This is a genomic window from Actinoplanes sp. GCM10030250, from assembly GCF_042666575.1.
In the GTDB taxonomy this organism is placed as follows: Bacteria; Actinomycetota; Actinomycetes; order Mycobacteriales; family Micromonosporaceae; genus Actinoplanes.
In genome coordinates this window covers 607,070-664,740 of the sequence record NZ_JBHTDO010000001.1, presented here as the reverse complement: position 1 = coordinate 664,740, position 57,671 = coordinate 607,070, and the positions used below count along the sequence as shown (strand labels likewise).

40 protein-coding genes and 5 pseudogenes (2 of these 45 running past the window's edge) are annotated in these 57,671 nt (G+C 65.4%); 13 read left to right on the top strand and 32 right to left on the bottom strand.

The annotated features are described in order from the left end of the window. Positions 1 to 435 carry the beginning of an ATP-binding protein gene (locus ACFQV6_RS02945; protein WP_378025699.1) on the bottom strand. Its footprint begins 675 nt before the window's first position, so the window shows 435 of its 1,110 coding nt (coding positions 1-435); it begins with the start codon at positions 433 to 435; its stop codon lies off the left edge, out of view. Then, entirely contained in the window at positions 432 to 1,091 is a 660-nt protein-coding gene (locus ACFQV6_RS02940) for a response regulator transcription factor (RefSeq protein WP_378025698.1), read from the bottom strand. The genes ACFQV6_RS02945 and ACFQV6_RS02940 overlap by 4 nt, the downstream gene beginning before the upstream one ends. Positions 1,092 to 1,382: 291 nt before the next feature. On the opposite strand from ACFQV6_RS02940, the gene ACFQV6_RS02935 reads away from it, so the two are divergent. Next, positions 1,383 to 2,264 (top strand): S1 family peptidase, encoded by an 882-nt coding sequence (locus ACFQV6_RS02935; protein ID WP_378025697.1) that lies wholly within the window; start codon positions 1,383 to 1,385, stop codon positions 2,262 to 2,264. A gap of 98 nt (positions 2,265 to 2,362) precedes the next feature. Here the strand turns inward: ACFQV6_RS02935 and ACFQV6_RS02930 are convergent, their stop codons facing one another. The 6 genes from ACFQV6_RS02930 to ACFQV6_RS02905 form a co-directional block, all read right to left on the bottom strand. After that, positions 2,363 to 3,112, bottom strand: a complete 750-nt coding sequence (locus ACFQV6_RS02930) for an ATP-binding cassette domain-containing protein (protein WP_378025696.1) — start codon at positions 3,110 to 3,112, stop codon at positions 2,363 to 2,365. Beyond that, positions 3,112 to 4,110 carry an ABC transporter permease gene (locus ACFQV6_RS02925; protein WP_378025695.1) on the bottom strand — a complete coding sequence of 333 codons (999 nt, stop codon included), beginning with the start codon at positions 4,108 to 4,110 and terminating at the stop codon, positions 3,112 to 3,114. The genes ACFQV6_RS02930 and ACFQV6_RS02925 overlap by 1 nt, the downstream gene beginning before the upstream one ends. Further along, positions 4,103 to 5,233, bottom strand: a complete 1,131-nt coding sequence (locus ACFQV6_RS02920) for a sugar ABC transporter substrate-binding protein (protein ID WP_378025694.1) — start codon at positions 5,231 to 5,233, stop codon at positions 4,103 to 4,105. Before ACFQV6_RS02920 ends, ACFQV6_RS02925 begins: the two co-directional genes overlap by 8 nt. Further along, on the bottom strand, positions 5,234 to 6,397 hold the full coding sequence (locus tag ACFQV6_RS02915; protein WP_378025693.1) for an aldose epimerase family protein: 1,164 nt from the start codon (positions 6,395 to 6,397) through the stop codon (positions 5,234 to 5,236). Positions 6,398 to 6,688: 291 nt separating this feature from the next. Further along, positions 6,689 to 7,099: a hypothetical protein gene (locus ACFQV6_RS02910; protein WP_378025692.1), complete on the bottom strand. Its 411-nt coding sequence runs from the start codon at positions 7,097 to 7,099 to the stop codon at positions 6,689 to 6,691. Between the two features lie 265 nt (positions 7,100 to 7,364). Next, positions 7,365 to 7,685, bottom strand: coding sequence for a hypothetical protein (locus tag ACFQV6_RS02905; protein WP_378025691.1), 321 nt, complete (start codon positions 7,683 to 7,685; stop codon positions 7,365 to 7,367). A 309-nt stretch (positions 7,686 to 7,994) separates the two neighbouring features. On the opposite strand from ACFQV6_RS02905, the gene ACFQV6_RS02900 reads away from it, so the two are divergent. Then, entirely contained in the window at positions 7,995 to 8,594 is a 600-nt protein-coding gene (locus tag ACFQV6_RS02900; RefSeq protein ID WP_378025690.1) for a hypothetical protein, read from the top strand. A gap of 807 nt (positions 8,595 to 9,401) precedes the next feature. Further along, a complete protein-coding gene (locus tag ACFQV6_RS02895) occupies positions 9,402 to 9,596 on the top strand; it encodes a hypothetical protein (protein WP_378025689.1) in 195 nt (64 codons plus the stop codon). Between the two features lie 448 nt (positions 9,597 to 10,044). Here ACFQV6_RS02895 and ACFQV6_RS02890 read toward each other — a convergent pair whose 3' ends face one another. Beyond that, on the bottom strand, positions 10,045 to 11,406 hold the full coding sequence (locus ACFQV6_RS02890; RefSeq protein ID WP_378025688.1) for a hypothetical protein: 1,362 nt from the start codon (positions 11,404 to 11,406) through the stop codon (positions 10,045 to 10,047). Positions 11,407 to 12,007: 601 nt separating this feature from the next. Here ACFQV6_RS02890 and ACFQV6_RS02885 point away from each other — a divergent pair. After that, positions 12,008 to 12,205, top strand: coding sequence for a hypothetical protein (locus ACFQV6_RS02885; RefSeq protein ID WP_146616993.1), 198 nt, complete (start codon positions 12,008 to 12,010; stop codon positions 12,203 to 12,205). 247 nt (positions 12,206 to 12,452) lie between these two features. Here the strand turns inward: ACFQV6_RS02885 and ACFQV6_RS02880 are convergent, their stop codons facing one another. After that, a complete protein-coding gene (locus ACFQV6_RS02880; protein WP_378025687.1) occupies positions 12,453 to 13,616 on the bottom strand; it encodes a tyrosine-type recombinase/integrase in 1,164 nt (387 codons plus the stop codon). 306 nt (positions 13,617 to 13,922) lie between these two features. Here ACFQV6_RS02880 and ACFQV6_RS02875 point away from each other — a divergent pair, with 306 nt between their 5' ends. After that, positions 13,923 to 14,672, top strand: coding sequence for a DUF5131 family protein (locus tag ACFQV6_RS02875; RefSeq protein ID WP_378025686.1), 750 nt, complete (start codon positions 13,923 to 13,925; stop codon positions 14,670 to 14,672). Between the two features lie 103 nt (positions 14,673 to 14,775). Beyond that, positions 14,776 to 15,891: a three-Cys-motif partner protein TcmP gene (locus ACFQV6_RS02870; protein ID WP_378025685.1), complete on the top strand. Its 1,116-nt coding sequence runs from the start codon at positions 14,776 to 14,778 to the stop codon at positions 15,889 to 15,891. Positions 15,892 to 16,023: 132 nt separating this feature from the next. Here ACFQV6_RS02870 and ACFQV6_RS02865 read toward each other — a convergent pair whose 3' ends face one another. Both ACFQV6_RS02865 and ACFQV6_RS02860 read right to left on the bottom strand, forming a co-directional pair. Further along, positions 16,024 to 16,218 (bottom strand): hypothetical protein, encoded by a 195-nt coding sequence (locus ACFQV6_RS02865; RefSeq protein ID WP_378025684.1) that lies wholly within the window; start codon positions 16,216 to 16,218, stop codon positions 16,024 to 16,026. A gap of 61 nt (positions 16,219 to 16,279) precedes the next feature. After that, positions 16,280 to 17,161, bottom strand: a complete 882-nt coding sequence (locus ACFQV6_RS02860; protein ID WP_378025683.1) for a hypothetical protein — start codon at positions 17,159 to 17,161, stop codon at positions 16,280 to 16,282. 578 nt (positions 17,162 to 17,739) lie between these two features. On the opposite strand from ACFQV6_RS02860, the gene ACFQV6_RS02855 reads away from it, so the two are divergent. Next, on the top strand, positions 17,740 to 18,159 hold the full coding sequence (locus ACFQV6_RS02855) for a hypothetical protein (RefSeq protein WP_378025682.1): 420 nt from the start codon (positions 17,740 to 17,742) through the stop codon (positions 18,157 to 18,159). 689 nt (positions 18,160 to 18,848) lie between these two features. Here the strand turns inward: ACFQV6_RS02855 and ACFQV6_RS02850 are convergent. From ACFQV6_RS02850 to ACFQV6_RS02815, 8 genes are all read right to left on the bottom strand, one after another. Beyond that, complete coding sequence (locus tag ACFQV6_RS02850; RefSeq protein ID WP_378025681.1) at positions 18,849 to 19,625, bottom strand: hypothetical protein; 777 nt, start codon at positions 19,623 to 19,625, stop codon at positions 18,849 to 18,851. A 147-nt stretch (positions 19,626 to 19,772) separates the two neighbouring features. Next, positions 19,773 to 20,051: a hypothetical protein gene (locus ACFQV6_RS02845; protein ID WP_378025680.1), complete on the bottom strand. Its 279-nt coding sequence runs from the start codon at positions 20,049 to 20,051 to the stop codon at positions 19,773 to 19,775. Then, positions 20,048 to 20,647: a hypothetical protein gene (locus ACFQV6_RS02840; RefSeq protein ID WP_378025679.1), complete on the bottom strand. Its 600-nt coding sequence runs from the start codon at positions 20,645 to 20,647 to the stop codon at positions 20,048 to 20,050. The genes ACFQV6_RS02845 and ACFQV6_RS02840 overlap by 4 nt, the downstream gene beginning before the upstream one ends. A gap of 555 nt (positions 20,648 to 21,202) precedes the next feature. Continuing rightward, positions 21,203 to 24,274, bottom strand: coding sequence for a helicase-related protein (locus ACFQV6_RS02835; RefSeq protein ID WP_378025678.1), 3,072 nt, complete (start codon positions 24,272 to 24,274; stop codon positions 21,203 to 21,205). After that, complete coding sequence (locus ACFQV6_RS02830) at positions 24,262 to 26,019, bottom strand: phospholipase D family protein (RefSeq protein ID WP_378025677.1); 1,758 nt, start codon at positions 26,017 to 26,019, stop codon at positions 24,262 to 24,264. Before ACFQV6_RS02830 ends, ACFQV6_RS02835 begins: the two co-directional genes overlap by 13 nt. Next, a complete protein-coding gene (locus ACFQV6_RS02825) occupies positions 26,003 to 27,184 on the bottom strand; it encodes a DUF6361 family protein (RefSeq protein ID WP_378025676.1) in 1,182 nt (393 codons plus the stop codon). The genes ACFQV6_RS02830 and ACFQV6_RS02825 overlap by 17 nt, the downstream gene beginning before the upstream one ends. Before the next feature lie 16 nt (positions 27,185 to 27,200). Further along, positions 27,201 to 27,590, bottom strand: a complete 390-nt coding sequence (locus ACFQV6_RS02820) for a hypothetical protein (RefSeq protein WP_378025675.1) — start codon at positions 27,588 to 27,590, stop codon at positions 27,201 to 27,203. After that, complete coding sequence (locus ACFQV6_RS02815) at positions 27,587 to 30,019, bottom strand: AAA family ATPase (protein WP_378025674.1); 2,433 nt, start codon at positions 30,017 to 30,019, stop codon at positions 27,587 to 27,589. Before ACFQV6_RS02815 ends, ACFQV6_RS02820 begins: the two co-directional genes overlap by 4 nt. Before the next feature lie 101 nt (positions 30,020 to 30,120). Between ACFQV6_RS02815 and ACFQV6_RS02810 the strand changes: the two genes are divergently transcribed. The 5 genes from ACFQV6_RS02810 to ACFQV6_RS02790 all read left to right on the top strand — a co-directional run bounded on the left by ACFQV6_RS02810 (position 30,121) and on the right by ACFQV6_RS02790 (position 36,931). After that, positions 30,121 to 30,921 carry a hypothetical protein gene (locus ACFQV6_RS02810; protein ID WP_378025673.1) on the top strand — a complete coding sequence of 267 codons (801 nt, stop codon included), beginning with the start codon at positions 30,121 to 30,123 and terminating at the stop codon, positions 30,919 to 30,921. Positions 30,922 to 30,985: 64 nt separating this feature from the next. Beyond that, entirely contained in the window at positions 30,986 to 32,068 is a 1,083-nt protein-coding gene (locus ACFQV6_RS02805) for a hypothetical protein (RefSeq protein WP_378025672.1), read from the top strand. Further along, complete coding sequence (locus ACFQV6_RS02800) at positions 32,065 to 33,531, top strand: hypothetical protein (RefSeq protein WP_378025671.1); 1,467 nt, start codon at positions 32,065 to 32,067, stop codon at positions 33,529 to 33,531. The genes ACFQV6_RS02805 and ACFQV6_RS02800 overlap by 4 nt, the downstream gene beginning before the upstream one ends. Continuing rightward, positions 33,528 to 34,835 carry an AAA domain-containing protein gene (locus ACFQV6_RS02795; protein ID WP_378025670.1) on the top strand — a complete coding sequence of 436 codons (1,308 nt, stop codon included), beginning with the start codon at positions 33,528 to 33,530 and terminating at the stop codon, positions 34,833 to 34,835. Before ACFQV6_RS02800 ends, ACFQV6_RS02795 begins: the two co-directional genes overlap by 4 nt. A 71-nt stretch (positions 34,836 to 34,906) precedes the next feature. After that, on the top strand, positions 34,907 to 36,931 hold the full coding sequence (locus ACFQV6_RS02790) for a hypothetical protein (RefSeq protein ID WP_378025669.1): 2,025 nt from the start codon (positions 34,907 to 34,909) through the stop codon (positions 36,929 to 36,931). On the opposite strand, the pseudogene ACFQV6_RS02785 reads toward ACFQV6_RS02790, so the two are convergent. The 8 genes and pseudogenes from ACFQV6_RS02785 to ACFQV6_RS02750 form a co-directional block, all read right to left on the bottom strand. Continuing rightward, positions 36,918 to 37,830, bottom strand: a pseudogene (locus tag ACFQV6_RS02785) (IS5 family transposase). The gene ACFQV6_RS02790 and the pseudogene ACFQV6_RS02785 sit on opposite strands and share 14 nt — an antisense overlap. A gap of 437 nt (positions 37,831 to 38,267) precedes the next feature. Beyond that, a pseudogene (locus ACFQV6_RS02780) lies at positions 38,268 to 39,100 on the bottom strand (IS5 family transposase). A gap of 655 nt (positions 39,101 to 39,755) precedes the next feature. After that, on the bottom strand, positions 39,756 to 42,188 hold the full coding sequence (locus tag ACFQV6_RS02775) for a DEAD/DEAH box helicase (RefSeq protein ID WP_378025668.1): 2,433 nt from the start codon (positions 42,186 to 42,188) through the stop codon (positions 39,756 to 39,758). Then, positions 42,185 to 44,107, bottom strand: a complete 1,923-nt coding sequence (locus tag ACFQV6_RS02770; RefSeq protein ID WP_378025774.1) for a site-specific DNA-methyltransferase — start codon at positions 44,105 to 44,107, stop codon at positions 42,185 to 42,187. The genes ACFQV6_RS02775 and ACFQV6_RS02770 overlap by 4 nt, the downstream gene beginning before the upstream one ends. After that, a pseudogene (locus ACFQV6_RS02765) lies at positions 44,083 to 44,427 on the bottom strand (transposase); the annotation flags it as partial. The gene ACFQV6_RS02770 and the pseudogene ACFQV6_RS02765, both read right to left, overlap by 25 nt. A 428-nt stretch (positions 44,428 to 44,855) precedes the next feature. Further along, complete coding sequence (locus ACFQV6_RS02760; RefSeq protein ID WP_378025667.1) at positions 44,856 to 48,245, bottom strand: helicase-related protein; 3,390 nt, start codon at positions 48,243 to 48,245, stop codon at positions 44,856 to 44,858. Continuing rightward, positions 48,242 to 52,231, bottom strand: coding sequence for an Eco57I restriction-modification methylase domain-containing protein (locus ACFQV6_RS02755; RefSeq protein WP_378025666.1), 3,990 nt, complete (start codon positions 52,229 to 52,231; stop codon positions 48,242 to 48,244). Before ACFQV6_RS02755 ends, ACFQV6_RS02760 begins: the two co-directional genes overlap by 4 nt. A 573-nt stretch (positions 52,232 to 52,804) precedes the next feature. Continuing rightward, entirely contained in the window at positions 52,805 to 52,930 is a 126-nt protein-coding gene (locus ACFQV6_RS02750) for a hypothetical protein (protein WP_378025665.1), read from the bottom strand. Between the two features lie 350 nt (positions 52,931 to 53,280). Between ACFQV6_RS02750 and ACFQV6_RS02745 the strand changes: the two are divergent. Continuing rightward, positions 53,281 to 54,519: pseudogene (locus ACFQV6_RS02745) on the top strand (IS701 family transposase). Here the strand turns inward: ACFQV6_RS02745 and ACFQV6_RS02740 are convergent. From ACFQV6_RS02740 to ACFQV6_RS02725, 4 genes and pseudogenes are all read right to left on the bottom strand, one after another. After that, positions 54,506 to 54,805, bottom strand: coding sequence for a hypothetical protein (locus ACFQV6_RS02740; protein WP_378025664.1), 300 nt, complete (start codon positions 54,803 to 54,805; stop codon positions 54,506 to 54,508). The pseudogene ACFQV6_RS02745 and the gene ACFQV6_RS02740 sit on opposite strands and share 14 nt — an antisense overlap. Positions 54,806 to 54,907: 102 nt before the next feature. Beyond that, positions 54,908 to 55,276 carry a hypothetical protein gene (locus ACFQV6_RS02735; protein ID WP_378025663.1) on the bottom strand — a complete coding sequence of 123 codons (369 nt, stop codon included), beginning with the start codon at positions 55,274 to 55,276 and terminating at the stop codon, positions 54,908 to 54,910. Positions 55,277 to 55,386: 110 nt separating this feature from the next. After that, positions 55,387 to 56,049, bottom strand: coding sequence for a DUF6308 family protein (locus tag ACFQV6_RS02730; protein WP_378025662.1), 663 nt, complete (start codon positions 56,047 to 56,049; stop codon positions 55,387 to 55,389). Between the two features lie 888 nt (positions 56,050 to 56,937). Next, a pseudogene (locus tag ACFQV6_RS02725) lies at positions 56,938 to 57,671 on the bottom strand (transposase family protein) (it continues 89 nt past the right edge of the window).

The window sequence follows — 57,671 nt, the reverse complement described above, 5'->3', positions numbered from 1 at the left end:
CTGGGCCTCGTAGCCGACAGCGATCCGGTCCATCATGTCGTCGATGGTGCGGCCGAGCACTGCCATCTCGTCCTGGCTCGTGCCGAGGCGCAGCCGGTGACCGAGGTTCTGCGGTCCGACCGCGGCGATCACGCCGACCACGTCACGCAGCGGCCGCAGGCACCAGCGGACAGCGGGAAGGCAGACGACGAGCATGACCGCGAGCACCGGGAACAGCGCGAGCACCTCGATGATGGTGGGCCGCCGGAAGATCTGGACGCACAGGAGCGAGGCGTCGGCGGCCGGTGCCATCAGCGGCGGCCCCTGGCACCAGTCGGGCCCGATCTCGTACCACAGGGCCAGGACCAGGTCGGCGCCCAGCGGTGCGGTCTGAGCGACGACCAGGACGACGGCGCAGAGGAGCAGGATGCGCCGCGCCGGGGACCGGGTGCTCATGCGCCCAGCCGATAGCCGGCTCCGCGTACGGTATGGATGATCTGGGGATCGCCCAGCTTGCGCCGCAGGGTCATCACCGTCATGCGGACACTGTTGGTGAACGGGTCGGCGTGCTCGTCCCACGCCTGTTCCAGCAGGTCCTCGCTGCTCACCACGCTGCCGCCGGCGCGCATCAGCACGTGCAGCACGGCATACTCCTTCGACGACAGCGACAGCAGCTGCCCGTCGCGCGTCGCGCTGTGCCGGGTGCTGTCCAGCACGATCCCGTCCTGTTCCAGCACCGGCGGCAACGCCTGGCCCGAGCGGCGCGACAGCGCCTGCACCCGGGCGGCGAGCTCGGCGAACGCGAACGGCTTGGTCAGGTAGTCGTCGGCGCCCAGGCCGAGCCCCTCGACCCGGTCGCGGATGCCGGCGGCAGCGGTCAGCAGCAGGATCTTGGTGTCGTCGCCGGACTCGACGATCCACCGGCACACCTCGTCGCCGGTGCGCCCCGGCATGTCCCGGTCCACGACGGCGACGTCGTAACGGTTGACGCCGAGCCGTTCCACGGCGCTGTCCCCGTCGTAAACGACGTCGACGGCCATCGACAGCCGGCGCAGACCCTGGGCCACCGTGTCGGCCAGCAGCCGTTCGTCGTCCGCCACCAGCACCCGCATCCTGTGCCCTCTCCGTTCCCCCGATCGCTGCCGGGCCAGGCTCGCGTCTGCCCGCCGGACTCGCCACCGCGGCCGCCCGCCAGGCTCGCGTCCGCCCGCCGGACTCGCCACCGCAGCCGCCCGCCAGGCTCGCGTCTGCCCGCCGGACTCGCCACCGCGGCCGCCCGCCAGGCTCGCACACCGAAGGTAAGGGATTCATAAAGGCGCCGCTGACGCTCGCCGGACGACGCGATCAGCACCATGGTCGGCACCTGCCGGCCGACGTACGGATGGTCTCTCTTGCTGAGGATTATGAAGGATTGCCTGCTGGCTCTCCTGGTAACCGCGGTTGCCGTTGCCTGGGGAGCAGAGCCCGCCGCGGCGATAGCGTACGGCGAGGACGCCCCCGACGGCGCCCACCGCTTCTCGGTCCTGCTCACCATGACCGGCCTGCCCGCCGAGGACGGCACCACCCGGGACAGTTCCTGCTCCGGCGCGCTCATCGCACCACGCTGGGTCATCACCGCTGGGCACTGCTTCCGCGTCGGCGACCAGCACGTCGACCGCCTGGTGGCCGAGCGGACCACCGCCACCGTCGGCCGCACCGACCTGCGCGGCCGGGACGGGTACGAGGTTGAGGTCGTCGCCGTCCACCAGGCCGACGGCGCCGACGTGGCTCTCGCCGAACTCGCCGAGCCGGTCACCGGCGTGACCCCGATCCGCGTCGCCACCGGCCCGCCCGCCGTCGGCGAGGTGCTGCGACTGACCGGTTTCGGCCTGACCACGCGGGGCGGCGACACCGCACCGGCGTCACGGCTGCAGACCGGCGAGTTCGCTGTCGACGCGATCGGGGACTCGCTGCTGGAGACGTCGGGGCGCTCCCCGCGCCCGGACACCAGCCCGTGCCCGCACGATTCCGGGGGGCCGTACTTCCGCGAGGCGCCCGGCGAGGCGCCGGTGCTGGTGGCGGTGGTCAGCAGCGGGCCGGGCTGCCCGCACACGGGCCCGGATTTCAGCGCCCGCCTCGACAACCTGAACGACTGGATCACCGGCACCATGGCGGAGGAGCCCGCCGTCATGGGCGTCGGCACCACTCCCCTGCTGCTCACCGGACTGATCGCCATCGGTCTCGGCGTCCTGCTGGCGACCCGTCGGCGAGCACGGGCGGCCGGATCAGCGCGCACGAGGTCCTAGGCACCTCCTGCGGCGAGTCAGCGGGGCAGGCGCAACACGTCCGTCAGGGGCGAGCGCTTCCTGCGTACCCCTGAATTTGATCTTGGAAAAGCGCACCTTCATGACTTGCGGCGGTATTCGGCGATCACCAGATCGGTCAGTTCCTCGAGGGACGTGTCCTCGGCACGCTTGTCGAAGGTGATCTCGCCGTGGCGGAGCAGGTTCACCCGGTCGCAGACGTCCAGGACCTGGGCGTAGTTGTGGGCGATGATGATGATCGACACCTGGCCGCGCTGCTTGAGATCGCGGATCAGGTCGAGGATCAGGGCGCCCTCCTTGGCGCCCATCGCGGCGAGCGGCTCGTCCAGCAGCAGGATCCGGGCGTCGGAGTAGACCGATCGGGCCACCGCGATGGCCTGGCGCTGCCCGCCGGAGAGTTTGGCCACCTCCACCGTGACATCGGGCAGGTCGACACCCATGTCCCTCAGCTGTTCCTCGGCCCGGCGGCGCATCGCCCGGTTGTTGAGCAGCGGCCAGCGCACGATCTCCCGGTTGAGGAACATGTTGTGGTAGACGGAGAGTTCGTTGATCAGCGCCAGGTCCTGGTAGACGGTGTCGATGCCGAGGGACCGCGCGTGGTCGACGCTGCGCAGCGCCACCTCGGTGCCGTTGACGACGATCTGGCCGGCGTCCGGCCGGTGAAAGCCGCAGATGATCTTCATGAGGGTGGATTTGCCGGCGCCGTTGTCGCCGATCAGGCCGAGCACCTCGCCCTTGGCTACCCGCAGGTTCACGTCGCGGAGCGCGGTCAGGGCACCGAAGCGTTTCGCCACGTTGACGACCTGAAGAGCATCGATCCCGTCCGGCATCATGTCCTCCCGGTCCGGCGGAGTCGTGACAGATACTGGTTGGCGATCATCGAGACCAGAATGGCCAGGCCCAGGATCAGGTAGATCGTGTTGGCGCTGTAGCCGATCAGGTTGAACCCGTTCTGCAGCTCGGCGAGCACCAGCGCGCCGAGGAAGGCGCCGACGATGGTGCCGGAGCCGCCGGCCAGGGCGGTGCCGCCGATGACCGCGGCCGAGATGGCGTAGAAGGTCAGCGTCGTGCCGCCGCCGATGTTCGGGTCGATCGTGTTGATCCGGAAGGCCTCCAGGATCCCGGCGAAGCCGCCGAGCGTGCTCGTCACCACAAAGTTCCCGATCTTGATGCGGGAGGCCCGGATGCCGGCTTCGGTGGCGCCCACCGGGTTGCCGCCGACCGAGATGGTGTGCAACCCCCACCGGGTCCGGGTGAGGATCACGTGGAAGACCGCGACGATGACGAGCGCCCACGAGATGCTCGCCCATGGGCCGGCGCCCAGCCAGGTCTGGAAAGTGCCCGTGGCCGGTTCGGGGATCGCCACCGGGTACGCGTGCGAGGTGATCAGCAGGATGCCCTGGACCGCGAAGAACGTGCCCAGCGTGGTGACGAACGACGGCACCTTCAACTGGGTGACGATCGCGCCGTTGAACAGGCCGATGCCGGCCGAGACGAGCAGAGCCACGAGCAGTCCGGCCAGGGCCGGCTGGCCGTAGAGGTCGATCGCGAAGTGCAGTACGAACGGGGCCAGGGCGGCCACGATACCGACGGAGAGGTCGATCTCACCGCTGACCAGCAGCAGGACGATACCGACGGCGACGATCGCGACCGGCGCGGTGGCCTGTGCGATGTTCACCAGGTTGTTCCGGGTGAGGAAGACCGGGCTGGCCGCCCGGAAATAGATCATCAGTCCGAGCGCAACGAGCAGCACGCTCGCTTCGCGGCGGCGCAGGAATCCGTCCCGCAGACGGCGGCCAGCCCCTGTTCTGGTGGTGGCTTCAGCCATGCGGAATCGGCCCGCTGCGCGGAACGAGGACCTGGTCGGTGGCCGAACCCTGATAACGGGTCTTGGTGTCCTGGTACGGAACCACGTTGTCCTTCGTGACGAAGAGCAGCCCCGTGTTCGTCTCACTCGGCGCCAGCAGCCCGCCGGAGAGCTTGTAGAGGTAAAGCGCGAGTACGGGCAGGAAGCCCTGAAGATAGGGCTGCTGGTCGATGGTGTAGTCCAGGTTGCCCTCCTTGATGCCGGTCAGAGTCTCCGGAATCAGGTCGAAGCCGCCGGCCACCTTCAGGCCCTTCGCCCGCATGTCGTACTTCTTGACGGTCTGCCCGACCGACGAGGTGGAACCGGCGTCCACGGCGAGCATGCCGGCCAGGTTCTGATGCCCCTGTGCGTAGGCGTCGATGATCGACAGGCCGCGGGTCACGTCGGCGTTCGTCGCGACCGGCGTGAACGTGATCGGCTTGCCGGAGTCCTTGATCGCCTGCTGCGCTCCGTCGATGCGGGGCTGGATGTTGAGCGCGCCCGGCGTGGCGATGAACCCGGCCACCTCACCGGACTCGACCACCTGTAGCGCCCGCTGGCCCAGCTCATAACCGGACTCGTACAGGCCCTGCCCGATGTAGGCGAGCCGGTTCGTGCCCGGATCGGCACGGGCACCGTCGGCGTTGTAGGAGACCACCGGGATGCCGGCGTCGAGCGCCTTGTCGACCGGGCCGCGGAACGCGTTCTGGTCGACGACAGCGATCGCGATCCCGTCCACCTTGGCGCTGACCGCGGTGTTCGTCGCGTTGACCATCTCGGCGACGATCGAGTTCTGCGATCCCGTCCACTGCGGCTTCTCGATGCCGAGCAGGGTGGCGGCGTCCTCCATGCCGTACTGGGTGGGTGTGAAGAACGGGTTGGTCGTCACGTGGTTGACGAACGTGAACTTCCATTTCGGGGTGGCCGGGAAATTGCCGGTGCCCCCGGTCGGCTCGTCCTCCTGCTGACTGCAGCCGCTCAGCAGAGCGCCCGCGGCGAGGGACGCGCTGAACAGGCCGGTTCCGGACAGCAGGCGCCGCCGGGTCACGGGATTCAGGTCCAGCGTGGAGACCGCTTCTTCGATCTTGGGATGGATGGTGGGCATCTAAGCCTCGCTGAATCGGTAGATTGTCGTCGTCGCATAGACCTGGCCCGGCCTCAGCACTGTCGACGGGAAGTTCGCGTGGTTCGGGGAGTCGGGATAGTGCTGGGTTTCCAGCGCGAACCCGTCACCCTGGCGGTAGGCGTGGCCGCTGGTGCCGTACAGGGTCCCGTCGAGGAAGTTGCCCGCGTAGAACTGCAGGCCCGGCTCGGTCGTGTAGATCGTGAGCCGGCGTCCGCTCGCCGGGTCGGTCGCCTGTGCCGCGAAACGGCCCTTCAGCACCCAGTTGTGGTCGTAGCCGCGCCCGTACACCAGCTGTTGGAAATCGCTCCGGATGCGGGCGCCGATCGGCGTGGGCCGGGTGAAGTCCATCGGCGTGCCGGCCACCGCGGCGATCGCCCCGGTCGGGATCAGCGTGGCGTCGACCGGCGTGTACCTGCCGGCGTTGATCTGCAGCCGGTGGTCCTCGATGGTGCCGGTTCCCTCGCCACCCAGATTCCAGTACGCGTGGTTGGTCAGGTTCACGATGGTCGGCCGGTTCGTGGTGGCGTGATAGTCGATCCGGATCTCCTGATCCGAGGTGACGGTGTAGGTGACTGTGGTCCGCAGCGTGCCCGGGTAACCCTCTTCCCCGTCCGGGCTGACGTAGGTGAGCCGCAGCCCGACACTGTCACGGCCGGTCACCGCGGTCGCGTCCCACACCCGCTTGTCGAAGCCGACGTTGCCACCGTGCAGATGGTTGGGCGCGTTGTTGGTGGCCAGCTGGTAGGTCGTGCCGTCGAGCACGAACCGGCCACCGGCGATGCGGTTGCCGTACCGGCCGATCAGGGCGCCGAAGTACGGGGCGTTCTTGCTGTCCAGGTAACCCTGGAGATCCTTGAAGCCGAGCGTCACGTTGGCGCGCCGGCCGTGCCGGTCGGGCGTCTCCACGGTCTGCAGGATCCCGCCGTAGGTGAGGATCCGGACCCGCAGATCACCATTGGTCAACGTGTACCGGTCGACGCCCCGGCCACCGACGCTGCCGAACGCCTCCCTGGTGATGGTGGGCTTACCCTTGGCCTGCGACGTCGGAACTCCCACCAGCCCGACGGTGATGATGGTCAGTAGGACGGTCATCGCCGCGAACAGCGGTCCACGGCTGTGCCGACGGTTGCCAGATACCGCCATGTCGTGCCTCGTTCCCATTGGCATGCGCCACGCCGCCGCCGGCGTGGCGGACGGAACTCTTGGGTGCTGGCCCTTGTCGCGCCGGTGAACTGCGCAGGACCGACCGGCCGGAATGTGGGCCGGTCCAGTAACGAGTGCTGTTCCGGAACGTAGACAGACGCATGGACCAGCGTCAATCGGCTGGGCGACGGCAGTGGGTCGGATGATCCGGCATACGGAGGGGGTCGGGCGGCGGATCCCGGAGCGCCGCGGTGGCGCCCCGGGATCGGCAGCGTTCGCTCGTCGCTCCGCTCAGAAGTCGACGGCCTGCGCGGAGCCTCGAACCTGGTGGACCAGGTAGCTCTGCAGGGCACCGGCCGGCCCCGGCGTGCCGACGAACGCCTGCGAACGGTCGAGGGTCTCGACGACGAGCGTCTCGAACTCCACGGTGTCGCCCCTGCCCAGCCGCACCAGCGGCACGACCAGGGTCAGGTTGCGGACGAACGCGTCCTCGACCCTTTGCAGAGTCACGGTCACCAGCTCACCACCACCGGGCGTGGCCAGCCGTGTGATGTCCTCGTTCTCAAAATTCACGTTCAACACCGCGTCCTTGTACGTCAGCAGCGGCACACCCTTGATGCTGGATGCCGAATAGTTGATCTGCATCGGCCCACGGATGTCGAACAGGTTGGCGTCGCTCAGGCCCCTTGCCTGGGATGTCATGGGTCTTACCCCTTCCCCGATACGGTCACGGACGGGTTCCTCCAGGAACAGCCGCCCATCGATGCCGGGCCGACTGCAAGGTCGTCGCCTCCGCCGAGCACGTTCACGTCCAGGCCCAGGGGCGAGGACCGCGGCCAGTCCGGTCCACCGTCCAGGCTGCGACCGAAAAAACATCAAGTCCATCGACTTCGGGGCGGATGCCGCACCCGGATGATCGGCCCCCTTCAGGCAGCCTCACTCCCGGGGCGCCCGCTCACGCACCCGGCTACCGCCGCTGGGCTGAGTGAGCGAGCCCGTCGAGTTCGCGTACCAGGCGATCGGGATGCCAGCTGATGCCGCGTCCGGCGAACGCGGCGAGCAGGGCCTGCGACGCGGCCGGCGACGGCGGAATGGGCGCGCCCAGCGGCATGACCAGGACGATCTCTGATTTGTCGCGGAGCCCACGGGCGGTCAGATAGTCGTGCACCATCGGCGCTGTCTCGCTCGGCGCGGGCGGGCACTTGAACGGCGTCGAGGTCACCCCGATGATCACCCGGCCGCCGCTGAAGTTCTCCAGGACCTCCCGTATGGCGAAGGCACCCTTCACGATGTAGAACTCGTGACCCGCCGAGACCAGTCAAGGATTCGGACCGGTGCCAATGTCGGCGCGCACGCTCGCTGAGTCAGTGGCGCTGGCAATCGCCGGCAGGTCACCGACCTTGACGCTGTACAACGAGGCGATGGACGACACCGGCAGTTCGTATCGGCCTGGTCGACGGCAACCTGGATCGCACAAATATCATCCTGGGGCGACGACACTCTCATGGCCGCTTTCCGGTGTACGCGGTGCGCGGATCCGTACACGGCAGCATGCGCCCGCACGTTAATCGATGGCCACGGCACATAACCTTGCCTTGTGAGTTTCGGAACCTACGCCCGCAAGGTGAGAGACGGCTCCTTGCCCTATGGGCGGCGGGTCAACGCCCTGGCCGGATGCGTCCAGCGCTACCAGCCTCTGGGGTTTCTGGCGACGTTCGGTTACCTCAACCATGTCGCCGGAGCCGTTCGCCGTGACGAGATCGCGTTACTCCGAGCGCTGGACACGCTGACGGAGAGTCGTCGGTTGTGGCTGGCGGAGGTAAACGCGTATGCCGCCCGCCGGAAACAGGCAAAACGGCTCGGGTGGCGCACCCCCCGATCGTCGGACACCGACCCCACGCTGCAGCTCTACTGGTACGGCGATTCGCAACGGGCCGCGACCTTCGCCCTGGGGTTCCTGTTGAAGAAGCCGGATCGAATCAGGCACGCAGATGCCGATGTCATCCGCCTCGCATCATCCGTCCTGGAGGCCGGCGGCGACGTCAGTCGCGTACCCCTTGAACAGCTGAGCGCCCTCCGGAAACGGCACCTGCAGCTCCAGCGCACATCGGGCTGGCCAAATGTTGACTGGCCGAACTGGCACAAGGCAAACGAGTCTCTATGGATCCTGCACCAAATTTCGAACGCAACGTCATAACGACCAACTCATTCGCCGCGATGACGGACGCACGGGCTCGGCCACGTTGCGAGTGACGACCGGCATGCCGTGCATGAGTGCGGTCGCCCCAGCGAGCGGATCCCGAACCGGCCGCGCATCGGAAACGTGCAGAGCGGGGCTACGTCACGCGACCACGGTCTCGACGGGAAGGATCCGCTCAGCGAACGCTGGCAGTACCTGCGCCTCCAGCCAACGGTGCCGGCTTCGGCTTCATCAAAGGCGCGGCTGGATCACCTGGCCCATCATGCGCCGCTGCGCGGTCACAACGCATCATCGAGTGACTGATCAACATCGTCAGCAAGACGTCAGCCAGCTCGCCGAACGCTCAACAGAGCACTCCGGCCGCCGAGTGGCGGTCAGCCCGCGCGGGCGGCATTCGGTGATACACCGCAGGCGAGTCAAGCCGGGGCGATGCTGTTGACCGCCACTGGACTACGTACGCCACCCTACGGCGCTACCCGGCACGGCACCTGACCACTTCGCAAAGCAGGTAGTGGTCACGGGAGCAACGACAGGAGTGGTCACCACCGCACGAGGACCTTGAAAGCCGTTTAGTGCTGTTGAACGCTGCTCGACATCCCAGTCAGCGAGCGTCCTCGAAGGAGGTCTCTTCGGGAGTCAAGGCGCTGCTCCCAGTCTGCTCCCCCAAGCATGACAAAACGCCCGGCCTTGTAGATCACAAGACCGAGCGCCTTCGCAGCTAGGAATACTCGTGGGCGATACTGGGATCGAACCAGTGACCTCTCCGGTGTGAACGTAGCCCGATCAAGTCGATGACCAGGCAAAATGCAAATCGATGCTGGTGAACCACCGTCGTCCGGCGCTGCTGAACGCCGTTCGGCGTTGTTCGGCGGTGCTGATTTCAACCCCGCCTGCTCCCCTGTCGATCGTCGATTTGGGGAGCAGTCCGGTATGACCCCTGCCGGGGACATCGAATTCATCGTCGTGGTGCTCCCCATGGTCGACGCGAACGGGCGTTGAGCTGCTCGAACATGCTCGCCGACTGGAGCCATACTGCTCCCCTGGCAGACGAGACCTCGGCCCGGTTCCGAAGCCCGGATCAGACGAGAGGACCAATTCCCCGCAGGAGGCCGACAAGGCCTTGGGGTGGGAGCACGTCTGGGAGCATGAGCTCGCCAGCCGGTCATCTCAGAAGGGTACGTTTTACTATGTCGCTGCTCCCCCGCCAGCGAGGGATCCACTCTGGCTCCCGGGGTCATCAGCCGTAGCAAGAAAGATCGTGCCGAGCCCGGCCTGTGGCATGTTGTGCGCCTGGCGGCCAAGCCAAGGTGGTCGGGCACTGGTGACGGCCAGATATCGTTTGCCGCCCGCCTATCGAACGTCCGTTTGGCCTTGCTCGGAGCGTGGGTCATCCGTTTGGTGGGTGGATTCCGGATCGGGATGACGCAGGCAACGGGGATTTGCCGTGTCAGTCCTCTCTGAGGAACAGCGAGCTGAATAGGTCGGCTGCGTCGATGAGTTCGTTGGTCGGCAGTTTGAGAGCGCCGCTGGTCACCTCATCATTGCCGTCCTCGGTGAGGACCCAAGTGATGTCTACCGAGGTGGTCTGGGAATCCCTCGTGACAATTACGTAGTCGTCCTGGTCGCTCGTCCAGGGTACGTTCGGACGAAACGACTCCGGTGTCAGCACGACTTCGGCGTCGTCGCCGCGATTGCGCCATGTCACGGGGTAGTCCTGGGATTGGGCTCGCAGGGCGGCGAAGTCGATGGGCGCTTCGAGCGGACGACTCTCGCGAAGAATGGGTTCGACCGCCGTTGTGTAGTCCGCGTCATCAGGAGCGAGGTAGTCGAGCAGCTCACAGCCGTGGAAGGTCACGATCAGGTGTGGCTTGGCGACGAACCTGTCCCGGCTGACGACACGAACGCCAACACCCGTGAGCGCGACTCCCAAGAAGTGCAAGCGGCCTCTCGCGATATGCTGGGCTCTGCCTTTCCGCCACGTGTCCAATGCATGCTCACGATCCTCTGCGGTCAGGTGCGCTGTTCCGCCGAAGACGCTTGAGGCCAGCCGAATGGATGTTGCCGCGAACGCGTCCGTCGCGAGCTCTGGTTCCTTGCCGACCTGCTCTTTTTCGTAGCCGCGAAGAGTTTCCAGGACCTCCTCTACACGGTCAACTCGGCAGATGGGACCAAGCACCTCAACCTCGAGTGCGATCGGCGGCTTCCCGCCACCGCGCGCTCGTTCGACGAGTGCCTCGACCTCGCCGGAGCGAGCCGGCCGGGTGTTGCTGGTGCCCCGTACGTATATCGCGCCGTCTTCAAGGTTGTCGCGGCGGTCATCTCCCTGAAAACTCTTATGGCACGCAAAGATCGTCTGCCCTTCCTGCGGTGGCTGCGCGATAACGAACAGCACCTCGTTCCCCGCGTCTACACCGATCCTTCCGAACTCGAACGCTGGGAACTGCGGTCCAAGGTAGGGACGGAGACGATCTTCGAGTTCGTGTGCCTCCGTCCCGCGTGGTACGCCTACTGCGCCGTCCTTCTGTGCACCGATCACCAACACGGCGTACCCACGGAAGTGCCTGGCGGCTTCGCGCGGACGCCGATTGGCTGCGCCCAGAAGGAACTTCGCGATCTTTGCTGCGGCGACCTTGCCGTTCATATCAAGGGTGCTCTTGACCTCGAGGTAGGTCGACTCAGCCTCGTCTCCGACAGCGATCACGTGGTCAAGGAGGCCACGAAGAGCGCGTTCACCGAGCGGGATGATATTGGTGTCCAGTCCTGCCCGCACCGAGCCCGAACCGACGGAGATACCGTGATCATGCGGCATGGCACGATTCTCTCATCAGCCTCTAGTCGCTCTGGGCTCGCTGCGCGGATCTGTTGTTGGGCGCCAGTTAGATGTCGCGGGAGAAGTCAGCATCTGTCCGTGTCGACGCCAACTGAGTGTCCGTGGATGGCCCCGCCAACGACACAGCCCCGGGCGGCCCTGTACCGGGACTGACCTGTCGTTCGCCACGGGGAGCCATCGCGGCGGGCGGTGACGGGTCCACCGTTGCAGCGGCGCCCGGCGCAGCGCCGACCGAACTACGACGTGGAGGCAATCCGCCGGGATTCCGAGATCGTTGAGGGGGAACTGCAGCAGCAGACGCCGGAGTCGAAAGGGATAGTCCGGGCGGTGTTGAACCGGAACCTGAACCGGATCCTCGCCGAGGGCGAGAACCAGCTCGCGCTGTACCTGGTCGCGTCCGCGAAGGTCCTCCTGAGAAACATCGGGTGGGACGTCGCATAAGGGTCAGACAACCCGCGCCTCCACCCGTCGAGTAACGCACGGCATCGTTGCCTGCGGATCTCTGGGTGTAGTTGACTGTAAAATGTGTCCGGACGACCCGCCTTTGCTGGGCCGCTGTGACGAGCGCTGGGGAGGGCGTGTGGCCGGTCGACGAGTGCCGTGGTTCGTAATCGGCTGGACGGTGCTGCTGATCGTGTTCGCGTGGCTGGCGCTTGCCTCTTGGTGGACCCCGGGCGGGGCGTGGTGGCCGCCGGTCACGTTCGGCGCCTGCGCTCTGGTCTGCGCGGGCAACCTGTTCTGGGCGTTGAAAAATCGCCGCACGCCACGGAACCGGTAGCGGCGCGCTCGTAGGGCCGCAGATCCCGCACAGCAGCGGAGCGGCTACGGTGGCACGGCTGCTGCAGTTGTGCGCGGCCGGGACGCTGACCGGCGAGCACGTGCGGCTGGCCGCGGCCGCGCACGGCGTCGACGACGAGGTTTAGGAAACTCAGCCGTTATTGGTCCTGCCGCAGTGGTGAACGACGTCGGCGGGCACCGCCCGCATCCCGCATGGTCCACGTTTAGCTATCCGCCCGACGGTCATCTCATTGACGATTCCCGCCGCCGATCAGCAGTTCCAGGGCGTGGCTGACGTCGGGGGCGGTCGCTGGTTTCTGGATGTAGAACTTCTTGGTGATGCTCTCGTCGACGTGCCCGAGCTGGGCGGCGGCTTCGGTGACTAGGCCCTGTCCACTCAACACGGTGGCGACGGTCTTACGGAACACGTGGGGACTCACCCACTTCAGGTCCGCCTGCCGTTGTAGCGCGCTGCGTAGTGAGCGGCGCATGTTGTCCGGTTGTACGAACGTGCCGGTGCGGCTGGCAAACAGGGGGTCGTCGCGGCAATGGGGTTCCTCGGTCTGGCGGCGGCTGAGCATCGCCAGGGCGAAGGTCGGCAGGTAAATAGTGCGTTGCCCGGCAACAGTTTTGGGAAAGTCCTGACGTTCCCAGCCGCTGCCTTTAAGGAAGACCATGGTGCCGGCAACGGTGAGGGTTCCGGCATGCAGATCGATGTCCTGCCAGCGCAGGGCACAGGCTTCTCCGACGCGGCAGCCGGTGGCCAGGAGCAGGTCAAACAGGTCGGTGCAAGCGCGGCTCTTCTTGGGTCCAACGGCTTTGGTGGTGCGCCATAGGTGCAGGGCGTGGCGGACCCTTTCGATCTCGTCGAGGGTCATGGCGAGAACAATCTTGCGTGGTCTTGGCAGCCGGCCAACATCGCGGACCGGGTTGACCGGGATTGCTCCGTGACGGACTGCCAGGCTGAACATCTGCAACAGGGTGCCCTTACAGCGCTGCGCTGCGGAAGGATGGGTTCTGGCAAGCGTCTTGAGGTAACGGTCGAGCGCACCGACGGTGGCCTCCCGGATGGTCATGTCCCCGATCGTGGGCAGGATCCAGTAGTGCAGGTTGTTGGCGTAGTGGTCAACGGTCTGTCGTTTGATCCGGTTCTCGATGAGGATCTCGTCGAGCCAGGCATCGGCGAGTCGTTCAACGGTCATGTCCGCTGTGACATCGCCGCTGGCGTCACGGGGAGCTGCCCGTAGGTGGTCGAAATGTTCATGCTCGCCGCGCAGCGCGTTGCACAGCACCTTGTGAGCGCCTTTGAGGAGGCGTCGCTGCTCATCGGTGAAACCGTGGGCACGCCCGACGAGAGTGATGCTGGCTTTGAGTAGGTGCAGGTGAGCAGGGCTCAGGTTAACGAGTGGCACTCGGGCAGGTTAACTATCCGTGAGCTGTCGAAATGGCCGATGGGACGGATGATTGCGGTTCAGGTGCCACCTGGTGGGGTGCTACCGCTGAAGCGCCGAGCTAGCCGGAGGGATCTGGCGCTGCTGATAGGCAGTCAGACACAGATGCCTTGGCTAGCAGATCCTCGCCTGAGTCCTTCAGGCCACCACCTAAGTGCACCTGGTTCGTTGACCATCCCAGCTGTACCCATCGCGTATTACTGCCGGCAACCCCTTCCCTGCCGTACGGATGTTCGACAGGATGGCGGTTCGGGGGAGGTGGGGTAAGTGGCGGATCGCAGTGCGATCGAGTGGACAGAGGCAACATGGAATCCGACCACGGGCTGTGATCGGGTTTCTGCCGGCTGCGATAATTGCTACGCCCTTGCCCTCTCAAGACGCTTGAAGGCCATGGGTTCCGCGAAGTACCAAGCCGACGGCGACCCACGGACCTCCGGTCCCGGATTCGATGTTTCAATCCACGAGGACACCCTGGACATTCCGCGACGATGGCGGGACCCACGCGTCGTTTTCGTGAACTCGATGTCGGATCTCTTCCATGCCCGAGTCCCGCTCGACTACGTACGGCGCGTGTTCGAGGTCATGGGTTCCACTCCGCGGCACACCTATCAGGTGCTTACTAAGCGGGCAGCCAGGCTCGCGAAAGTTGCCCCACAGCTGGATTGGCCGCCGAACGTGTGGATGGGAGTAAGCATCGAGAGCGGCGGCGAGGTCGCTCGCGTCGAACACCTGCAGCAGGTGCCCGCCGCGGTGCGCTTCATCTCGGCTGAGCCCCTACTCGGTCCGCTGCCCGGTCTGGACCTAGGCGGTATCCATTGGCTGATCGCCGGCGGAGAGTCCGGATACAACCATCGGCCGATGGACCCGGATTGGGTTCGCGGGCTTCGCGATCAGTGCGCCGCCGCGGGAACGGCCTTCTTCTTCAAGCAGTGGGGCGGGCACACCCCGAAGGCCGGCGGTCGGCAACTCGACGGTAGGGAGCACTCTGAGATGCCGGTTCCTATGTCGGACCCTTAGTAGAGCTGTTCCCCTGGCTCGACGCCGCCCACGACGCCGGGCTTCCCCCACGTAGGTGACAGTGAGAGACTGATGCCTGACGATGGGTAGTCGAGGGGGTCGAATGCCGGTCAAAGGTCCTGTGCCGTGGTCACGCGACGAGCACACCGGCGCGAAGCACGACATCTACCGGCGCTATCTCGAGCGATGGTTTCCTATCCTGTTGAACGGCTCCAACGCCTATCCCTCGGTGACATATGCCGAAGGCTTCTCCGGGCCGGGCATCTACAGCGGCGGCGAGTTCGGTTCACCAGTCATCGCGATGCAGGCCCTCACCAGCAAGGTCCCCGCAACCAAGGGCGTGGCGCGCTTCGTGTTCGTCGATGACGACCAGCGCTGCGTCGACATGCTGTGGGACACCCTTCGAAAGGCATTCCCTGAACGTCCAAGGTCAGAAGACGCGATCCCGCTCAAGATCGTCAAGGGCACGTGCACCAGCCACCTGGAGGCCACCCTCGACGCCGTCAGGGCCTGGGGGCAGCCAATCTTCGCCAATCTGGACTCATGGGGCAACGCACCAGTGCCCTTCCGGCTTCTCCAGCGTCTGGCCACGAACGTCTCGAGCGAAGTCATCGTCACGCTGTTCCCGCAGCACTTCGTCAGATTTGTCAGCGACCTCGGCGAAGCCGGCGACGAGATATTCGGCGGAGACTCAACCTGGCGCACGGTGACGAACCTGCCTCCCGCAGCGAAGAGCCGCCACATCCTCACCTGCTACCGCCAGGCACTTCACGCTGCCGGTTTCCCGTACCTGCTGGACTTCGAGCTGATCCCGCGCCACGGACAGCCCCTATACCTCGTTTTCGGGACACGTCACCGACTTGGCGTGAAGAAGATGAAAGACAGCCTGTGGGAAGTCGACCGTACCCAGGGTGTCGGGTTTCGTGACCCTCGCGACGAGCAAGCCGAAACCTTGTTCGACCTGGACCAACCACAGCTCGGGCCTCTCACGCGGCTCCTCGTCCAGAAGCTGCGAGACAACGGGCCAGCACGTGTCGAGGAACTCCGGAATTTCGCGCTCCTGGGAACCGTCTATCGACCGGAGCATGTCATTACGGCGTTGAGGCCGCTGGTAGCAGACGGCACGGTCACCAGCGAAAATGGCCGCGTCCTGCGGAGGTCCTCACTGGTATCCATGGCATCCGTCCCAGCTTCGCCGGTGTCCGCCAAGCCCGCCTGATCGTCCGCTGGACGGAACGAGATCGCTCTGGGCGGGATGCCGGCAGCCTGGACGAGACGCAATAGCTTCCTGCCTGCGTCGCCTTTCTACACGTGCAGGACCGCGCTTGAGCATGCGAGGCGGATCGGACGTTTAGGTGCCTGCGGCTAGAAAGGCTGCCATCGCTATCAGTAAGGCGACGGTGCCCGCGAAGCCGCCGCCAGCGGCAATGATGCCGGCGTACGGGTTGCGGTTGTTGATCCAGGTAATCACGCCGGCGGCGGCGCCAACAAGCAGTCCCAAGATGACGATCACGGCGAGCCACAGGGCCCGAGTTGAGGCGCTCACCAGACCCACCCGCTATCAGCCGTCACCAGGCTGAGTCGGCGTTCGAGATTGACGGTGGGGGTCATGCCTGCTCCCATCCGTCACCGGCGGGGTACACCGCGGTGATGCCGACGCTGGCGAGGTAGGCGACCAGGTCTGGGCGAGGGCGGCTGGGCACCAGAACGGCCAGTTGGTCGGCGTTGGCGAAGCGGCCGTAGTCGAGCAGCTGGCCGACAGCGGTACGTAGGTGTTCGCGGCTGACGGTGGCTTTCGCTTCGATCAGGGTTCGGGCGGTCACGTCCCAGAGGTCGCAGTACAGCGGTGCGGTTTCGCCGGGCGGTAACAGTCGCAGGCGATGCACCTCATGACCGAGTCGGTGCAGGTGTTGCCGATACCGGTACACCAGATCTGCCTCGCGGCGTTCCATCTCGTAAGGTTCGCGGTTCGGGGTAACGAACGCGCGCTCGGTGTTGCGTTCCTCCACCGCAACGACCTCCACCTGCGGAACGCGTTCACGCGTGAACGGCACGTTGGGCATATCCACGGGCACTTTGCTAAGCGGTCGGAGCCGGAAGACGACGACCTGGCGCCTGTCGTCGCTGCCGCTTTCGTGAGCATCAGTGAAGTAGTGGTCGACGAGCGTGAACTCGCCGAGGTAGGTGACGGTCGAGCCGCTGGCGAGGAAGCCTTCCAGCGAGCGGCCGTCCGCCTGATGGTTGAGGATGCTCTTGTTGCCCTGCACCAGGCGCTGGTCGCCGGTCTGGCCCTCACCCACGTAGTTGAAGTAGCCATCGCCGTCCCAGCCGTCGTAATAGCCATGCTTCTGCCCCGTAACCGGGTCCGTAAAGAACAACACCACCGGCGTCTTCGACGATGGCCCGATCCCACCCTGCTGCCGGCCACCAAAACGGGCGTGCACCTCACGCCGCAGGAGCTGGTCTCCTGGCTTCAACCCATCAAGCAACTCGTTTACTCCTAAATTTTTACCCCTCTTATATGACCTAAACTAGCAACGACGGTCCACACAGCACAACTACCGAAACCGCACAGCGCCGAAATGAGCCCGCGGACCCTGAGGCCCCCAATGAGGGCGACAGCTTCCTCCCCGACGCGAGACTCAGAACTCGCTTCGGGGGCCGGCCAGAGGACGATGGAGCCTGCGCACGTTCCGGTAGTGACTCCACACCCACCGGCAGACGTCGGCATCAGCTTCAGCCAACACGACCAGCGCACCTTCGCCGAATAGGGCGGATAGGGCGGGGGCAATCACTACTCCTCGTGAGTGACAGACGAGCGTCGCCGGGCTGTCCAGTGCCGCAACGCCCCGTCTGCGCTACTCGCCCCGGCCTCTTCACGTTTGGTCTGTCTCGCTCTACTCCGGAACGGCTCAGGCACCCTTTCCCGTATCCCTCCGCGGAAGCCAGGGTGAGGTCCACCGGGCACCTCGATCGTGACAGCAGGGACCGATGTCATCGGTCCACCTTCCACCCGAACGGGTGCCCCATCTCGACGGTCGTCCCGGCGTCGGCTTTGCTGGTCGTCATGACTCTCGGTGAGCCGCCGGTGCGACTCTGTTCGAATCCTGACTCAGCCAACGCGGCTGCTCACCCGCGGCCGGCCGGTGTACTGCAGGGCAGCTATCGCGGACGGTGGGCTCTCCAGCTTGACGTCCGCCGGCCGGCACCGAGCGACCCAGCCGATGCCGACGATGTAGCCGTTCTCCACCTCGGCCCCATCCAAGACCTGCTGGGCGCTCTGTACGACAACTGCCCCTGCGCCCAGCTACGCGGTCGCAGGCTGAGCCGCTCTCCCGCGGAGCTGTTCCTCGTCCTTTTCTACGCCCGCATCGTCGCCGGGATAAGGGCCATCGGCGCACCACCGGACGATCAATGGATTCTCAACGACGCCGAACGCGCCAACCTCGGCGACGATGAAATCCTCGACAGCCTAAAACAGCGATGAAACGGCTTCCGGCCCGGCGGAAGCCGCGACCGCTCCTACCGCCGAGTAGTGGTCAGCAAACGCTTGAACGCTCGACAGAACGCTCCGCTCAGGAAAGAAAGTTCATGGGAGCAGCCTCAGGAAAGTAGTCACGCGATACGACGCTATTGACCTGCATACGCGTGCTCTTCGACGCTGTTGGGCGCCGTTCGATGGAGCACTCCTGTGTGCACGTAGCCCCATCAAGCCGCTGACCAGTACAGACACATTCATGGTCTGCTCGGCCGCCGTCGCCCGACGCCGCTGAACGCCGCCCGGCGCTGTTCGGCGCTGCTGATTTCGACCCCGCGTGCTCCCAGTCCGATCGTCGATCTTAGGAGCAGCGCCGCACCACCCGTCCCACACAGCACGGTTTCATCGTGGCGGCGCTCCCCACCATTGCCGGAAAGCCTTCTGAACAGGGAAGACATCAAGCTGTCGAAGAGCAGTTTGCTCCCCCACCGCCGGCACCTTAGTCGAGCGCTGCGACGTGGCCGGGTCAGCGCCGTGCTCCCAGCGCGCTCCCATGAGCCAGGACCCCGAGTCATGCCAGGGATGGGCACGCCCGCGGCGGCCGGGGTTGGAAGTTCGCGGTCAGCTCGCTCTGCTAGGACGGCACCTAACACGTCCCAGTGACAGCGTCCGCAGGCTCAAGAGTCATGGCCATCTCCTTACCTCCAAGGCCAAGGACCCCACATGGTGATCAAGACTTGGGAAAGGTGCTTCCAGACGTCTGCCGCAAAGCGACCAAGGTATGCCCTGAACGGCGCGGGCGGATCTCGGTGCCGTTCATCGAGCTTGTCGGTGAGTAAGTTGAAAAAACGACGGCGCCACTGGTAATAAAAGAAACGGACTTGCCGGGCGGCTGGTGTCAGGCGTAGGTACTCAAGGAGCAGCGGAGTTACCCGGTTCTTGACTCGGATCCGCCCTTGACGCTCCGGTTCGCTTCGACCGATGCGTTTCCAACGGAACCCGTTGCTGTCGGTAAACCAGAGCGTGATCTCGGCCGGTGCGATCCTCTCCCCTGTCTGAAACGACATCCTGCTTTTCGGCCAGAACTGAGGCGCCTCAAAAAGAGATTTATCGGAGTGTCGAGCACCGGGCTGCAGTTCAGGAATATCGCGGATGTCGATATGGGGAGCTGGTTCGGCAAAGTCCAAAACAGCACCGATGTCCGATATTGCCTCTTGGCTATTGTTCCTCACTACATAGCTAACCCCAAGAAGGCCTTGTTCTCTATCGCCGATCAGGTCAACCTTTGTCAGGACTCGACGCGCCGCCGAGGACTCACGGCCTAGCTCGTCCTCGCGCCTCAAGCGCTGGTCGTGGCGCCAGACCAGAAAGGCAACGATGACGGCGGAGGCGGTGAAGATGGCACCACCAAGGGTAGACCACGCTTCAAGCTTGTCCGTCCAACTCGGGGCGTCAGGAGCGGCGTACATGAGCATCGCGATCTAGAGTACGGAGTCTTAGCCATGGCTGACGGCCCGGCTGCCTAGATTCGCCATGCGGGAAGAGGCGGTCGAGGCCCTCCCCATGCCCCAAACTAGATGGCTTGCAGCGATTCCGGACGACCTGCGAATGAGCGGCTACGACTACCTGCCTTCCATGCCGGTATCGCCAGCCTGATCTCTGATCGTCTTGGTCGTTGGTGCGAGCCGCCGGTCATCGTGCCGGGGAGCCGCAGGCACGATGGACAGTCCGGAAAGACCGTCGTGCCAGCGCAAGGCACAGGCCCCACCGATGCGGCAGCCGGTGGACAGGAGCAGATCGAACAGGTCGGTGCAGGCTCGGCTCTCGTTGGGTCCAACGGCTTTGGTGGTACGCCATAGGTGCAGAGCGTGACGTACTCGTTCGATCTCTTCGAAGGTCATGGCGACGACGATCTTGCGTGGTCGCGGCAGCCGGCCGACGTCGCGGACCGGGTTGACTGGGAGTGCACCGTGGCGGACTGCCAGGCTGAACATCTGCAACAGGGTGCCTTACAGCGCTGCGCTGCGGAATGATGGGTTTTGGCGAGGGTCTTGAGGTAGCGGTCGAGCGCACCGACGGTGGCCTCCCGGATGGTCATGTCCGCAGTGACATCGCCGCTGACGTCGCGCGGTGCTGCTCGCAGGTGATCGAAATGTTCATGCTCGCCGCGCAGCGCGTTGCACAACACCTTGTGAGCACCTCTGAGGAGGCATCGCTGTTCATCCGTGAATCCGTGGGCACGCCCGGGCGGGCTGTGGAAATGGTTCGCCTGAGGGCCGTTTTCGGCGTACGCCACATTCCCGCCGGAGACGTTGATGTCCCGGCCGCCCTCCGTGCCGGCCGGACCGGGCTCAGCCGCGGCGGCGGGAGCCAGCGGCGTTCTCGCACGGCGCACAGCGAAATAAACACTGAGCAGCCCGAAGATCACCGTGGCGCCGAACGCGGCGACGCTGGACCACTGGTCGGCCCGCTGAAGTCTCTGTCCGATGAGGAACATTACCGAGACCGCGGACGCGCAGCCCGCCACAAAGCACGCCGCAAACGCCCAGCGAAGCCGCACACGCCTCATGCTTCCCGTGATGACACGCGACCACACACGCCGGCATAGACCAGGCGCTGAGCCCCCCGTTTCTCAGAGGACGTCTCATTGGCGTACGCCTACCCAACATCCTGACCTGGCAGCCATGAGCCAGCGAGACCACTGGCTACTTGCGACGGACTTGATCGCCGAGAGCCTGACATCTCCTGCCGCCGGGGAGAGGTCAGCCGGCGCCCGAACGCTCGACAGAACGCTCCGGCCACGAGATGAGATCCACGGGAGCAGACGTAGTAGAGAGGGGAGGGAGGCAAGGGCTGTTCTGTCCCGATCCCTCTTCCGCAGATACGCCGGCGAGGAAGAACCAGCCCACATCCCAGTTGATCTCGCCCTGGATCGGGGCGCCACGTGGGTGAGGGCGTGTGCCTGCCCGTGGTCGTCGCCCCAGATCAGTTCGTATGCCGACTGGATTCCAGGCCAGAAGATGGGCGAGACCAACCACTGTAAGTGCTGCCCTCAGGTGCGGCCGGGCGGCCGTAAATCGATCACCTCACCCATGTCCGTTGTCCGGCCGGTACTAGCCAGCAGTGTCAGCATGTCCTCCTGCCGAGGCTGGCCGAACGTCAGCCGATACAGCGCCAAGTCCCGCTGCAGCTGACGGTAACGGGGCAGGTCGCGGCTCAGCGGCAACGGCAGCAGATGGCGTTCGATCGTTGCCGGGCCGGGATACACCCAGTACGGCATCAGATCGCCCAGGTGTGAAGTCTCGCGGGCGGCGTCGTAGGCGGCCTTCCACACATCGGTCGTCGGTGAGCACAGCGCTTCGGCACGATGCCGGGCAGCGACGTTGCGCCGGACGGCGTGTCCACCGAAGCGATGTACCCGGCCTTCCCGTTGTTCGAAGTCCACGGGGTTGGCCGGCGTGTTCCAGTGCACCACTGCCGAACAGTAGGTGTGGAAGTCGATGCCTTCCTGCCCGGCGCTAGTGGTGCTGACGACGAACGGCCAGAACGGGCTGTTGAAGGCCTGGCGCACCGCTTTGGTGCGGTCGGCGGTCGCCTCGTTGTCGGTGCGCCCGCCGTAGCGTAGTGCGAACCGGCCCATAATCCGGATAGGCCTCTGGTAGTCCAGTGGGTTGGACGCGACGTACGGTGCCGGCCTCAACGTCAGCGCCGCCCACACGGTACTCGCTAGGTGCCAGAGGTCGTCGTCGGTGCATTTGCGGTCGCCCGCCGAGCTGTGCAGCACGTGGAGATACTCATCCAGGACGGCTTGCAGTCCTCCTGCGGCGCAATACTGCAATACCGCCTGCCAGTAGTGACCGCCTAGGTCAAGCCGGTCAAGCAGTGCCATCGAATCGGGACGGTTGAAGACGCTGCGCAAGCCGTCGCCGATCACTGCCGCCGCGCTCCACAAACCCAGCGGTGTGACTTCGTCCTCTTCGGTGACTAGCCGACGCAGCGCGCGCCAGGCAACGTTGCCGGGCGCATGCATACCAATCGGGACCAACTCGTCGAGGACGCCGACGGGGTCCGCGCCGACCGGCTCGCGATCGTCCGTCACGGTAGTAAGGACGTGTTCCACGTGCCGTTGAAGACCAAGGTAGGTCTCTTCGGGTGTATCGGGATCTTGCATGACGTTCACTGCGTCGGCGGCCGTGAAATCCGGCGAGGGCAGAGCCCCAGGCCAGCGCAGCACGGCACGCCACGGTTGCCGCTCACCAGTGTGGTGCTCTCCGTGGAGGTTGTCGGGGAGAGCCTCGCCGAGCCGGGCACGGCACGCGGCTTCTACCTCGGGCAGGCTCATGAGCCGGTCCGGGTGGGTTCTGGCGACGGCCTGGGGATCGCACTCGTAGGCCAGCCCGGGATGTGGCCAGAACAGCACAAGCGTGCTCATTGCCGCGGCCTTGCCGTCATCAGTGCGGTAGTCGAGCCGGGAGCGGGGCGGATCAGGGCGGTCCTTGCGCACCCTCCGCTCGGCCTCGTAGCTGAGCAGGGCGGAAACCGCAGTCGGCGTGGCGTTCCAGGAAGAGAACACCAGTCGTTTGGTCATTTGCTGCTCGGCCGCGCGCGCGAACGGCTCACCTAGCCGGTAGTACTGCAGTGAGGGCGGCATCCACAGCAGTTGCCACCAGTCCTGCCCTACCGTCTGGTCTGCTAACTTGCGCAGCTTGCTGTTGCCAAGGTCGACCAAGCCGTATCCAACGATCACGTCAGGGTCCAGTAACCGAGCAGACGCGAGGATGTCGCGCACTCGATCGCTGGGGCCATTCTGCAGCGCATCGTGCAGACGATGACCGAGCTGATATCCCTCGACGAAGTTGAGGAAGTAGGGCGCAGATTTCCAGTAATCAAGGTTGACCGGTGCCCCGAGTTCCGTACCAAGCCGCTTCATCGCGACGAAGGACCGGATATCGGCGGCATCGAGATCATCGGCCGGGGTGATGTGCTCGGAGAGCATCGTGTGTTCTCCAGGTGCGGGGCGTTCGGTTCGGCACATCACCCGCAGTAGCAGGCGCCGCACCTCCGCCCGGATCGCACCGGTATCGGCTCCGGCGACGAGGGCGTCACGGTAGACGCTGAGCTGCACACGTATGGCGCTGTTCCAGCCCTCATCAGCGCAGAGGAAGCGCAGGACGGTGTTCAGGTCCGCGTGGTGATCGTCGGTGGCGGACTCCTCCGCATAGGTGAAGGGCTTGTACGGGGTGGCGGAGAGCAACAGCACTCGCGCGTCCGGGTGGCTGAACAGGTGGTGCGCCAGTTCGGCGGCCTCCCCGCCTTGGTCGCGGTCTAGCAGGTGACGGAAGCGTTGAAACTCGTCGAGGACAATCAGGTCGGGTTCGAGTGCGTCGACGCCTGCCTGCGCCAGGACACCGCGCAACTCGCCGACGATCTCGCGGGCCTGCTCCGGTTCGCTACCGGTTAACGCGGTCCGGCGGCCGAGGTCGTCGACCATGGTCTGGAACCGGTCGAGCAGCTTGCGCTCCCTCGCCCGCCGCTGGAATCCCTCCAGCACTGTCGCCTCGAAGCCGGCGGAGTCAGCGCGATATGCGACAGCGTCGCATCGCTGCTGGAATCTCTCCAGGGATCGGCTGGTGCATTGCAGGACTCGCAGGGCGGCTTTGCGTTGCCAGCCGTCCCAGTCCGGCCGTTTCAGCAGGTAATAGAGCAGGGCACGCTCCTCGGCCTTGCCGGTTCGCCAGCCCTTGTCGAAGGAAGTGCCCGGGGTGAACGACACGAAGTTGACCGGCTTGCCTCCGGTGTCGTGTTGACGGAGTTCGGGCAATTGCAGGCCGAGGAGGGTGAGCCGGCTGGAGACAGTGTGGGTCTGGTGCTGCGGACCCGCCAGGCGTGCCAGGTTCTGCGCGGCGATGTCCTGGTTAGAGCAGATATATACGATGTCGATCCGCTGCACACTGTCGTCGCAATTCAGGCGCTCGATGAGTTCAGCAACGAGCCCACCAGCCACGACGCTCTTGCCCAGGCCAGTCTCGTCGGCGACCAGGAACCGGCGGGTCGGGTCGCTACCGAAGTACCGCTCCAGGATGTAGTCGACGGTGTCGCGTTGGAAGTCTTTTAGACCGGACATGCGATTGTCTCTGCGAGATCGAGGCGGACCTGGTTGACGAGGTCCCACAGGTCCAGGAAACCGTCCGGCAGTACGGCACGCCCCTGCCCGGTCGCGGCCATCCGGCCTACCAGCCGTGCCAGGTCGTCGAGCTGGGCCGGCCGGTCCGCGAGGGCACCGAGCAGGATTTCGAGAAGTCCGTTTGGGCTGGCTCCCCGCCACTTGCTGCCGGCGCCGAGGGCCGCGGCGAGTTCGGCACGGTTATCCGCGGTGCCGAGGCCGAGCAGGAGCATCAGAAACCGCAGAAACTTCTCTGGTGTGTCAATCTGCTCGGCGAGGACCCGGTCCAGACGATCGGCGGGGTCGCCGATCAATTCGGCGACCGTGACCGCCCGCCGGGTGTCGCCGGAGGCGCCGGTCGCGGTCAGCACCAGGAACCGTGTGATCGAGGTGGTCGGCAGATTCGTGAAGACGGCGTCAGCGGCGGTGCCGGGTATCAATGGCGCCGTCTCCCCGGGCAGCGTGAGCAGGCCGATCGTGACTGTCACGCCTGGCGACAGTTGCGGCAGTACCTCGGCGGTGACGTACAGCTCGTACGGCTCGGCACCGCCGAGCACAGTGGCGCGGAAGGGCACCGCGGCGAACTCCAACAGGTCATTCTCCAGTTGCCAGCTGGCCTCGTCGTCGGGTTCGGGCGCGGGTCCCCGCTCGTACGGTTGAAGGATCGTGCGCAGCGCGGCACTGTCACCGATCATGGTGTTGATGCCAAGCTGGCTCTTGGAGCCGATCAGCTCGACCAGCAACTCGACGTTGCCGGTGAATGCGGCGGCGGTGGCGTTGGCCGAGCCGACGAAGACATGAGCCCGGTGCCCGTACTCGATCACGTAGGTCTTGGCGTGCAGGGCCGCGCTTAGCTCGCTGTCGCCACCGGCTGCAACCAGGTCATCGAGGACGAAGACTTCGCAGTCGTGGAGCGCGTCCTCCGGCATCCGGTCCAGTTCCTCTTGACGGCCGATGACGGTGAGTTCGCCGTTGCCGGGTGCGCAGGTCGTCAGGCCCCTCTCCTCCACGAAGGGCGCCATGACCAGGTGCCGGGTTCCGCCGAACTGGGGACGAGACCCGCCGGGCACGCCTAGGGCGTGGAACGCCAGCTCCCGAAAGCCTTCTGGCGGATCCCAGACGGCACGCCGGGCATCCTCGAGCAGTCCTTCGATCGCGGCTGCCCGATCGGGAGGAACTGGCTGGGTCGTGCGTCCGACCGCATGCCGCACCAGTTTCACCAGCGGCGTATTACCCGCAGCGGGCCTGCTGCCTGTACTTCCGTCAAGGCTGAGACAGACATCCCAGCTGCGGTCGTTGGTGAGGTTCCGGCTCAGCACCACCAGCCGCAGTTGCCGGTCGCCTTGATCGTCGGCGTAGCGGACCAGCCACAGCTTCGGGTGGAACAGCCGGCCAGGCTTCGGACGGTGAACCGGGTGGACCATCTGTTCGAGCAGCAGCAGGAGCCCCGATGTCGTGGCCGGCGCGCCGATGTGCCCGGCCTGGCAGAACACGTCGATCCGATCGGCGCAGCGCTGCACGGCGTCCATCACCGAGATCGAGTCGTCCTCCTCGCGCACAGCATGGGCGGCGAAGGCGAGCGGCGCGGCGAGCAGCGCGTCCAGTTCGAGGGTGAAGGTGGTAGCGATCGCCCGGTCCAGCCGGTATCCGGGCGGAGGGCGCAGAACGTCGGTGAGCAGCGATCGTCCGTCAGGCGGCAACAGCATCGGGCGATCCCGTCCCTTCGTGGATGTCGATCAGCATGCGTCTGACCTGAGGCCAGCGGAATACCAGTTGCCGGGTACCGGAGGCACCGGTCCAGGTCCGCAGCAGGGTGCCGTTAAGTAGCCGCGACTGGGTTTTCTTGACGGCTTTCTCGCGCCGCGTCACCAGGGCACGAAGTTCTTGGTCATCGGCGGCCTGTTCCGGATCGCCGTCCAGGACGAGGTCGATCCAGGTGTCGATGAATCGGCGCGCCGTTGCGTTCGCCGCGATCCTCGGATTCACGCTGATCAGCCGCGCCCACATGTCGGCCCGGTCCCATGTGCTGACCTCGGTCATCTGTTCTGCCCAGCCGGCGAGTGCGTCCCGGTAGTCGTAGAACTCGATCCCAGTGTGGCCAGCCTGTTCGTACTCCTCGGTGAGTATCAGGTTGTAGAGCAGTGCCGCACCGTGCAGGCAAGTGGAGAAGCAGCGCGCGTGCTCGAGCGCTGTAGCGGGGTCCGATGGGGCACCGGCGACCGCCGCGTCCAGCCACGGCGCCCACATGTCCGCGTCAGGCTTGCTGCCCTGCTTTAGCAGGTGTTCGAGCAGGGTTCCGGGAACACTCGCCATGATCGTTTCGCGCAGCCAGCCAGCTTCCTCGGCAGTCAGTTCCAGTCCCGCGAGGTCGTCGGGAAACCCGGGGCCGGGTGGCGGCAGCGTCGCCGGCCAGCGCCCCCAGGCCCGATCGGTCAGCTCGCCGGCTTCGATGCCTGATGCTTCGGTGGTGATCCATTCACTGTCGATGCCGTAGTGGCGCAGGGCGGAACGGTAGATGGTGGATGGCAGGGTTTTCACGCCGGTGGAGGCCCGGCGGCCGATGAGCCCGTCGGTCGCGCCGGCCGCTTTCAATACCTGGATGACTTTGCGTTCGACGCTGTCGGTATCGGCCTGTTTGCCGCGACCTGCACGTCGTTCGGCTTGGTCGACGCACCACGGCACGATGAGCAAATATCGCGCCCGGGTATGCAGGGTGGACGTGCCAGGAAAGAGCATGTCTCCGAAGGCGTCGCGTACCTGACCGATGCCGAGTTCGTCGCGAGACTCGTGCTCACTGAACATGTTGAGCAGCTCCCGCATCCTCTGCTGTTCAGCTCGTGAGCTGTCCAGCCAGGACAGTTGTGACGGCATGCTCACGCCTCCCCGTTCACCGCGACGCGCGGTCTTTCGCAGCTGCGGCGAAGCCGAGCGCCTCCACCATGTCAGACACATCCTGATGAAGGTGCCGCAGCTCCGTCGCTGTCAGGGCGAGCTCGTAGCCGCGCTGATGACCGGCCCGGGACAGCGCCCACCACAGATATGCCGCGCGGCTCGCCATGTCAGCGCTGGCGTACTGGCGCAGCATCAGCAACTGCGCGCGCCGGCTGCGGCACTGCGCCACGCTGGGTGCGATCGCCCGCCAGTACCGATCGAGTGCGGCCTCCAGGGCGAGACGCAGCAGCCAGGCGGCGGCCCGGGGCCACAGACCGTGGGTACCGGCGGACGGCCTGGACATCAGGGCGGCGGCATTGCTGAGGTAAATCTCGGCGGTGATCATTTGAGCCTCGCGACGAGCCGCGTCATGTCGGTGACGAGTTGTTCGGGGTCGGTGACGGTGGCCCCGTGTGCGCCCTCCTTGCAGACCCGTACGGCGTCAGCGGCCCAGGGACCGTGGGCGCCGACCAGCTTGCTGAAGACTTGACCGCCGGCACCGGCGTCGTCGAACAGGGCGAGGGCGGTGACTTGCATAGTGGTGCGAGCACCGGCGAGTAGGGCGTCGACGTCGCGATGCTTCTCGCCGCGGCTGATGCGGCGGGCGCGCACAATCTGCTGGCAGTGCGCTTCCAGGGCGCTGCGGCAGCAGGTCACCACGACCGGGGTGCGCACAGCCACCGGCATGTCGTCGGTCTTGGCGAGGGCTTTGGCGTCGTCGAGGTAGCGCTTGACGGGGTCGATGTTCTTGCGGATCTCGACGTTGGAGTTCTCCCGGCGGGTGACTTCCCAGATGGTGGCGTCGATTTCGAGGCGGCGAATCGCCTCGGGCAGGCGGTCATCGTGGGTGAAGACGACGACCTGGCGGGTGGCGGCGAGGTCGGCGAAGACCCGGGCGAGGCCGTCGACTTTGGCGGGGTCCATGCTCTGTACCGGGTCGTCGATGACGAGGAACCGGAATGGGCTTGCGTCGGCGCTGGCCCGGGGCAGGAAGACGGCGAGGCCGAGGGCCTGCATCTCGCCCTGGCTCATCACCGACATGGCGCTGGTGCTGGTGCCGTCGACGGTGGCGGGGAATGCGACGCGGCGCCGGGTGCTGGCGCCGTCGAGTTTCATGCCGGCGAGTTCGACGTTGCTCTCCTGCCGCAGCTCTTCCCAAATTTGCTGGGAGCGGGCGGCGAACGGGGCGAGTTGTTCGGCGCGCAGGGTCTCGATGACCGGTCGGTACCAGTCGATGGCCTCCTTGACGCGGGCCAATGGCGCTTCGTGGATCTGGGCCGCGCGAGCGTCGGTGTGCCAGTGCTGAAGCTGGGCAGCGAGGTCGCGCCACTGGTCGTGGCGGTTCTGCAGCCAGGCGGCTGCCGCCTCGCGAACCTCGGCGAGGATCGAGGCCAGCGGCGCGAAGTTGCCAGTGAGGTGGGCGGCGACGGTGTCGGGGTCAGCATCGGCGGGCAGTCCGCTCCAGGCGGTCCGGGCGGCGTGCAGGCGTTCGCGCAGTTCGGCCGGGAAGTCGTCGGGCAGGGCGGTGGGCAGGGCCGGGCCGACGGGCAGGGCCTGGATGGCGCGGCGGGCAGCGCTCAACGCCTGCGTCGCTGCGCGCCGGGCGGTGGCGTCGCTGCGCAGGCGTTCCAGTTGCGCTTCTGTTTCGGTACGCCACCGCAGGTCCAGTTCGCCGCCGGCGCACACCGGGCAGGGCCCGCCGCCGTGCGCGTCGTAGTGATCGGTGGCGGCTTCGAGGAGCCGGGCGAGTCCTTCGGCGGCCGTGGTGTCGGGTGCATCCCGCAGTCGCCGTGCCGCCTCGACGAGCCCTTGCGCGACAGCGGTGACGTCGACGGCGGAGGGCGGATCCGGAAGTGTGGTGAGCGATCGGTAGGCGGCGGACTCCGGGTCGGTGTCGTCGGCACCGGCCAGCAGTTTGTCGACGGCGTCGAGGTTGGGCCGGGTGGAGGCGAGCAGTTTGGCGGCGGCTCGGGCCCGGTCGTCGTCGACGCCACCGAGTGCCTGGCGCAGCTGTTTGCGCCGGTCGGAGACGGCTTTGAGCTGCTGGTCGAGTTCGCGGCGCACTATTTTGAGCAGCGCTTCGGCGTTGGTGACTGGTTCGATGGCGAGCAGCGGGGCGAGCGCGTCGAACAGGTCGCTGGGCCGCGACGAGATGAGCCGGCCTAGATCGTTGGCGGTCAGCAGCGGCCGGTACGCCTCTAGGGGCTGGCGCCAGCCGAGCGCGTCTACGTTGTCGTAGGTGTTCTCGCCGTGCTTCACCTCGGCGACGGCCTGGCCGGGTTCGGTGTCCTCGTCACGCCAGCGGCGGCGCAGCAGCACTGGGTTCGGGTCGCCGTCGTAGCGGGTGGTGAGTTCGATGGCGGCTTGCGCTGGGCTGTGCAGGTTGCGCCAGCCGTCCCGGAAGATTTTGTTGTTTTCGGCCCAGCGTTTGCTGTCGCCGGTCAGCGACAGTTCGACGGCTTCGGCGAAGCTGGATTTGCCGGAGCCGTTGCGCCCGATGACCAGGGTCAGGCCTGGTTGTGGCGGCAGCTGCAGCGTCGTCTTGGGGCCGATGCCGCGGAACCCCGCCACGGTGATCTGTTCGAGGTAGAGGTGCCGCTGTTCGACCGTGTGGTTCTCCCGTTCGGGCAGGTCGGCGGGCTCGCCGTCGAGGACGGCGCGCAGTTGTTGCTCGCCGGCGTAGGCGCCGAGCACGACCTGGCGGGTCTGATCGGGCGTATCCAGCTCGGCCAAACGGTCGAAGAGATGCTCCACGAGTACGTGTTTCGTGCTCACCGTCTGCTCCTATGCCGACGTACCGGTGGGTGCCCTGGGGGGTGGCGGCTTGTGAAAGCTGGGGATTGCTGGAACTTGCTGGAAGACTGTACGGTACCGGCATGGAACAAGTCGAGGCCCTCGATCGGCGGATCGAAGCTCTGCGCACCGAGGTGCGTCAGGCGCTGATCGCAGGCGACCGCGACCGCGTCGCTGCCCTGCGCAAACAGCTGCGCCAGGCCCAGCGCGAGTGGGAGTCGCTGCTCGACGAGGAACTCGCCGACGACGGCAAGGTGCCGCATGTGCCGGCTCCGCGGCCTGCCGCCGGGCCGCTGCTTCCGGTACGCGAACAGGTGCACCAGGCATTGACGCTGCTCGGGGCCCCGGCCGCGCCGAAGCTGGTGGTGGCCGTGCACGAGGCGTTCGCCACCGGCGAGCTGACACCCACAAAACTGACCAGCCTGCGGCGCGACGAGGAACGCTCCTTCCAGTCCGCACCACACGCCCGCCCGTACTATCTCTGCGCGGCCCTCACCGCCGACCACCTCGCGCCGGCCCGCGGCCTGATCGCCGTCTCGTCGTGGCCGATGGCCACCCGGATCATCGGACCGCTGAGCCTGCGCGTCGACTTTCTGACCTCGGCCATCCGCCTCGCCGGGTACCTCGACCGTCTCGCCGGCACCGGCGCGGAAACCCGCCGGCTGCTGTGGCGCTTCGCCGCCACCATTCCCGGCGCCGCGACCAGCGCCGACGCCATGACCCCGGCGGCCGTCGCCGACGCCGCCCGCGCCGAACTCGCCATCCACGCCGACGCTGACCGGTCGCACCGCGAAGCAGCCGCGAAACGCGCCGGCGAACAACTCACCGTCACGCAGCAACTCTTCGGCGCCCGATTGAGCGGCCTGGCTGCTACCGGCACCTGATTCCCTTTCGTCAGGAACCCGCACCACGAAGACTCCGCACGACGTTCTCCCGCGAAGGAACGCAATGCACCCCGACACCCCCGACCGCCTGCGCAGGATGCGCGGCGCGGCACCTGCGAAACGGCACAACGCCCGCACCGTGGCGGCGCTCACCGGCAACCCCGGCTGTGCGCGGCGCGCCGTACTCGACGCCGCCGGCATCGACAAGGACGCCCTGGCCCGGCGCATCGGCTTCCCGGCCAAGTTCGGCCAGTCGCAGTTCGCGATCACCCGCGGCAACACCTTCGAAGCACAGGTCAAGGCCAACGGGTACGCCGAACTCGTGCGCCTGATGCGCGAAACTCTGGACCTGGAGATCACCGAGGTCGGCGCGAAAGACCTCAACGAGGTCGGCGGCAACGACAGTCAAGAGCTGCGGCACGTCGGCACCCGGCAGGCCCTGGAGGCCGCCGTCGACGGCCGCGAGCCGCTCACCCTGCTCGACCACCCGCTGCTGCGTCTCGACGTCGGCGGCAACGACGTCTACCTCGAACCCGATCTGGTCGCGTTTCACCACGACGGCGTCATGCACGTTGTGGAGATCAAATCGTTCGCGATCATCGACGACCGGGCCGACGCCGGCAAGGTCGCTGCGGCCGCACGGCAGTCCGCTGTCTACGTGCTCGCACTGCGCCGGCTGCTCGGCGACGACAAGGTCTCCCACGAGGTCGTGCTGGTTTGCCCGAAGGACTTCTCCAACCGGCCCACCGCCGTCAAGATCGACGTTCGCAAACAGCTGATCACTCTCGACCACCAGCTGTCCCGTCTGGCCCGCATCGACACCCTCGTCGACCTGCTACCCGACGACCTCAGCCTCGAACTGGACAGCCACTCCCCCGAGCAACTGCTCACCGCACTGTCGGAGATGGAGCCCCGGTACGCGCCCGCGTGCCTCGCCAGCTGCGAAATGGCGTACTTCTGCCGCGACGAGTCAGCCGGCTGCACGTCCATACTCGGCACCAGCGACCGCGAAGAACTCGGCAGCGTCGAGACCGTGGCCCGCGCCCTCGACCTGGCCCGCGGTTACGCCGAGCCGTCCGTCGAGGAGACCGAAGCCGCCGCGATGCTCCAGGCCACGGCACGCATCTACGCGACGGTGGCGGCATGAGCGCGATCTCCTCCTACGCCCGCGCCCTGGCCGTGGACGGCGGCCGCTCGTACCCTATAGCAAGCCGGCGGCATCTGCACCTGAGCGACCAGCCGCTAATCTTCATCCCCCTGACGATGGCTGGTGAGGCCAACGCGCCGCTCGCCGCGATGATCGGCATCGACCGGGACGACCCTTCGCTGCTCGTCGTGCCGCAACCACGTAACCGGGACCTGCGGTTCGCGTTCGCCGCCCAGCTCGCCGACCACGTACTGCGCTACGTCGAGGACCGGCCGCGGCGCGGCGTCGAAACCTACGGCAAGGACGGAAATCCCCGCTACCTGGACGCACCGCAGGTGCTGGTGCCCAACCCGCCGGGCGTCGATTTCGTCCGGCTCTTCGGGCGCTCGACTCGGTTCCGGCGCACCACCGGTCAGTACGCGGTCGCGCCGCAGGTGCCGCTGCTCGGCCGCTGGCTGACCTGGTTCGCCGAGCGCGCCGAACACCCCGGCTCTTCCACGCTTGTAGCGATGACCAGCGAACTCGGCCGGCACTGGGCCACCGGGCAGAGCGCCCTGGAGGACGCCAACCTCGCCGCCCAGCTCGCTTGGATCGACCCGCCTGCCGGCTTGACCGGTGCGCAAGCCGCCCGCGACGCCGAGGATCCGCTGATCTGGCCGCCGGCCGGTCCCGCCACCGATCCGACGTTCGACAACGAGATCCTCGCCCCGGCGATCCGCCTCTACAACGACGGCCACCACGAACGGGCCATCACGCGCATGGAAAACGCCCTGCGTACCCAGTTGGAGCCGACCTGGCGGCTCATGTGGCACGCCTACGACCTGCTGAGCGCACTACCCGTGGGCGACACCGTCGAGTCACGGTGGGCAGTCGACCGGACCGACTTCACCGGGCATCACAGCTATGTCGGTGACGGCGGCTTCCCGCAGGCGCGGCGTGACGGGGCGGTCGCGGCGGCGCGGCGCCTGCAGCGCCTCGAGCGCGAGCAGCGGGAGTTCGACGCTACGCGCGCATTGGACGATCCGATGGTGATGGCGAACTACCGGGTGACCGGGGAGGCGTTCACCGGATCGGTGGTCAGCGTCGAGGCCGACCGCAAAATCGTGAGCGCGAAGGGCCGGCGGGTGCTGCGGCCGCTCGTAGTGATCCGGACCGAGGATCCGGTGCGGCTCGTCGCGCAGACCACGGTGCGTTCGCCGTCGCGGCCCGCGCAGGACGGGGTCGTCCAGGAGATCACCGACGGGCTGGTCACGCTCCAGATCGAGAACGGGATGGGGCGTGGTGGCACCGCCGCTCCCGGCAGCCTGCCCGCGGTCGGCGACGAACTGACGTATACGAGCCTGTTCCCGGACGGGATCCGGTCGCCGGAGCTGCCGGCGGCACAGGACACGCCGTGGACGCACGGTGGGCCGCCGCAGCCCTACGTGCCCACCGACGACGACGCCCGGGAGGTGTGGGAATGAGCTTCAACCCAGCATCCGAAGCGGAAGCCGCGACCCTGCGGATCCTCGGTGACTTCCGGTCGGGGGCGCACCGCGGTGTGGTGGTCAACTCGCCGCCCGGCGCCGGCAAGTCGACGCTGGTCGTGCGCGCCGCCGCCGAGCTCGTCGAGGACGGCGAACGGCTGATGATCGTCGCGCAGACCAACGAGCAGGTCGACGACCTGACCGTCAAACTCGCCCAGCGGCTACCCGGCGCGCTGATCGGGCGGCTCAGCGCCGGCGGATACGTGCCGTCCGCACGAGTCGGCGCGCTGTCCAACGTGGCCTGCGACGACAAGGTCGCGAACCTCACCGGATGCGCAGTCACCATCGCCACAGCCGCGAAGTGGGCGTACGTGAAGGACCACTCGTGGCAATGGGCGATCATCGACGAGGCATACCAGATGCGCTCGGACGCGCTGCTGGCGATCGCAGCGCTGTTCGAGCAGGCGCTGTTCGTCGGTGACCCGGGGCAACTCGACCCGTTCTCGATCGTGGACAACGACCGGTGGCGCGGACTGACCTGGGATCCGATGCAGTCGGCGGTCGCTGGGTTGCTGCGTAACAACCCTAATGTTCCCGAACATCCGCTGCCGGTGTCGTGGCGGCTCCCGCACACCGCCGTGCCGGTGATCGCCCCCGCGTTCTATCCGTTCACGGGCTTCCGTACCGGGACGGGACCGGGCGAACGGGAGCTGACGTTCACGACGCGGGCGCTGGGCCGTACCCCGGTCGACGCCGTCATCGAAACGGCGGCCGACGCCGGGTGGGGTTATCTGGAGTTGCCGGCCCGGCACACGCTTCGCACCGACGCCGAGGCGGTCGCGGCGGTGGCCGATGTCGCCCGCCGGTTCGTGGAGCGTGGCGCGGTCGCCCGGTCCGGATCGTCTTCCGTGGCAGTGACGCAGGAGCGGGTCGCGGTGGGTGCTGCGCATCGGGACCAGGTGGCGGCGTTGCAGGCGGCGCTGAATGATATGCCCGGGATCGTTGTGGACACGGCGAACCGCTTGCAGGGGCGCGAGTTCGAAGTGACAGTGGTGCTGCATCCACTGTCCGGGCGCCGGGACGCCACCGCGTTCCACCTGGAGGCCGGGCGGCTGTGCGTGTTGACATCACGGCACCGGCAAGCGTGCGTGGTGGTCGGGCGGGCCGGCATGCACGAACTGCTCGATGCGCATCCCTCGGCGGAGCCGGTGCACTTGTACGAGCCGGTGAAGTTCCCGGATGGGTGGGCCGCCAACCAGACGGTGATCACATACCTGGAGAAGCACCGCGTCCCGGCATGACGGCCGACCGGCGACGATGAGCAACGGAGGGCCCGACAGTGCTGAACAGTGACTGGCAGCCACGACCAGACGTGGCAACCGATCTCGTGTACCGCAGCCTATTCACCTCGTCCGCGCCTGACCTGCACCGACAGGCGGCGGACCTCTTCGCGAGCTGGGCGACCGGCAAAGGGATACCGGTCAGCGCCACCGGTCTCCTCGACAGTGCCACCGCCGAAGCCGACGCCGAGGACGGCCGCCGCGTCGCGAAAGGCACCACCGGCTCCTACCTCGACAAGACAACCGGACGGCAGTTGCACGCCGCTGTCTTCCGGCTTGAGGAGCACTTGGCCGCTGGCAGCACCTGGACCACCACGCTTCGGGTCGCCGTCCCGCAGCAGCTCGAACAGACCGCCTTACTCACCGGCACCAACGATCTCCGGGAACCGCTGTTCCACGCGGAGGCCCCATGGCCGGATCGCCCGTGGATCTGGCTAGATCTGGAACACCGCCGGGATGAGACGACCACGCCCGTACGGCCTGGCAGCCCCCGTTTGATCCGTGACCTGCTCGCCGCCGTCGAGGGCGCCGATGCCTCCCTGCCGCTCACCTCGGACGTCCTCGACATCCGGGAGAATCACATCGACGAGCTGTACGCATGGCTTTTCGACCCGGCCCGCCGTATCCCAGTGATCGTCTTCAGCCCTGACCAGCTCGACGCCGACAAGCAGGAGCGGTTCGCCACCCGCCTCGCCCGGGATGTCACCGGCGTCGCGGTCGTCGTCCGGCTGTTCGACGTCGCCGCCGCGGCGGCCTTCTCCCGCCGGGTTGGTCAACACCTGCATGTGTACGGCGGTGCAATGCGCACCTATCTACCAGGGCTGCTACCCAACGAGCCGTTCCCCCGCCGGCACCGGGTTCTGTCCGCTGCGACGATGCGTGCCCTCGGCCACCGCTCCGGCAACGCCGTCCGCGATCAGGTCCTCGGCCTCTCGACCCGGCGCACCCCGCCCTCCTCATATGTGCTGGTGCGCCGGGCACTATCCCGCGGCCTCGCCGAACGCACCATCGCCGAACGCCGAACGCCGGCTACCCAGCCGACGCTGTTCCCCGCGCCGCACGAGCCCGTCGTGCTGCCCGGACTCGAACCAACCGAGCCGGACCTCAGCGCCCCCGAACAGGTGACGGTCGAAAGCGCGGAAACGAACCGGCTGCTGCGGGCCACGCTCACCCTGGCCGGTATCGACCCGAGCCCGGTCGCCCTGGTGGAAAACCTCTCGGACCACACGGCGCTCGAGGCCGAACGACACGCCCTGCAAAGCTTGCTACTCGCGTCACTGCGCCCGGACAGCGGCGCCACCGACGCGAAGCTGGCCGAAGCCAGCGAGGAGATCACGCTGCTCTATGCGGAGATCGAGGACCTGACCGCGCAGCTCGCTGAGGAGCAGAAGGTACGCGACCAGGTCGAAACCCTGCGCTTCGAACGGGACCTGGGCGAAATCGAGCTGACCGACCTGGAACGTGACAACGAGCGCCTGCGCGCCCGCATCCGCTGGCTGGAATCCGAGCTCGCCACCAACCAAGTCCACGTAGCCGGGCAACAGACACCCGGCGAGGTGGTGCTGCCGACCAGCATCGTCGAGGTGCTCGAACTCGCCGCGGCGCGACTGCCACACCTGTCCATCGGCGCCACCGCGGACGCCGCGGCCGGACTGGACGTACACCCGCAGGCGGAGCGGTGGGCGATCAAAGTGTGGAAGGCACTGGACGCGCTCAACGCGTACGCCGAAGCCCGCACTACCGGAACCTGGACCAACTCGTTCCTCGCCTGGTGCCAGGAACCGCCGTCAGGCGGCATCGCCGTGCCGGCTACCTGGGCCGCGCTCAGTGAGTCCGAAACGACCAACACCATGACGAAGCTCCGAGAGGCGCGCACCTTCGCGGTACCCGTCGACGTGGACACGGCGAAACGCGTCTATATGCCGGCGCACGTCAAAATTCAGCAGGGCGGCACACCGTGCCCACGCATCCACTTCCACGACGACACAGGCGGCCGCACCGGCCGCATCCACGTCGGCTACGTCGGCGACCACCTGCCGACGGCTAGCTTCCGCTGAGGGAGTGTTTGAGAGGACTGTTATTCGGGCGTGCTGAATGTCCGGCGGCGTTGCCGGGTGGCGGGTCGGCCGCGGTCGAGGCGGCGGACCATGGTGTTGATCGCGGCCCAGCGGATCAATGCTTCGGAGACCGCGGGATCACGTTCGTAGTCGCGCGCCAGTCGCCGGTGCGCGGTCAGCCAGGCGAGCCTGCGCTCGACCACCCACCGCTTCGGGTGCACGACAAACCCGCGCTGGTCGGCCGGCTTGCGGACGATCTCGACGGTGGTCTTGAGTGTCTCAGCAGCCCAGTCGACCAGCCGTCCGGCGAAGCCCTGGTCGGCGAACACGTGCCGGATCGGCGTGAATAGATACGTGCTGAGCAGGGTTGTCTTCGCGCCATCGCGGTCCTGCTAGGACGCCGACATCACGCAGACCACCACCAGCAGACCGAGGGTATCGGTGACGATGAACCGTTTCCGGCCGTTGATCTTCTTGCCGGCGTCGTAGCCGCGACTGTCGCTGCTGACGGTGTCGGCGGCCTTGACCGACTGCGAGTCCATGACCCCAGCCGACGGCTGCGCCTCGCGGCCCTCGGCCAACCGCAACTGTTCGCGTAGTTCCTCCAGAATCCCTCCGGTGACCTGGCGTTTCTCCCACTGCTGGAACTGCCAGTACACCGTCTGCCAGGGCGGGAAGTCGACCGGCAGCTGACGCCACGAACAGCCACTACGGACCACGTACAAGATCGCATCCACGATCGCCCTGCGCGGATGCTTCGGAATCCGCCCCGGGGACTTGATCAACGGAAGCATCGACTCGACCAGGTCCCACTGCTCATCGGTCAGATCAGACGGATACCGCCGCACACGCTCCACCAGAACAGCTTCAAGCGGCCCTCGCCGCGTCCAGGGACACACCGCGACAGCCCTCTCAGAGGGCGGTCCGTGAGGTTGTGCCCGTTTCTCGGTGAGCGTGAATAGGCCGGGTTGCGCTTCGGTCAGGATCTGCCGGTTGACCAGGCGTTTCAGCTTGGCGCGGATGCCTTCGGTGTCCTTGGGTTTGGTGCCGATGTCCAGCGCGAGGCAGACGTCTTTCGCGCGTAGATGGCCGCGGTCGGGGGTGAATATGGCGAGGATCTGCTGGTAGGGCTCGCTGATGACGGTCGGCTCGGCTGCGGTCATCTCGTCTTCGAGGATCTTGGTCAGGGTCTGGCGGGTGGTCGCCAGGTCGGCCAGTTCGGCGTCGATGGCGGCTACCTCGGCGGCGAGCTTGGCCTGCTGCTGGCGCAGGTCGTCGCGGGCAGCGGATGCGGCGGTTTCGCGGGCGGCGATCAGGTTGAGAACGGTCGTGGTGTTCATGCCGGGTCCCGCCAGGACGGTGTGCTGGTGCCGGTCAGCCGGCGCACGAGGTTGGCTGCCGAGGCCCATAGGGTGCGTGACACCGAGGACTCCGGGCGGCTCTCGTACTCACGAACCAGGCGGCGGTGCAGCATCAACGTGCCGTTGACCTGCTCGACCACCCACCGCTTCGCGATCGGCACGAACCCCGGCTTCGTGTCACTGCGCTTGACGATCTCGACGTCAACGCCGAGCACGGCACCGTGGATACCCAGGTCGCGCTTGAAACCGGCGTCCACCCAGGCCAGGGTGACGGTCGGGGTGTGCTCGACGACCTTGTCCAGCAGGCGCACGCCGATCGCGGTGTCGGTGACCGATGCGGCGGTCACCACCACCGCGATGATCAGCCCCAGCGCATCGACGGCCAGCCCACGCTTACGGCCGGGCACCTTCTTCCCGGCGTCCTTGCCGGTGGTCGCGGCCGGGACATGGTTGGCGGCCCGGATCGACTGAGTGTCCAGCACAACCGCGGACGGATCTTCACGCCGACCCGCCTTCTCCCGGGCCTGGCAGCGCAGCAGATCATGGATGGCCTGGTCGGTGCCGTCGTCGCGCCACAACGCGAAGTAGTAGTACGTCGCGGACTTCGGCGGCAGGTCATGCGGCAGATACGCCCACTGACAACCGGTCCGGTTCTGATAGAAGATCGAGTTCAGGATCTCCCGCAACGAGTAGCGGCCCTGATGACCGACACCGACGGATGCTTCGCTTTCCAGGCGTCCAGGAACGGGCCCACCACTGCCCACTGCTCGTCGGTGAGGTCACTGGGATACACCTTCCGCTCGCCCATGACCAGCTCAACCCGTTCGCCTGCCATCCAGACATCGGCGCAACCCGAAGGTCACGGCATCGAGCGATGACAAACTACGGAAAGCTCACAAACCGCCCTCTCAGACACTCACTGAGACACACGCTGGACCCGCAATCCGCGAAGAACTCCGCGCCGGTCACTACAGGTGACGCGCTCCACTCACCGGGAAGGCTCGGAGTTCGTCGGGCGCCCACCGAGAATGTGTAATCCATACAGCCGTTCCTGCCGCGGAATCGCCCCTCGAGCCGCCGCATCCAGCGCCGACTCGTACTTACCCAAATACGCGCCTTGAACTCTGTGGTGAACGTCTGCCGCTGGGGTCGGGCGCGCAGATTCAGGTTCTCATAACGCTTCGATGTCAGGCTGATGTGCTGTCCCTAGGGCCGTCTAGGAAAAGCATTCCCCGGTAGACGGGCAGTCTCATATAGGCGCGATATGGAACGGAGGTGGCGAGGCATGAGCTCCAACCCGACAGTACTCGAACATCTGCAAAGGGCCGGAACGTGTTCCCAGCCGCCACGCACGGCCATCAACCACATACCCACCGGCCCGGCGCACCGTACCCGCCGATGCGACCGTTCCGCGGGAATCCCTGACTCAGCTCCATCATCAAGTCACGCTACGTGACATTGGGCTAAGCCCGGAGATCCAGCCATCGTCCGTTCGCGTTCTTGATGGCTGTCTCGGTGGCAAATAGGTAGCGCCACGAACCGTAGACTCCGACGTCGTTGACCTGCTCCACCCACGCCTCCGCGGCCTTGCGCTTCGCTACCACACTCTCATCATTGGCATCGTCGTCAGCCTTGCCTTCGATCAGCCAGTAATCGCCCTTGCCATCGATGGCGATGAAGTCAGCGAAATAGCGGCCGCCTTGCCACTCGATCCATGTAGGACTGTTGGTGTAGATACGTAGCCACCACTTGATCTGTGAAGAAGAATCGAGCATTCGCGCAAGTGCAAACTCGGTGGTCTTCGCGTCGAAGCTTGCCACCGGCTCGATGCTCTTCTGCCAATCACCGTAGGCAAGACCCTTGGCGAAATCAGCCCACTTGCTTAGAACCGGCGACGGCATAGGCCGAGATGGCGGTAGAACCGGCACCTCAAGTACATTGAAGTCCCATGTTGGCGAACTTGCCCGCAGCTCGTAGGCTTTCACGATCATGGTCTCAATGGCGCGGGTCGCAAGTGCTGTGCGCTTCACACTCCACGGAGTGTGCTCATCACCAGTCACCCCTGCCCCCTCGAGAAACCAACCGATGACATTGCCAGCGGCTTGGAACTCAGTGAGCGAGGATTCGACCATGCCAAGCCCAAGCACCTTGTCCTCGAGCTGCTTCTTCACCGTGTACCATGTCAGGGTTTCAAGGTATGCCTTCTCCTCCTCGAGGAAGCGCTCGCCAATGACCACCTCTCCGTCGATGCCACGTTGGGCGTCCAGCGCGATCCGCTTCATGTAAACGGATTCATCGGATAGATACTTGCGGCCCAAGTCCCGCGCCTGCTGCTCAGTCACAAGCCGGAGCGAGAACTTCGTAGGGGATGACTGCCGCTCAAGTCGCGGAAACCTGATGCGCGGAGCTCCGTTAACGGGAGCCACAAGGTTGACTGTGGCGACTGCACCTTTCTCCTGCTGCTCCAGAGCGGTACCGTATTCCTGCACAATGAGGAGCACTGACGGGTCGATAGACTGACCACCGTGCTGGTTATCGAAGACGAAGGTGAGTCCGGGCTGAACATAGGCCCCACCGGAAACACGAGCCCCTGCAACGTCTTGCTGGCCAACCTTCTGCACGACTGGCGTCGTACTTAGCTCCGTTGCTGCATTCGCTCGCTCTTCCAAAACCTGTTCAAGGAGCGCGCGCTTGCTGGCGAGTAACTGACGGTACGATTCGTGAGCAACAATGTCCACGGTGTCGACCGCTTCAATGGTGGTGCGTTCCCCGAAGGGAAGCCGCAATCCCCGACCGAGAACCTGTTCCGTGAGGGTGGCAGACAGGAGCGGGCGAAAGGATACGATGACGCCGATGTTTCGTACATCCCACCCTTCCTTGAGTTTGTCTACGCTCACGACGACGCGCACATGTGAGCTCGGGTCTTCTACCCCTTTGAGCGCTCGAAGTGCCTTATCACTGGAACCGCCCGTGATAAGGAGTACCTGATCGGGTTCCGTGAGAAACTCGGCGCGCAGGAGCTCGGCAACCTGTTCAGCTTTCTTGACCTCCTCGCACACTACGAACAGGACCGGCACAACTGCTGGCTTGCCAAGGGCGAGCGAGTAGGCGCGCCAGGCGGACTCTTTCACGTCCCGCAGGTGACAGGCGTCCGCCAGCTGTGAACGTGAATCCTTGGCTCCGTCCTCGCGGTAGACGACCACAGGAATCTTTACAAGCCCGTCAGCAATGGCTTCGGCAAGCGTGTAGCGAAAGACCACTTTTCCCGCTGTAACGTCGGCTTTGTTCGGCGTGGCGGTCAAACCAACGATGCTGCGGGCGCCGAGTTCGCGGATAGTGGCTCCATACTTCTCAGCATCGCCTGAGTAGACGTGGTGCTCGTCGGCCAGCACGACAAGATCGTCGAGGCCTTGCAAGTGAGCGTATAGGGCCTCACCCGTAGTCTCGTTCTCGTCGTGCATCTTGCGGCGCATTTCTTCGTTAGGCTTGAGGAGGGTCTGTACTTTGAATACGAATAGCTTGAGCTTCGTGCGGTCATTTATGTCCTCCACTCGCTGCTTGAAATTCTCAGCGGTGATGACCACGGGCTCCCACTCCGCACCCTCGATGTACTTGCGGGAGCCGGGAGTAAAGTTCTGGATTGTTTTCTCGTAGATGACGTCGAGTGGCACGATCATAACCACGTTCCGCACACCTGCTTCTGCGAGGTATTCGAGCACGCCTGCCGCGAGATAGGTTTTACCAACGCCTGTAGCGAGGTCGCAGACAAACTCCCGTCCGTCTCCCGCGCTAAGATTCCTAGCTACCTCATGTAGGGCGCGGCGGTTCGGGTCGCGGAGACCCAGGCGTGCAGCAATAGCCTCTACTTGCTGTGAGGCGTAAGCGATCCAACTCATCGGACCACCTTGGACTGCTTGTAGAAGCCGTTCGGAATTTTGATCGCCCGCGAACCTATCCGAAGAACGTTAAGCCACTTGGAAGCCTCGGGATGGACAGCAAGTCCAGCGACAGTAACCGTCTCGTCCGCTTCTAGGAGGGACACGGCGAACTTGATCTGTTCCTCGTCCACGATGCCATTCACCACCACGAGAGCGTCGCGATTCTTGACTCCGGCGACTCCTCGCCGGTCCGTTGTGAGGCGGTAACCGAGTTGCGCCGCAGCGAAGGGAGCGATATCGCCCGCGGTGGGCCTGAGGAAAGTCCGACCACCGACTACCTCGAGCCTCGACGGCTCGATCTCGAGGCAACGGAAACCGCCGCCACCGTGCCAGTTGCGTTTCTTACTCGGCTTGGTTCGAAGCTGCTTGATGAGACACGCCAGCGTTTCGGAATCGACATCGAGTAGTCCGGCAGCCGCCAATTTCTCCAAAGTCTTCCGTGCTGAATCAAGCTCGGCCACAGGCACGTCGCTGGGCAGCGGAAGGTCACTGAGTCGCTCGTTGACGAGAGTAATGCCAACATCTTCCGAGCCCTCTACGACCTGGGTCAGGCGAGGCTTCGCATAGTTCTTGTAGTTGTCTCTCGCAAGTTCGACCGCGATCCAACGCCGACCCATCTTGTGAGCGACGGCCGCCGTGGTGCCTGAGCCGGCGAAGCAGTCGAGCACCACGTCACCAGGATCGGTCCCGATTTGAATAACACGCTCCAACAGCCTCTCCGGCTTGGGAGTTGAGAAGGGAGTCACATCGGGGAAAAGAAGATTCATCTCATGCTTCGCGCTTCGGGAGTGCCCCACATCCTCGTGAAGCCACAATGTCTGAGGTGCTCGGCTGGAACTAATCTCGTCCAGGTAGCGCTTCAGCTTGATGCCACCGTTTCCACCCTTGGTGAAGTAGAGGCGGGGCCACGCTCCCTGCTCGTAGCGGTCTTTAACTACGACAGCTGCCTCAGCCAAGTCCATGTCCACCATGAGCGCTGGAATTTCCTTGCGAAGCTCCGCTACCGGTACCCCGCAAATGAGGGCGCGACGCTCGTTGTCAGAGAGGACGACGCGCTTGTATCGCACACCCCACTCTTCGACCAGTGCTTGCATTGAGTCCTGGCTCTGACCCCAGCAACGTCCCTTCGCGGGATATACCAGTTCGCCCGTGAAGGGTGACTGGATCGCGTAGACCCATGTCTGGTTTCGATGGGCCGAGGGGGCAGCAGGATCACCGGAGACCCACGAGCGAGGATCACCATCAGTTGACTTATATAGCGCATCCCTCGAGGCAAGCCGCGTCCAGCGGTTGCTTCGCCATCCGGGCTTCTTGGAGTAAACGAGGATGTAGTCCTGATCCGTCGAAAAGGCAGGAGCGTCGTTGCGGGGTGAGTAAGCCTTTTGCCAGATCACGGTCCCGACGAAATTATCGATGCCGAGTTCTTCATCCAATACGATACGGGCTCGGTGGACTTCAGCATCATCTAGGTGTACCCAGATGGTGCCATCGTCCGCGAGCAGTGACACCAACTGACGCACCCGGTCACGAAACATGGTGAGCCAGACGGAGTGCTCAAAATTGTCGTCGTAGCTAGCGAAGGCCTGCCCCGTGTTAAAGGGCGGGTCAATGTAGATGAGCTTGATACGCCCCCTGTACTGCTCGGCGTACTCGGAGATTGAGTTGAGCGATTTCAGGGCGTTGCCGGATTCGCCATAGATGAGCAGGTTGTCCGCAGCTGTGCCGGTCGTGGTGCCCACTCGATCCGTTTCGGTGAAAAGCCGAACTTCCGTCACACGAGGGTCATCCCGCCCGACCCACTCGTAGCTATTTTCAGACAGCAATAGCAATGCCTTATCTTGGTTGTACCAAGTTAAGGCCAGCCGCCCACTCGACATCTGCACCACCTTGAAGGCTCCGCGCCGGCCGTTCCAGCGGCCTGTCCATCGCCGGTCGGCAACCCACCAGCTCGGCCGGGGAAGTATATGTCACCACTCGTTGGGTCTGCTGCACTGCTGCTTTGAGGCAAGGCCAGCGAAGCCGGAAACAGATCGGTAATCAGGGATTTGAGGCCGGCCATCGGCGGGTACCAACCGAGCAGCTCGAGAGCCCGGCTGATGTCGGTGACGTTCGCGCCGCTGGTCAGAACGTAGATCGGGGTGCCGTTACCGTCACAGATCAGGTGATGCTTGGAGCCGGCTTTGACGCGGTTTGCCGGCGACGGACCTGTTCCGGCACCCTTTTGGCGTCGATTTGACTATTGTCATCGCCGCCCTCGACCAGTCGATCCGGTTCGCCGCGTTCAACTTCGCGAGCAGTATCTGGAGGGCTGGACCGAAGACTCCCGCCCTCGGTCCAGCCCTCCAGCCCTCACCAACAGGTCGCCCCAGAGCCGAACCCGAGTTCCTGCGGCAGATCTTGCCGACCGATCCTGGTGTGCAGCACAGACGGGATGCCTTGCAGGCAGGACCGGTCCAGAAACGCTTCGGCCCCGGTGCTTTCTTCAGCCACGGCGGCAGCACCAGCTCGATCAACACTCACAACTCGTCATCAACATCCCACGGTCCTGTCCACGACCAGCGAACGAGACCGATCTCCACGTCGTGACGCTGATCAACATCGATTCGACTGATGCATTTAGGACTCTTAATCCTCCGGTGCAGGGCTGATCATCGTCCAGCAAACGACGTAAATGTCAGCCAGGTCGATGACCGGCAGGACCGGTGGGGCCGGCGGTGGGGCAAAACCGTGTTCATCAGCGAGTACAGCGATCCGAGTGACGGTTTCCCGGTCGCTGATGCCGGGTTCGTTAAGAGCATGCCGAATGTCGCGTTGCACTCGGATGGTGTAGGGGGCGTTGAGTCGGGTGACGAGGTCGTCCTGCCGGTCGCCAAGGAACCGGCCGTGGTCGCGGACGAACGCGGCCGCGTCACGCATCACCTTTGGTACCTGGGGCGCCAGGTTTGCCGGGTCGGTCTGGTGCATCCACTGTTCGTGCACGTGGTTTTGGGCGGCTGTCCAGGCGTCGAACGCGGCCTGGTACATGCGATCGTCAAGAACCGGTTCGGCGGTATCGGACTGGGGATCAGCGTGAGCGAGGCAGGCGAGAGTGTCGTCGATTACCACCGGCCGGCCGTCTGGCCCTCCGGTCTGCAAAGTCAGGTCCGGGTTGAGGGGCACGTACCGGTACCAGGGTTTCGGGTGGTCGCCGATTCGGGCGCAGAACACGAATCCGGGCTGCGCGTCGGTGCGGGTAAAGCCCGTACCGGCGCCCCAGGGCAGATCAAGGACCCGTTGGCGGGTGGGCGGGTGAGCGAACGCGTTCGCGAGGCGGCGGCGGTACTCCTCGCCGGAAAGTGCTGCGTTACCGCCGTCGGTGAACAGGGCCGCTTCTTGGCGGCGGATCCGGTCGATCTGGTCACGGGTTTCCGACAAGTTCCGTTCGACGGGGTCCACACCGGGGAGCACCTCGCCGACACCGACAGAAGCGGCGGCTTGTTTAAGTTTGCGTTGCAGGCGTTCCTCGAGCCGCAGGATCCGGTCCAGGTCTTGGTCAGGGAAGAAGCAGCGCATGAAAGCTTCGCTGTGTGGAGAACCGATCCGGTCGATGCGTCCGTGCCGCTGAACGAGACGCATTGGGTTCCACGGCAGGTCGTAGTTGATGATGTGCCGGCCCTGCTGCAGGTTGACGCCTTCGGCGAGCACGTCGGTGGTGACGATTAGGTCGTAGAGGTCTTCCTCAACGCCGGTGCCGGCGGTCTGTGGCGCGAATCCGACGATGATCTCAGTACGGTGGGCGCGGTCCGGGCCGGAGACGACCGTGATCCGGCCGCGGTAGGCGGCGAGACGTTCGTCGGTGAGCAGGTGCGTGGCAAGGGCCTCGTTGATGTACGAGGCGGTGTCGGCGTAATAGGTGAAGATGAGTACTTTGCGTTTGTTGCGTGTGTCCTGCTCCCCGATGCCTTCCATCTCAGCGTCCCGGGCGATCGCCGCCAGCTCGTCTACGAGCCGGGTAATCTTCGGGTCGGTGGCGGCGTGCAGGGTCTGCACCCGCTGCCGGAATTGTTCGAGCAGGGCCTGGTCGGCGCGAACCGCCTCCGACAAGGCGCGGGTGTCGTAGTCGGCAGCGTCGGCGACCCCGTCGGTGCCGTCTAAACTGCCGAGCCATTCGTCCACGTCGTCGGTGCCGGTACCGGACCATTCACGCAGCGCGTCACCGGTGAGGACCAGGCCGGCGTCGAGCGCGTCGAGGAAACGGTCGTGGGAGGCGATCATCTTGCTGACCGTGCATTCGAACGCATATGCCGACGACTCGAACCGTTTCAGAAGGTTGGAACGCAACAGACCGGCGTTCTGGGCCTCGTACTGTTCGGTGTCGCCGTGTAGCAGGAACCGCGATGGCACGTACCGGGCCATCGTCAGCACCTCGCCCGGATCGTCCAGTAGCACGCCGGCGGCCAGCGACTCGTTGAGGGACTCGTCGGAGACGTCAGCGCCCAACGCGACCGCCAAGTCGTCGAACACGCCCGGCAGTACCTCGTCGAGGTTGTAGTCCACTCGCACGACCCGGCACGTCGGGAACGAAATTTCCCGTTCGACCCCGTTGATGACGACGCGGTCACCGACGTAATGGTTTCGGACGAACCGGCGCGTGCGGCGGACGGCGACCTCGTCGAGCACGTCGAACAGGTGTTCCGGTGACAGGTCATCCGGGTTCATCGCCATCGCCCGGTCGAAGTATGCACGCAGGCTTGGAATCCCAATGTCACTGAACGCGGCGTCGTTGGAAGTGAAGTACGTGATCAGGTTGTACAAGTCGGAGAGGGTATTGTTCACCGGCGTCGCGGTTAGCAGCACCAGATCCTTGGCGATCGGTCCTGACAGCACTTTGCGGAGCGCCTCGGCCCGTTGGGTCTTGTCGTTTCGCATCGCATGAGCCTCGTCGACGACCACGAGCGCGTACTCGTCCAAAGCCTGCAGCGCCGCGGTCCGGGCTCCGGCGTCGTCAATCCCGGCCACCAGCTGTTCGTAGGAGACGATGTCGGCCCGCAGGGTCTTTTCCCGTAAGAATGGGTCCCATGTTGAGTCTCGCAACGTCGCCGGCGCGATGATCAGCGCCTTCTGCCGCCGTTCGACCGTCGCCTCGTACAGCAACTCCCCGGCGAGGAACGTCTTCCCCAAACCGACCTCGTCGGCGATGATCACCCCTTTACGTCGGTCCAGGATGCGGCGAGCCCGCCATACCCCGTCGGCTTGAAATGCCGTCAACCCCAGATGCGACTCCGCCGGAGGTTCCGCGTCTAGGTCCGCCCCGTATAGTTCATACAGCATTCGCAGGAATACGTCCCGGGGCTGATGCGCAGTCCACCGGGCCTCATACAAGGCGGCAAGGTCGTAGTCGACGGCATCGTTCCAGTGCTCGTCGAACCAGCCAAGCACCTGGGACACGGTCGACGGCTGGTAGTGCCCGAGATTCAACTCCTTGTTGCGGGCCAAGCCAGCGTAGGTAAAGTTCGACGACCCAACGATCACCCCGGTCGCGTTCGTCGCCACGATGAACGCCTTACCGTGTAGGAACGCCTGCTCATACCGGCGCACCTGCACGTTCGGGTTCGTGCGCAGCCACGCCACCAGTCGGCGGGCCTGCGCGTCGGCTTCGCGAGTGAAGCCGAGCAGGTTTCGATTCTCCTCGAGCGATAGGCGGTGGCCTTCTAGAGCACGGACGATCTCCGGGGACGGGCCCCGCCGTCGGCGGGGCCGGCGCGGTTCGGACAGCCGCCGGACCGTCGGATGATCCTCTTCCTTCGGTTCGGCGCCGAGCAGCAGCCGCACGCCGCCGACCTGCTCTAGTTCGTCGGCGAGCAGATTGAACCCGCCCGGGTTGAAGTATGCAGTTGCGATCGCCACCTGGGGCGCAGCCACCCATAAGGTGCGGATGCCGGCGAGCAGGGTGTTGATTGCGTCCGCGACCGTATCCCCAGCGTCGGGGCGGTTGGTCGCGAACTCGGGCCGTTGATGTGGCAAGGGGTTACTCACGGCTGATCCTCCGTCTGAGCCAGTGCTACGCGGCGGAAGTTGTCGGGTGTGCCCTTGAGGTTGAAATCCTGCAGCATCTGGTTTAGGTCATCGATGGTGAGGCCGTACCCGGCTAGGGCGAGACGTTCCAGGCGGGCACGCAACTCGACATCGTCCAGACCACGGACATGAATACTGGCGGAGCGAGCTCGCTGTCCTACGTCGACTCCTCCCGCGAGAATGGTCGCTCCGTGGAGGTTGAGCAGCACAGACGTGATCTCTGCGGCCTCGGCGACTCGTTGCTGCGACCAGTCCGGGAGAGGAATCTGGTTAACGACCGGTGCGGTGATGTGCCGGTCGGCGAACCGGCGAACCCACCAGTCGGCAGCGTTGGTGTTCAGAAGTCCCAGCAGCGCCAACCTCGCCTCTTCCGAGGTGTCCTCAGCGTGCATGACGGCGTGAATGTAACCCTTGTTGTGCAGCAGACCCCGTTCGGGTAGCGCGGTGGCAATCATGGTGCGGCTGTCATCCGAGCGGCTCGGATGACGAACAATGATCATGGGATGACGTTCGCCGAGCACCACCTCACCGTCGCGGACGACGACGCCACGGTCTTTCCTGACGAGGGCGTTCATATCCGTAACGTACTGTTTATACGGTTCGGTGGGATCGAACGCGAAGGCATCGACATGGGCTGTCATGAGGACCCGCCATGATCCGGGTTCTTCAGCGCGGACCGCTAGAGCCCGATCAGGTCCGGAACCGCGGAAGTCCCAGCGCGCATCGTGGTTGCCGGTGATCCACCCTTCCGGGCTGGCTAGGCGGGGCCCTCGGCGCATGTAGTCGAAGACATCACGGTCCGAAGCGGTCGCGAACCACGGGATGACGTGCGTTTCTGAAAAGGTGTTCAGGTCGTCGGCGGAAAGCGCGATGGCGTTCTCATTCGTGGCTGCCGCGACGTGTTCCGGGCTGGTTGCCACCCACACGCGGGTCAGACGTTCACGGACTGGGCCGGCACTAAGAAGCACGACAGCGTAGGAGGCATGAACGTCGTCGAAGATCCACTCCTGGTTGTTGCGTCCCTGCACAATACGCATGTCGTGGGCAGTGACCAGCTGGTGACGCAGCTTCTTCCACCCGGCCAGCACCATGCATTGCCGCGGCAGCACGACACCGAGATGACCATCGCGGCGCATGCTGCCCAAAGCTCGTTCGAGCATGAGCTGCGCCAGTTCGATGTGCGTTCCTCCGCGCAGGGTGAACGCGTCGCGGAAGAGCTGCTGCTGCACGACGCGTCGCTGTTGCTGGACCTGCTCTTGCGCGGCTTCCATGGGATGGGAAACGCGAAGCTCTTCGATCTTGGCGTTCCGGGCGGTGTCCGCCATCGCCATCAGGCCAGGGAACACGCTGACCCAGAAGGGGGCAGCTTCCCAGCGGACCTTCTCCCACGGCGGGTTGCCGAGCACCACGTCGAAACCCGGTCGAGTCCTGATGAAGACCTCGGGAAAACAGTACGGGAGATGTACCGCAGCCAGTTCGGCTAGAGCATTCTGCGCTTCCTCGGTACGCGCGGCGTCGATGGCTTCTCTCGGACCGTTCGGCAAACCAATCACCCCCAGACGGACAGCAACGGCAGCGTCAAACAACGCTTTAGCGTCCGCCGCGTCGGCTTGCGCCTTCGCATGGGCCCGTGCGGCCTCACGCACCTCTGCCTTAGTCGCCTCGGCGGTCCGGGCGACCCGGGTGAGCCGGTCACGTGCGGTAGCGAGAGCATCCTCGATGCCCTCGGAAAAGATGCTGACTTGCCCCGGTTGCCGCTGCGGCTCGAGAATGTCGAACACCTCGTCCACCGTGCCGATCCCGGTGAGACTGTTCCCGACGACCAAGTTGTGGTCGAGGCTGCTCATCGGCAGGCCCGGAACAAATGTGTGAATCCAAATCGCCAGACGGGCCAATTCGACTGCGATCAGATTGAGGTCGAGACCGTAGACACACCGGCGGGCGATCTGCCGGCGCAGCAGGCTAGACGGTTCTATCTCCACCTCCGCGGCGCTCTCTGCCACCGCAGTCCGGGCGACCTCAGCCAGCCGGAACAATTCGTCGGTGATGGCAGAGATCGGATAGGTGGCCAGAAAAGCACTGAACCGAGACTCGATTCGATCGATCGCAGCGACCAGGAAGTGCCCCGATCCCATAGCCAGGTCAGCGGCCCGGAAGTCGAAGAACTTCTCCGCCGCCGCGGCGTCGTCCCCGGCGGCGAGCAGTTCCGCGACCGCAGCCAGGTGGGTGCTGATAGCCGGTTCGAGAGCAGTGTCGAGCAGATGCTCAACCGCGAACGCCTTGGTGAAGTAGGAGCCGGTCGACTTACGCGCTCCGGACGCGTTGTGGAAATACACCTCACCGGCACGAACGACCACTTCGCTGCCAGCGGCAGCCGGCACATATGCGCCCGTCCTACGGTCCAGTGTCAGGTCGGCGGTTGCGAACGACAACGACGATTCCAGCAGACCCTCGTAGATGGTGCCGAACTCGCGTACAGACAACGACCGAAAGTCCACCGGCCCGCGGGTGCCGTCGTCGCCGGTGTCGATCAGCAGCGCCTGCAGCGCAGGTCCGATGTCAGCGTTGGAGAGCCGCATGCCCGCGATCGCCCGGCCGGACGGATGCGTGTCGTCGGCGGCGAACAGGCCACCGTTGTAAGCCGGCACCGACCACTCTGCGTTCCCGTCATCGACGGCACGCCAAACAGCGAGCAGATCGTCCCATCGGTCGGTGGCGGACGGGTCAAACACCAGATCCAGGTTTTCTGCCAGCTCCCGGGCGAGCGTTTTTAACGCCCGCCTCGTGTAACGAACATTCCGCTGGTAGGGCAGCAGACCACGATCCTCAGCGTAGGAGACGAACAACAGCCGGAAGAGGATGATCAGCGTGCGATGGTATGCCTCGTCCAAATCCGCTTCGGAGGTGGCGTTCATCTCAGCGGCAACAGCCTTCGCCAAGTCCGGCACAACCTCGACGTAGACGCGTTCCCGGAGACGCTGCCCCAACCCGGAAGCATGATCTGCTGACGCGGTGAGGATCTGTTCGCTGCTACCGCCCACGGTGAGCGCGTCAGCGCTGCACAGCAACGGCAGGTAGGCGGCTTGGTCCTCCCCGAGCAGTGCCAGGTCCAGTTCGACGAACGTTTCCGCATGCCCTTTACGGCCGACACCCACGTCGGGTTTCGTCGGATAGAGACGAATCTGAGTGCCACGGGTACTCAGCAGCCACGGCAGTCCCTGCTGCGCGGCGATACTCAGTCCCAACGCCACAGGAGACACCGTCCCGAACCGGCTGCTCGGCCGGTCGAACATCTCACCGTCTTCCAGCAACACAGCAATAGCCCGGTTCGCGCCGCTCGCAGCCAGCACGTGAGCGGTAGAACCATGCGGCGTGATCGTGTAGCCGAGCCCACGGATCAGGTCCACGCCACGCTGGCGAAGCAGACTGGCCCCAAGCACGCGTGCGTTAGCCCAGTCCGCCCGCATCGGCACCCCTGTCCGCAACTCGTGGGACGCGAACAGGCCGGAATTCGTCAGACCGGCAACGAGTTGGTCCTTTCGTCCGGTCAGCAGCCGCGCCATGAGCCGTTCCGCGTTGACCGCGTCCGCAGCTGCGAGCGCCGCGGCACAGATACGCTCCACCTGGGACAGGTCCAGGTCCGCAATGACAGCCGGATCATCCTTTATGCCGCACACCGTCGCATGCCAGCCGTCGGCATGGCGGTACGCGACAACCAGCACTACCGGGGCAGCGCGCCGATTCCATCGCAGCGACCACAGCCGGCGGACTTCCTCCACCTTGGGCCGGCCGTTACTGACGGCCACCGCCACTTCCAAAGCGTCATGCCCGTCGGCGAGGAGCACCCGGTCAGGAGTGAGTCCATGCGGTGCGCCCGCAGGTCGGGACCAGGGGATCTCACGAGCGTCGACGTCGCCGAGGAAATCGTCGATGGTGACAGAGGGCATGTGGATTGGAGCCTGCTTCCGGACGTAAGTGACCCGGCGAACCAAGGAGATTCGCAGACCGAAGGTGACAGATCAACGGATTCTCACGAAGAGTACTCACGTTGTCCAGACGCGTCGGCAATAATACCGCTTCTACCATTACAGTCGCCGTCTATCAAGGACAGTTTGTGGGGCGGTTGAACGCCGCACGCGCGTGGGGCGTTGACCATCATGGTGGCATTTACGGTGGTAAGCCAGTGTGCCGTGTGGTCCGGCTCGCCGGCTATGTCACTCGATCAGGCGATCACCCAGCCAGCTCGGGCAGAGCTGCCTTGGGCATGACCCGATTTGACGGGCAGGGTCGATGTGTTGATCCTATTCAGGCAGTTTGACGTGCTGGCAGGTCCTCATGGTCTGTGGCTTGTAGTCGGCGGGGCTGAGGTAGGGCGTGCGGTCGCCTACGGCGTACTCCGGCACAGGCCATCGTCATCAAGAAAGCAACCACGACAGACCGTAGTGCGGTCAGCACCTCGGTATCGGCCCGTCTACTCGTCCCCCTTCTCCGAGACGAAGACGCCGACACCCAGACAAGCCCTAAACGAGTCCCTTAGCCTTAAACCCTTGCACCAGCCCCGTATCGGCAGGCCCGTCGCCGTCGAGGTGATCGACCTCGAGGAGAGGGTGGTTGCCGGCGCCGTGCGGCTGCTCGGTGATGAGCATCGGGACACGCTGGGCGCCCAAGATGCCTCGCCGCCTCGTACTGGCAGGCGGGCCGCATCGCCGAGATAGTCAGCCAGTTGGAGAAGGTGGTCGCCAACCAGATGCAGCTGCGCGCCAGCCCGCCCTCAGCCCGGGGGAGGAGACCTCGCTCTCGAGTGCTGAGCGCTGCGTGGCGCCCTAATACTCCAGCAGGAGATCCGTTCTGAGCTGCGGTGACGGTGTGGTTTTGTCCGTGGACAGCAAGCAGCCACCGTCAAGTCTCAGTGGTTGTGTGGACCTCAAAAGACGCGGCGGTGGCTGCCGCCTACAGAGTAGACGCTCAGCGATGGTCTGAGCTGTTCGGCGAGCTGATGGACACGATCGAGGCACGCTTCACCCGGCCCGAACCCCGGCGCCGGGTCCGCGACTTCGTCGCCGGGCTGCTGGCGCCGTTGCCAGTGAAGAATTGCTGGACGATCGCCGAACATGCCGGCGACGCCAACCCTGGCGGGATGCAGGACCTGATCGGCCGGGCCAGTTGGGACGACGCCCTGGTCCGTGCCGACATCCGTGATTTCATCGCGGCCGTCTCGGGCATCCGGACGGGGTGCTGCTGGTCGACGAGACCGGCGATCTGAAGAAGGGCAACCAGACCGTCGGCGTGCAACGGCAGTACTCCGGCACCGCCGGGAAGATCGAGAACTGCCAGCTCGCAGTGCACCTGTCCTACGCCTCACCACTCGGGCACACCCTGGTAGACGTCGCGCTCTACCTGCCGAAAGCCTGGACCGACGACCCGCAACGACGCGCCGAAGCCGGGGTGCCTGACACCGTCGTGTTCGCCACGAAACCGCAGCTGGCACGCCGGCTGATCGAGACCGCGGTGGCCGGCGGGCTGCCTTGCCGGTGGGTCGCCGGCGACGAAGCCTACGGCGGTGACCCACAACTCGCCGCCGCGTTGCGAGGCCACCGACTCGGCTATGTCCTCGCGGTCGCCCGCTCGCACCGGGTCCCGACCGGCCTCGGCATCCAACGAGCCGACCAGATCGCCGCAGGCCTGCCGAAACAGGCCTGGCAGCGGATCTCGGCCGGAGCCGGCGCCGAAAGGCTACCGCTACTACGACTGGGCGTTCATCACCCTGCCGCACGCCGCTGACCAGCACCAAGGCCATCACTGGCTACTGATCCGGCGGAACCGCACCACCGGTGAGCTGGCGTTTTATCGTTGCTGGTCACCGCACCTCGTTCCGTTGCACCACCTGGTCGCCGTCGCCGGCAGGCGCTGGAGCATCGAGGAATCGTTCCAGGCCACCAAAACCGGCCTCGGTCTGGACCAGCACCAGCACCGCCGCTGGAAAGCTTGGCACCGCTGGACCACTCTGGTCATCGCCGCCCATGCATTCCTCGCCGCCGCGACAACGGCCAGCGCCGAGGGCCCGGATGGCCTGATCGCGCTCACGGTCAACGAACTCCGCCGACTGTTCCACGCACTGATCATCAACCCTGCACGACGCGTCGCCGACGTCATCGCCTGGTCCATTTACCGAAGGCGGCATCAAGCCACCGCCAAGACCAGCCACTACGCCCGCCAAGCCGTCACCGAGCCCTGAACCGGATCTCCTGCTGGAGTATTAGGTCGAGATGACGGAGCGCGTCCATCGTCGCGGCGAGGTTGCCGACCGCGTAGTCATAGCGTGCCGGCACAGGTTCGAGCAGCTCCAGCAGCATTGCCGCGCCGGTTCCACCACGAACCTCCGCAATGCCGTAGCCGAGAGCTGCCAGCTCGGCAATCACATAATCGAGCATCACCTCGCTGCGGAAACCGGTGACCGCGCCGTCGTAGAGCAGTTCGTAGTCCCATTGCCGCTCGGTCTCTGCCTCGGTGAACGACGCCATTCCGGCAGCTTACGGCGGCAGGTCCGACCATCCGGAGTCCCTACAGGCAAACGAACTTACATGCCGCGATCCGCGCTTGATGATCCAGGCGATGTTGCCGGGCTACCGGGGGTCGGCGGTGTCCCAGGCGTACTCGAACCGGTGCGGGTCGAGCTGCCACTCACGCAGAACGGTCAACAGCTCCAACTCATTGGCTGCGTCGGCACTGCCCAGCAGCGTCGCCCCAATGTCGTAGTAGAATTTGTCAAGCAGGTCGGCGTCGTACTCCCTGTGCTCAATCCGGAAAGACCGTGCAGTACTTTTGTTGGTCCATCCCTCACTGCTGGCCTGTGCGTCTCCTTCGACGGCGCCCGGTGTGATGTCGACGAAGGCACGCCGTCCCGGATCTGTTGCCGGCACCTCAATCGCTAAACGGCGGCCGAGCCGTAGCGCCGACAGTTTCGCGAGCGGCCATACAGGCTCGCCAGTCACGTTCGTTCTCGATACCTCACGAACACGGCATCACGGTAGACCATGATCCCGCGCATGCTGGCGCAACGCTCTCTCATGGCACGATCCGCGCGGACGGCCGGCTTGTGCCGCTATGAAGGCGCTGGAGTTGCTGAGTCGGGCTCAGATACGCCAACCGATCTGCGGGCGGTCCGGGCACTGCTCGAACGGCTATGCCGTGTCCAGATCGCGACATCTAGCAGCCGCAGCAGGCTCGGCGAGGCAACACCGTCCGGTCGAAGTGCTTCGATATCGTTGCGGAGAACGGGATCGGTCAATGCTGCGGCGAGCGTCGCCCAGAACTGGTTCTTAGGAGGAGCCAGCACTCGAAGCACGACGTCGTCATGGATGGGTACAAGCCTCGGCCGCTTGCGTGCGAGGAGCTTGCTCGCAATTACTGTGCCAACCCCAGGAAGCCCGTCCAGCCATTGATGCAAAACGGTTGCTGACCCCAGGACCTCGGGACTGGCGTCCCATAGGTCTAAGTCGTGCGGGATCGCAGCGAGCTTCGAGGCGACATGATCCCCGCTGCTCGCCAGCTTTCGAATTGCCCGGGGCCGCCAAGAGATGTCCAGCAACGTCGTGGCGAGCAGGTCGTCGAGGACAAGTGCATAGGGTGGATTTTCACCTACAAGGTCGTAAGATATACCGGCGAACGGCCTGTCTGGATCAAAGTAGGTTGCGACGAGCCGATTGATGCGAGGGACGATAAGCACACCGCGAATGCGACCGCGCATCAAGTCTTCAGCCTTCATCGCACGACCATGCCATACCGGGCCTCACACCGGCGGCTTCACGGTCGGTCGAGGTGTCCCCGCAACGCCGTTGCGAAGGTCGGGTACCCTAACCGGCAAGTGCCATCCCTCGGGAGGCATCTGACCGTCTGGCAATGCTCTACAGCGAACTCCGGTGCCGACCACTGGACAAGCGATCTACTTTTGAAGCCAGGCGGAACACGAGCGAATCTACAACGGGCCTGTCCCCTCTCAACGCGCGTGGTCAGAGCAGCAAAAGGCTTCTGCTAGTCGGAGCAGGACCTCAGTCATTGGCCCGTAGGTGGCCGAGCTGGGTCCTGCGCGTCTCCAGATCGGTCGCCCGAAGCGTAGGAGACCGTCGTGGAGAATCAGCCAACCCAGTCGAGCCCATTCCCATGGGCTGCCCTCATTTTCGTCGGCGTACCTGTAGCGCGAGCCGTTCTTGTCGCTATCGTCGCCCTCTCAGGTTCCGACTCGGAGGACCGAGCGGACATCATTAAGGCAGCGGCCCGGTTCAACTCGCTGACATAGCTACTCAACGTACGTCTCTGGCAGCGGGGCGCGGTCACTTTCAAGTCATCGCACCCCGCGAGCCGGCAGCAACTACGGCCCATCGGCCATGGCGAGCAACGTACTGACATGCCGCCGCGAGCGCGATGGTTGTGGACCTATGAGGTGCCGAGCAGCGGTCATCGCTTGGGGAGAACCTCACGAAGGTGCACCGCTGCCCGGCACCCGAACAGAGTAGGCGTCTCGCATCACGGGCGGCCCCGGACTATCAGGGTCAGCGCCCGGCAACGCACCTACCAGCTCACTAGACGCGCTGACTTCCCGAAGCCGGTCGCGGAACTACAGGCTGGGAAAGTCTGGCGGGTCAATGAGCCGTTTTCATCCTGCGTAACGCGGTGACTCGACGTGGTGCAGGACGAGGATGGCCTGCACGATTGCGGTGGCTCGACGCGGGCAGCAGCGCAGCTTGACCAGGATTTTCCAGGTCTTGGGGGTGGCGATGGCCCGTTCGCCGCGGGCGCGGATCTTCGCGTGGGCGCGGTTGACGGCCTTCTGCCGGCGGGACAGCTTGGGCCGGAATCGGCGCCGCTTGAACGGGGTCCGCACGCTGCCGCGGGCGCCCTGATATCCCTTGTCGGCGAAGGTCATCACCTTCTCGCTGGTCAGGGCGTCGATGATGCTGTGGGTGCGGGCGGCGGTCAGATCATGCGCCGAGCCGGGTAGTGCCGGTGATGCCCAGATGAGCCCGGCCGGCGGCGTCGGCGATGACCTGCACGTTCACGCCGTGGCGTTGGTGTTTTCCGGAGTAGTAGGGCCTCTGGTCGGCGACCCGGTCGATCGGGATCAGCGTGCCGTCCAGGATCGCGTACGCGAGCGGCCGGATGCGTGCCATGGCGGTGTTCAGGTCGTCGGCGGCTGCGCTGAGCAGGGCGATGGCTTCCTGCACGTAGCGCCAGGCGGTGGCGACGCCGATCTGGAAGCCTGCCGCGAGGCGGGTCTAGGTGTCGCCGTTGCGCAGCTGGGCCAGGGCGAGCAGGGCTTGGCGGCCGGGCTCGAGGCGCCGCCATCGGGATCGGCGCTGCTGGCGGTGGCTGCGGATGCGGTCGGCGAGG

Excerpts from the sequence above, each read along its gene's own strand:
- ACFQV6_RS02940 (WP_378025698.1), bottom strand. The coding sequence starts at position 1,091 with ATGCGGGTGCTGGTGGCGGACGACGAACGGCTGCTGGCCGACACGGTG.
- ACFQV6_RS02935 (WP_378025697.1), top strand. The coding sequence starts at position 1,383 with ATGAAGGATTGCCTGCTGGCTCTCCTGGTAACCGCGGTTGCCGTTGCC.
- ACFQV6_RS02930 (WP_378025696.1), bottom strand. The coding sequence starts at position 3,112 with ATGCCGGACGGGATCGATGCTCTTCAGGTCGTCAACGTGGCGAAACGC.
- ACFQV6_RS02925 (WP_378025695.1), bottom strand. The coding sequence starts at position 4,110 with ATGGCTGAAGCCACCACCAGAACAGGGGCTGGCCGCCGTCTGCGGGAC.
- ACFQV6_RS02920 (WP_378025694.1), bottom strand. The coding sequence starts at position 5,233 with ATGCCCACCATCCATCCCAAGATCGAAGAAGCGGTCTCCACGCTGGAC.
- ACFQV6_RS02915 (WP_378025693.1), bottom strand. The coding sequence starts at position 6,397 with ATGGCGGTATCTGGCAACCGTCGGCACAGCCGTGGACCGCTGTTCGCG.
- ACFQV6_RS02910 (WP_378025692.1), bottom strand. The coding sequence starts at position 7,099 with ATGACATCCCAGGCAAGGGGCCTGAGCGACGCCAACCTGTTCGACATC.
- ACFQV6_RS02895 (WP_378025689.1), top strand. The coding sequence starts at position 9,402 with ATGCAAATCGATGCTGGTGAACCACCGTCGTCCGGCGCTGCTGAACGC.
- ACFQV6_RS02890 (WP_378025688.1), bottom strand. The coding sequence starts at position 11,406 with ATGCCGCATGATCACGGTATCTCCGTCGGTTCGGGCTCGGTGCGGGCA.
- ACFQV6_RS02870 (WP_378025685.1), top strand. The coding sequence starts at position 14,776 with ATGCCGGTCAAAGGTCCTGTGCCGTGGTCACGCGACGAGCACACCGGC.
- ACFQV6_RS02855 (WP_378025682.1), top strand. The coding sequence starts at position 17,740 with ATGACTCTCGGTGAGCCGCCGGTGCGACTCTGTTCGAATCCTGACTCA.
- ACFQV6_RS02850 (WP_378025681.1), bottom strand. The coding sequence starts at position 19,625 with ATGCTCATGTACGCCGCTCCTGACGCCCCGAGTTGGACGGACAAGCTT.
- ACFQV6_RS02845 (WP_378025680.1), bottom strand. The coding sequence starts at position 20,051 with ATGACCTTCGAAGAGATCGAACGAGTACGTCACGCTCTGCACCTATGG.
- ACFQV6_RS02840 (WP_378025679.1), bottom strand. The coding sequence starts at position 20,647 with ATGTTCCTCATCGGACAGAGACTTCAGCGGGCCGACCAGTGGTCCAGC.
- ACFQV6_RS02835 (WP_378025678.1), bottom strand. The coding sequence starts at position 24,274 with ATGTCCGGTCTAAAAGACTTCCAACGCGACACCGTCGACTACATCCTG.
- ACFQV6_RS02830 (WP_378025677.1), bottom strand. The coding sequence starts at position 26,019 with ATGCTGTTGCCGCCTGACGGACGATCGCTGCTCACCGACGTTCTGCGC.
- ACFQV6_RS02825 (WP_378025676.1), bottom strand. The coding sequence starts at position 27,184 with ATGCCGTCACAACTGTCCTGGCTGGACAGCTCACGAGCTGAACAGCAG.
- ACFQV6_RS02820 (WP_378025675.1), bottom strand. The coding sequence starts at position 27,590 with ATGATCACCGCCGAGATTTACCTCAGCAATGCCGCCGCCCTGATGTCC.
- ACFQV6_RS02810 (WP_378025673.1), top strand. The coding sequence starts at position 30,121 with ATGGAACAAGTCGAGGCCCTCGATCGGCGGATCGAAGCTCTGCGCACC.
- ACFQV6_RS02805 (WP_378025672.1), top strand. The coding sequence starts at position 30,986 with ATGCACCCCGACACCCCCGACCGCCTGCGCAGGATGCGCGGCGCGGCA.
- ACFQV6_RS02800 (WP_378025671.1), top strand. The coding sequence starts at position 32,065 with ATGAGCGCGATCTCCTCCTACGCCCGCGCCCTGGCCGTGGACGGCGGC.
- ACFQV6_RS02795 (WP_378025670.1), top strand. The coding sequence starts at position 33,528 with ATGAGCTTCAACCCAGCATCCGAAGCGGAAGCCGCGACCCTGCGGATC.
- ACFQV6_RS02775 (WP_378025668.1), bottom strand. The coding sequence starts at position 42,188 with ATGAGTTGGATCGCTTACGCCTCACAGCAAGTAGAGGCTATTGCTGCA.
- ACFQV6_RS02770 (WP_378025774.1), bottom strand. The coding sequence starts at position 44,107 with ATGTCGAGTGGGCGGCTGGCCTTAACTTGGTACAACCAAGATAAGGCA.
- ACFQV6_RS02755 (WP_378025666.1), bottom strand. The coding sequence starts at position 52,231 with ATGCCCTCTGTCACCATCGACGATTTCCTCGGCGACGTCGACGCTCGT.
- ACFQV6_RS02750 (WP_378025665.1), bottom strand. The coding sequence starts at position 52,930 with ATGCTCATCACCGAGCAGCCGCACGGCGCCGGCAACCACCCTCTCCTC.
- ACFQV6_RS02740 (WP_378025664.1), bottom strand. The coding sequence starts at position 54,805 with ATGGCGTCGTTCACCGAGGCAGAGACCGAGCGGCAATGGGACTACGAA.
- ACFQV6_RS02730 (WP_378025662.1), bottom strand. The coding sequence starts at position 56,049 with ATGAAGGCTGAAGACTTGATGCGCGGTCGCATTCGCGGTGTGCTTATC.